General features: G+C 65.1%; 56 protein-coding genes (2 of these 56 running past the window's edge). 31 read left to right on the plus strand and 25 right to left on the minus strand.

Annotated features, from left to right (window positions below):
* Positions 1-219, plus strand: partial view of a response regulator FixJ gene (gene fixJ, locus AC1DYL_RS05105; protein WP_056002081.1) — the 3' portion only. The gene continues 399 nt to the left of window position 1, outside the view; only the last 219 of its 618 coding nucleotides appear in the window; its start codon lies off the left edge, out of view; the stop codon is at positions 217-219.
* Positions 220-325: 106 nt separating this feature from the next.
* The gene (locus AC1DYL_RS05110) at positions 326-670 is read left to right on the plus strand and encodes a hypothetical protein (RefSeq protein WP_477151030.1); all 345 of its coding nucleotides are present in this window, start codon (positions 326-328) and stop codon (positions 668-670) included.
* A gap of 37 nt (positions 671-707) precedes the next feature.
* Here the strand turns inward: AC1DYL_RS05110 and AC1DYL_RS05115 are convergent, their stop codons facing one another.
* Positions 708-1,148, minus strand: a complete 441-nt coding sequence (locus AC1DYL_RS05115; RefSeq protein WP_477172281.1) for a hemerythrin domain-containing protein — start codon at positions 1,146-1,148, stop codon at positions 708-710.
* Between the two features lie 137 nt (positions 1,149-1,285).
* Here AC1DYL_RS05115 and ccoN point away from each other — a divergent pair, with 137 nt between their 5' ends.
* The 8 genes from ccoN to ccoS all read left to right on the plus strand — a co-directional run bounded on the left by ccoN (position 1,286) and on the right by ccoS (position 9,311).
* Positions 1,286-2,899, plus strand: coding sequence for a cytochrome-c oxidase, cbb3-type subunit I (gene ccoN, locus AC1DYL_RS05120; RefSeq protein ID WP_477172282.1), 1,614 nt, complete (start codon positions 1,286-1,288; stop codon positions 2,897-2,899).
* A 12-nt stretch (positions 2,900-2,911) separates the two neighbouring features.
* Positions 2,912-3,643, plus strand: a complete 732-nt coding sequence (ccoO, locus tag AC1DYL_RS05125) for a cytochrome-c oxidase, cbb3-type subunit II (protein WP_477172283.1) — start codon at positions 2,912-2,914, stop codon at positions 3,641-3,643.
* A gap of 12 nt (positions 3,644-3,655) precedes the next feature.
* Positions 3,656-3,841: a cbb3-type cytochrome c oxidase subunit 3 gene (locus AC1DYL_RS05130; protein WP_477172284.1), complete on the plus strand. Its 186-nt coding sequence runs from the start codon at positions 3,656-3,658 to the stop codon at positions 3,839-3,841.
* Positions 3,838-4,704 carry a cytochrome-c oxidase, cbb3-type subunit III gene (gene ccoP / locus AC1DYL_RS05135; protein ID WP_477172285.1) on the plus strand — a complete coding sequence of 289 codons (867 nt, stop codon included), beginning with the start codon at positions 3,838-3,840 and terminating at the stop codon, positions 4,702-4,704. Before AC1DYL_RS05130 ends, ccoP begins: the two co-directional genes overlap by 4 nt.
* Positions 4,705-4,836: 132 nt before the next feature.
* The gene (gene ccoG, locus AC1DYL_RS05140) at positions 4,837-6,396 is read left to right on the plus strand and encodes a cytochrome c oxidase accessory protein CcoG (RefSeq protein WP_477172286.1); all 1,560 of its coding nucleotides are present in this window, start codon (positions 4,837-4,839) and stop codon (positions 6,394-6,396) included.
* Entirely contained in the window at positions 6,393-6,875 is a 483-nt protein-coding gene (locus AC1DYL_RS05145; protein ID WP_477172287.1) for a FixH family protein, read from the plus strand. The genes ccoG and AC1DYL_RS05145 overlap by 4 nt, the downstream gene beginning before the upstream one ends.
* A 1-nt stretch (position 6,876) precedes the next feature.
* The gene (locus AC1DYL_RS05150) at positions 6,877-9,138 is read left to right on the plus strand and encodes a heavy metal translocating P-type ATPase (RefSeq protein ID WP_477172288.1); all 2,262 of its coding nucleotides are present in this window, start codon (positions 6,877-6,879) and stop codon (positions 9,136-9,138) included.
* A complete protein-coding gene (gene ccoS / locus AC1DYL_RS05155; RefSeq protein WP_477151039.1) occupies positions 9,135-9,311 on the plus strand; it encodes a cbb3-type cytochrome oxidase assembly protein CcoS in 177 nt (58 codons plus the stop codon). The genes AC1DYL_RS05150 and ccoS overlap by 4 nt, the downstream gene beginning before the upstream one ends.
* On the opposite strand, the gene AC1DYL_RS05160 is transcribed toward ccoS, so the two are convergent.
* Positions 9,277-10,008 carry a Crp/Fnr family transcriptional regulator gene (locus AC1DYL_RS05160; protein WP_477172289.1) on the minus strand — a complete coding sequence of 244 codons (732 nt, stop codon included), beginning with the start codon at positions 10,006-10,008 and terminating at the stop codon, positions 9,277-9,279. The genes ccoS and AC1DYL_RS05160 overlap by 35 nt on opposite strands.
* Before the next feature lie 91 nt (positions 10,009-10,099).
* Between AC1DYL_RS05160 and hemN the strand changes: the two genes are divergently transcribed.
* The 6 genes from hemN to AC1DYL_RS05190 all read left to right on the plus strand — a co-directional run bounded on the left by hemN (position 10,100) and on the right by AC1DYL_RS05190 (position 16,781).
* Complete coding sequence (gene hemN, locus AC1DYL_RS05165) at positions 10,100-11,449, plus strand: oxygen-independent coproporphyrinogen III oxidase (RefSeq protein ID WP_477172290.1); 1,350 nt, start codon at positions 10,100-10,102, stop codon at positions 11,447-11,449.
* Positions 11,450-11,554: 105 nt separating this feature from the next.
* Positions 11,555-12,202 (plus strand): helix-turn-helix domain-containing protein, encoded by a 648-nt coding sequence (locus tag AC1DYL_RS05170; RefSeq protein WP_477172291.1) that lies wholly within the window; start codon positions 11,555-11,557, stop codon positions 12,200-12,202.
* A gap of 43 nt (positions 12,203-12,245) precedes the next feature.
* The gene (locus AC1DYL_RS05175; protein ID WP_477172292.1) at positions 12,246-13,439 is read left to right on the plus strand and encodes a hypothetical protein; all 1,194 of its coding nucleotides are present in this window, start codon (positions 12,246-12,248) and stop codon (positions 13,437-13,439) included.
* Positions 13,440-13,525: 86 nt separating this feature from the next.
* The gene (locus AC1DYL_RS05180) at positions 13,526-14,140 is read left to right on the plus strand and encodes a LysE family translocator (RefSeq protein ID WP_477172293.1); all 615 of its coding nucleotides are present in this window, start codon (positions 13,526-13,528) and stop codon (positions 14,138-14,140) included.
* A 98-nt stretch (positions 14,141-14,238) separates the two neighbouring features.
* Positions 14,239-15,054 (plus strand): DUF6544 family protein, encoded by an 816-nt coding sequence (locus tag AC1DYL_RS05185; protein WP_477172294.1) that lies wholly within the window; start codon positions 14,239-14,241, stop codon positions 15,052-15,054.
* Positions 15,055-15,125: 71 nt separating this feature from the next.
* Entirely contained in the window at positions 15,126-16,781 is a 1,656-nt protein-coding gene (locus tag AC1DYL_RS05190; protein WP_477172295.1) for a carboxylesterase/lipase family protein, read from the plus strand.
* Positions 16,782-16,828: 47 nt separating this feature from the next.
* Here the strand turns inward: AC1DYL_RS05190 and AC1DYL_RS05195 are convergent, their stop codons facing one another.
* The 3 genes from AC1DYL_RS05195 to AC1DYL_RS05205 all read right to left on the minus strand — a co-directional run bounded on the left by AC1DYL_RS05195 (position 16,829) and on the right by AC1DYL_RS05205 (position 19,115).
* Positions 16,829-17,269, minus strand: coding sequence for an Rrf2 family transcriptional regulator (locus AC1DYL_RS05195; protein WP_477172296.1), 441 nt, complete (start codon positions 17,267-17,269; stop codon positions 16,829-16,831).
* A gap of 77 nt (positions 17,270-17,346) precedes the next feature.
* Positions 17,347-17,793, minus strand: a complete 447-nt coding sequence (locus AC1DYL_RS05200; RefSeq protein ID WP_477172297.1) for a pseudoazurin — start codon at positions 17,791-17,793, stop codon at positions 17,347-17,349.
* 101 nt (positions 17,794-17,894) lie between these two features.
* A complete protein-coding gene (locus tag AC1DYL_RS05205; protein ID WP_477172298.1) occupies positions 17,895-19,115 on the minus strand; it encodes an NnrS family protein in 1,221 nt (406 codons plus the stop codon).
* A gap of 128 nt (positions 19,116-19,243) precedes the next feature.
* Here AC1DYL_RS05205 and AC1DYL_RS05210 point away from each other — a divergent pair, with 128 nt between their 5' ends.
* Positions 19,244-19,474, plus strand: coding sequence for a DUF1858 domain-containing protein (locus tag AC1DYL_RS05210; protein WP_477172299.1), 231 nt, complete (start codon positions 19,244-19,246; stop codon positions 19,472-19,474).
* On the opposite strand, the gene AC1DYL_RS05215 is transcribed toward AC1DYL_RS05210, so the two are convergent.
* From AC1DYL_RS05215 to ubiT, 6 genes are all read right to left on the minus strand, one after another.
* Positions 19,440-20,156 carry a Crp/Fnr family transcriptional regulator gene (locus tag AC1DYL_RS05215; RefSeq protein ID WP_477172300.1) on the minus strand — a complete coding sequence of 239 codons (717 nt, stop codon included), beginning with the start codon at positions 20,154-20,156 and terminating at the stop codon, positions 19,440-19,442. The genes AC1DYL_RS05210 and AC1DYL_RS05215 overlap by 35 nt on opposite strands.
* A 24-nt stretch (positions 20,157-20,180) precedes the next feature.
* Positions 20,181-21,713, minus strand: coding sequence for a copper resistance CopC/CopD family protein (locus tag AC1DYL_RS05220; protein ID WP_477172301.1), 1,533 nt, complete (start codon positions 21,711-21,713; stop codon positions 20,181-20,183).
* Positions 21,714-21,753: 40 nt separating this feature from the next.
* Entirely contained in the window at positions 21,754-22,275 is a 522-nt protein-coding gene (locus AC1DYL_RS05225; protein ID WP_477172302.1) for a YcnI family copper-binding membrane protein, read from the minus strand.
* 65 nt (positions 22,276-22,340) lie between these two features.
* Positions 22,341-23,270: a ubiquinone anaerobic biosynthesis protein UbiV gene (ubiV, locus tag AC1DYL_RS05230; protein WP_477172424.1), complete on the minus strand. Its 930-nt coding sequence runs from the start codon at positions 23,268-23,270 to the stop codon at positions 22,341-22,343.
* Positions 23,267-24,247: a ubiquinone anaerobic biosynthesis protein UbiU gene (ubiU, locus tag AC1DYL_RS05235; protein WP_477172303.1), complete on the minus strand. Its 981-nt coding sequence runs from the start codon at positions 24,245-24,247 to the stop codon at positions 23,267-23,269. Before ubiU ends, ubiV begins: the two co-directional genes overlap by 4 nt.
* A complete protein-coding gene (gene ubiT, locus AC1DYL_RS05240) occupies positions 24,238-24,744 on the minus strand; it encodes a ubiquinone anaerobic biosynthesis accessory factor UbiT (RefSeq protein WP_477172304.1) in 507 nt (168 codons plus the stop codon). Before ubiT ends, ubiU begins: the two co-directional genes overlap by 10 nt.
* A gap of 520 nt (positions 24,745-25,264) precedes the next feature.
* Between ubiT and AC1DYL_RS05245 the strand changes: the two genes are divergently transcribed.
* Both AC1DYL_RS05245 and AC1DYL_RS05250 read left to right on the plus strand, forming a co-directional pair.
* Positions 25,265-26,761, plus strand: coding sequence for a UbiD family decarboxylase (locus AC1DYL_RS05245; RefSeq protein ID WP_477172425.1), 1,497 nt, complete (start codon positions 25,265-25,267; stop codon positions 26,759-26,761).
* Positions 26,758-27,375 (plus strand): UbiX family flavin prenyltransferase, encoded by a 618-nt coding sequence (locus tag AC1DYL_RS05250; protein WP_477172305.1) that lies wholly within the window; start codon positions 26,758-26,760, stop codon positions 27,373-27,375. Before AC1DYL_RS05245 ends, AC1DYL_RS05250 begins: the two co-directional genes overlap by 4 nt.
* Here AC1DYL_RS05250 and AC1DYL_RS05255 read toward each other — a convergent pair.
* Complete coding sequence (locus AC1DYL_RS05255; RefSeq protein WP_477172306.1) at positions 27,367-28,707, minus strand: sensor histidine kinase; 1,341 nt, start codon at positions 28,705-28,707, stop codon at positions 27,367-27,369. The genes AC1DYL_RS05250 and AC1DYL_RS05255 overlap by 9 nt on opposite strands.
* Positions 28,708-28,757: 50 nt before the next feature.
* Positions 28,758-29,414 (minus strand): response regulator transcription factor, encoded by a 657-nt coding sequence (locus AC1DYL_RS05260; protein WP_477172307.1) that lies wholly within the window; start codon positions 29,412-29,414, stop codon positions 28,758-28,760.
* Between the two features lie 135 nt (positions 29,415-29,549).
* On the opposite strand from AC1DYL_RS05260, the gene AC1DYL_RS05265 reads away from it, so the two are divergent.
* Genes AC1DYL_RS05265 through AC1DYL_RS05275 form a run of 3 tightly spaced genes read left to right on the plus strand, consistent with a single transcriptional unit; the run spans position 29,550 to position 33,165 of the window.
* Positions 29,550-30,017 (plus strand): DUF2271 domain-containing protein, encoded by a 468-nt coding sequence (locus AC1DYL_RS05265; RefSeq protein ID WP_477151053.1) that lies wholly within the window; start codon positions 29,550-29,552, stop codon positions 30,015-30,017.
* Between the two features lie 9 nt (positions 30,018-30,026).
* A complete protein-coding gene (locus tag AC1DYL_RS05270; protein ID WP_477172308.1) occupies positions 30,027-32,225 on the plus strand; it encodes a PepSY domain-containing protein in 2,199 nt (732 codons plus the stop codon).
* On the plus strand, positions 32,215-33,165 hold the full coding sequence (locus tag AC1DYL_RS05275; protein ID WP_477172309.1) for an FAD:protein FMN transferase: 951 nt from the start codon (positions 32,215-32,217) through the stop codon (positions 33,163-33,165). Before AC1DYL_RS05270 ends, AC1DYL_RS05275 begins: the two co-directional genes overlap by 11 nt.
* Before the next feature lie 14 nt (positions 33,166-33,179).
* On the opposite strand, the gene AC1DYL_RS05280 is transcribed toward AC1DYL_RS05275, so the two are convergent.
* The 6 genes from AC1DYL_RS05280 to AC1DYL_RS05305 all read right to left on the minus strand — a co-directional run bounded on the left by AC1DYL_RS05280 (position 33,180) and on the right by AC1DYL_RS05305 (position 36,916).
* Positions 33,180-33,881, minus strand: a complete 702-nt coding sequence (locus AC1DYL_RS05280; protein ID WP_477172310.1) for a VIT1/CCC1 transporter family protein — start codon at positions 33,879-33,881, stop codon at positions 33,180-33,182.
* Positions 33,882-33,963: 82 nt separating this feature from the next.
* On the minus strand, positions 33,964-34,983 hold the full coding sequence (locus AC1DYL_RS05285) for a hypothetical protein (RefSeq protein ID WP_477172311.1): 1,020 nt from the start codon (positions 34,981-34,983) through the stop codon (positions 33,964-33,966).
* Between the two features lie 76 nt (positions 34,984-35,059).
* On the minus strand, positions 35,060-35,311 hold the full coding sequence (locus AC1DYL_RS05290) for a DUF2249 domain-containing protein (RefSeq protein WP_056002175.1): 252 nt from the start codon (positions 35,309-35,311) through the stop codon (positions 35,060-35,062).
* The gene (locus AC1DYL_RS05295) at positions 35,311-35,646 is read right to left on the minus strand and encodes a metal-sulfur cluster assembly factor (protein ID WP_477172312.1); all 336 of its coding nucleotides are present in this window, start codon (positions 35,644-35,646) and stop codon (positions 35,311-35,313) included. Before AC1DYL_RS05295 ends, AC1DYL_RS05290 begins: the two co-directional genes overlap by 1 nt.
* Positions 35,647-35,723: 77 nt before the next feature.
* Positions 35,724-36,416: an NnrU family protein gene (locus AC1DYL_RS05300; protein ID WP_477172313.1), complete on the minus strand. Its 693-nt coding sequence runs from the start codon at positions 36,414-36,416 to the stop codon at positions 35,724-35,726.
* 59 nt (positions 36,417-36,475) lie between these two features.
* Positions 36,476-36,916: a pseudoazurin gene (locus AC1DYL_RS05305; protein WP_477172314.1), complete on the minus strand. Its 441-nt coding sequence runs from the start codon at positions 36,914-36,916 to the stop codon at positions 36,476-36,478.
* A gap of 221 nt (positions 36,917-37,137) precedes the next feature.
* Between AC1DYL_RS05305 and nirK the strand changes: the two genes are divergently transcribed.
* The 3 genes from nirK to AC1DYL_RS05320 are packed head-to-tail and all read left to right on the plus strand — an operon-like array spanning position 37,138 to position 39,518.
* A complete protein-coding gene (gene nirK, locus AC1DYL_RS05310; protein WP_477151061.1) occupies positions 37,138-38,286 on the plus strand; it encodes a copper-containing nitrite reductase in 1,149 nt (382 codons plus the stop codon).
* A gap of 60 nt (positions 38,287-38,346) precedes the next feature.
* On the plus strand, positions 38,347-39,261 hold the full coding sequence (locus tag AC1DYL_RS05315; protein ID WP_477172315.1) for an SUMF1/EgtB/PvdO family nonheme iron enzyme: 915 nt from the start codon (positions 38,347-38,349) through the stop codon (positions 39,259-39,261).
* An 11-nt stretch (positions 39,262-39,272) separates the two neighbouring features.
* Entirely contained in the window at positions 39,273-39,518 is a 246-nt protein-coding gene (locus tag AC1DYL_RS05320; RefSeq protein ID WP_477172316.1) for a BON domain-containing protein, read from the plus strand.
* Between the two features lie 17 nt (positions 39,519-39,535).
* Here the strand turns inward: AC1DYL_RS05320 and AC1DYL_RS05325 are convergent, their stop codons facing one another.
* The 3 genes from AC1DYL_RS05325 to AC1DYL_RS05335 are packed head-to-tail and all read right to left on the minus strand — an operon-like array spanning position 39,536 to position 44,169.
* Complete coding sequence (locus tag AC1DYL_RS05325; protein ID WP_477151064.1) at positions 39,536-40,384, minus strand: FkbM family methyltransferase; 849 nt, start codon at positions 40,382-40,384, stop codon at positions 39,536-39,538.
* Between the two features lie 11 nt (positions 40,385-40,395).
* Entirely contained in the window at positions 40,396-43,719 is a 3,324-nt protein-coding gene (locus AC1DYL_RS05330; protein WP_477172317.1) for a glycosyltransferase family 9 protein, read from the minus strand.
* A 21-nt stretch (positions 43,720-43,740) separates the two neighbouring features.
* Positions 43,741-44,169: a hypothetical protein gene (locus AC1DYL_RS05335; protein ID WP_477172318.1), complete on the minus strand. Its 429-nt coding sequence runs from the start codon at positions 44,167-44,169 to the stop codon at positions 43,741-43,743.
* A gap of 216 nt (positions 44,170-44,385) precedes the next feature.
* On the opposite strand from AC1DYL_RS05335, the gene AC1DYL_RS05340 reads away from it, so the two are divergent.
* Complete coding sequence (locus AC1DYL_RS05340; RefSeq protein WP_477157559.1) at positions 44,386-44,790, plus strand: DUF6165 family protein; 405 nt, start codon at positions 44,386-44,388, stop codon at positions 44,788-44,790.
* A 21-nt stretch (positions 44,791-44,811) separates the two neighbouring features.
* Here AC1DYL_RS05340 and AC1DYL_RS05345 read toward each other — a convergent pair whose 3' ends face one another.
* The 3 genes from AC1DYL_RS05345 to AC1DYL_RS05355 all read right to left on the minus strand — a co-directional run bounded on the left by AC1DYL_RS05345 (position 44,812) and on the right by AC1DYL_RS05355 (position 47,952).
* Positions 44,812-46,458 (minus strand): L,D-transpeptidase family protein, encoded by a 1,647-nt coding sequence (locus AC1DYL_RS05345; protein WP_477172319.1) that lies wholly within the window; start codon positions 46,456-46,458, stop codon positions 44,812-44,814.
* Positions 46,439-47,434: an amino acid ABC transporter substrate-binding protein gene (locus tag AC1DYL_RS05350; protein WP_477172320.1), complete on the minus strand. Its 996-nt coding sequence runs from the start codon at positions 47,432-47,434 to the stop codon at positions 46,439-46,441. The genes AC1DYL_RS05345 and AC1DYL_RS05350 overlap by 20 nt, the downstream gene beginning before the upstream one ends.
* A gap of 98 nt (positions 47,435-47,532) precedes the next feature.
* Complete coding sequence (locus tag AC1DYL_RS05355) at positions 47,533-47,952, minus strand: response regulator (protein ID WP_477151070.1); 420 nt, start codon at positions 47,950-47,952, stop codon at positions 47,533-47,535.
* An 801-nt stretch (positions 47,953-48,753) separates the two neighbouring features.
* Between AC1DYL_RS05355 and AC1DYL_RS05360 the strand changes: the two genes are divergently transcribed.
* The 5 genes from AC1DYL_RS05360 to AC1DYL_RS05380 form a co-directional block, all read left to right on the plus strand.
* Positions 48,754-50,073, plus strand: coding sequence for a nucleotide sugar dehydrogenase (locus AC1DYL_RS05360; protein WP_477172321.1), 1,320 nt, complete (start codon positions 48,754-48,756; stop codon positions 50,071-50,073).
* 3 nt (positions 50,074-50,076) lie between these two features.
* Positions 50,077-51,564 carry a glycosyltransferase gene (locus AC1DYL_RS05365; RefSeq protein WP_477172322.1) on the plus strand — a complete coding sequence of 496 codons (1,488 nt, stop codon included), beginning with the start codon at positions 50,077-50,079 and terminating at the stop codon, positions 51,562-51,564.
* 114 nt (positions 51,565-51,678) lie between these two features.
* Complete coding sequence (locus AC1DYL_RS05370; protein ID WP_477151073.1) at positions 51,679-52,695, plus strand: hypothetical protein; 1,017 nt, start codon at positions 51,679-51,681, stop codon at positions 52,693-52,695.
* 2 nt (positions 52,696-52,697) lie between these two features.
* A complete protein-coding gene (locus AC1DYL_RS05375; protein WP_477151074.1) occupies positions 52,698-54,134 on the plus strand; it encodes a mannose-1-phosphate guanylyltransferase/mannose-6-phosphate isomerase in 1,437 nt (478 codons plus the stop codon).
* Positions 54,127-55,112: the 5' portion of a right-handed parallel beta-helix repeat-containing protein gene (locus AC1DYL_RS05380; protein ID WP_477172323.1), read on the plus strand. 535 nt of this gene lie beyond the right edge of the window; the window shows 986 of its 1,521 coding nt (coding positions 1-986); the start codon lies at positions 54,127-54,129; its stop codon lies off the right edge, out of view. The genes AC1DYL_RS05375 and AC1DYL_RS05380 overlap by 8 nt, the downstream gene beginning before the upstream one ends.

Genomic DNA, 55,112 nt, shown 5'->3' on the forward strand with positions numbered 1-55,112 from the left:
CTCGAGATCGTCAAGCAACGAGTTGCGTCATTGAGCGACCGCGAACGGCAGGTGCTGAAGGGCGTGGTTGCGGGGCAAGCCAACAAGACCATTGCCTTCGAGCTGGGTATCAGCCCGCGGACCGTAGAGGTCTACCGCGCAGGACTGATGGGCAAGATGCAGGCAAAGAGCCTTCCCGAGCTCGTCCGGATGATCATGGACGTAGAGATCGAGGCCTGAGGCTGCCGGCGCCGGCTATTTGATTTACCTCAAGGCGGCAGTTGGGGCGGCGGCATAGTGAGAGGTGTCTCTCCATTGAGGCGCATTCACAAGGACCTGCCGCGCCATGGCCTCCGGCCGCATTCTCGTCATTGCACCAAACAGCGATCTTCGGGCATCGCTGGTCTTTGCGCTCGAGGCGGAGGGATACCAGGTCACGGCGAAAGAGGCGCTCCCTGACTTTTCATGGGTGGCCTCCCAAGGCTTCGACTGCACGGTCCTCGACCAGAAGGCCCTCACCGGCCCGGACTACGAGAGCATCGCCTTCTGCGTTAAGGCCTATCCGGTGGTCTTGCTGGCGGCTCGCCCGTTCCCCTGGCTGGTCGAGTGGGTTTCCCAGATCGTCGAGATGCCGGCGATCGGCAACTCGATGTCGGCCGCCGTCCGCGAAGCTATTCGTGTTCATGTTTAGAAACTGGCGGACGTCCCTATCGCGCTGAACGGGCTGACTAGTTGAGCGTGTTCCCGGCACGCAGGTTCGCCACTAGTTCCAGTTCGTGCCGCACATGGCGGCGCAGGCCTTCGAAGAAGCCGCGCAGCATGTATCCAGTCGCCTCCGGCGCCAGAACCGGTTGACCGGTCGCGATCTGCTGCAGTTCGAACTGCACCTCCTCGGCAAAACATTCGTCCTCGATGTGCTCAAGCCGCAACCGCTCAACGACCTGGCCGCCTTCGCGATGCAACGCGGCGAGCTGGGGAAATATCAGCGCTTCTTCCGAGGCGTGCACTTGCTTGATCAGAGGGCAAATCAGATCGGCGATTTGCTGGCAGTGCGGCTGGTCGAGCCGATGCGGCAGCGAGTCCGCGATCCGCTCAAGCGAGTCGCAGAGGCTCAGCTGCTGGTCGAACAGCGTCCGGAGATCTGCCGAAAGCCGATCGCGGGCTGTCATCCCAAACGCTCCAACCCAAGAACACTCTGGTGAGATGGTGGGGTGAGCTGGGATCAAAAGTCTTGATCTGAATCAAAGTTGCCGGCCACGGCGCCCACTAGGTTGCGACGTCAAAGTGAGAGCGCACGGGGGCGACGTTGCAAAATCTGCCATGGATCATCACGCTGGTAGGCGGGGCGTTCTTCACGCTCGTACTGTCCGGCTTGGGACAGGATGCCGCCTTCAGCGCGCATATGGGCATCATCGCCGCCGTCCTCGGGCTGGGCGCCGTGATCCTGCTCCGGCAGCGTGAGCCAAAGCCGGCGGTCTCGCCGGACGGTGCGGAATCGAACGGGTATTTCGATGCGCCCATCCGGATCGGATCCATCCTGACTGTCTTCTGGGGGTGCGTGGGCTTCCTCGTCGGCGTGGTGATCGCCTTGCAGCTCGCCTGGCCTGACCTCAATTTCGGTCCCTGGTTCAACTTTGGCCGGATGCGGCCGCTGCACACGTCGGCCGTGGTCTTCGCATTTGGCGGCACTGCGCTGATGACAACGAGCTTCTACGTGGTCCAGCGCACCTCGAGAGCCCGACTGATCAGCGACAACCTCGCCTGGTTCGTGTTCTGGGGCTACCAGCTGTTCATCGTGATGGCGGCGACGGGATACCTGCTCGGGATCACCGAGAGCCGAGAGTATGCCGAGCCCGAATGGTACACGGACATCTGGCTGACCATCGTCTGGGTCGCCTACCTGGTCCTGTTCCTCGGCACGATTATCAAGCGCAAGGAGCCGCATATCTATGTGGCGAACTGGTTCTACCTTGCCTTCATCGTCACGATCGCGCTGCTGCACGTCGTCAACAATCTGAGCGTTCCGGTGAGCCTCCTCGGCTCGAAGAGCTACTCGCTGTTCTCGGGCGTGCAGGATGCGCTGACCCAGTGGTGGTACGGCCACAACGCGGTGGGCTTCTTCCTCACCGCCGGGTTCCTGGGCATGATGTACTACTTCATGCCCAAGCAGGCCGAGCGGCCGGTTTACAGCTACCGGCTGTCGATCATCCACTTCTGGGCCCTGATCTTCCTCTACATCTGGGCCGGCCCACATCACCTCCACTACACCGCCCTGCCCGACTGGGCGCAGACGCTGGGCATGGTGTTCTCGGTGATGCTGTGGATGCCCAGCTGGGGCGGCATGATCAACGGCCTCATGACGCTACGCGGCGCCTGGGACAAGATGCGCACCGACCCGATCATGCGCATGATGGTGATCGCGGTCGCCTTTTACGGCATGTCGACCTTCGAGGGTCCGGTCATGTCGATCAAGTCGGTCAACGCCCTCAGCCACTATACCGACTGGACCATCGGCCACGTGCACTCGGGTGCACTGGGCTGGGTCGGCATGATCTCGTTCGCCGCGGTCTACTTCATGGTGCCGCGCCTGTGGGGGCGGAAGCAGCTCTACTCGCCGCGCATGGTCAACTGGCACTTCTGGCTCGCGACCACCGGCATCGTTGTCTACGCCGCCGTCATGTGGGTGTCGGGCATCATGCAGGGCCTGATGTGGCGCGAGTACGATGCGGAGGGCTTCCTCGTCTACTCGTTCGCCGAGACCGTGGCCGCGCTCCACCCCTACTACGTCGCCCGCGCCTTCGGGGGCCTCCTCTACCTCGCCGGCGGCCTGGTGATGGCCTTCAACATCTGGATGACCATCCGCGGCCGGGTCCGCGACGAGCGTCCGATCGCAACCGCCGCCCTGCAGCCGGCTGAATAGGAGCCACGCCAAATGGATATTCTGGGCAAGCACGGCGTCATCGAACGCAACGCCTCCCTGCTGCTGACCCTCTCGCTGGTCGTCGTCTGCATCGGCGGCATCGTCGAGGTCGCCCCGCTGTTCTACTTCCAGAACACGATCGAGAAGGTGGAGGGGATGCGTCCCTACACCCCGCTTGAGCTCGCCGGGCGCGACATCTATGTCCGCGAGGGTTGCTATGTCTGCCACAGCCAGATGATCCGTCCGTTCAGGGATGAGGTCGAGCGCTATGGCCAGTACTCGCTGGCGGCGGAGTCGATGTACGACCACCCGTTCCAATGGGGCTCAAAGCGCACCGGGCCCGACCTCGCCCGCGTCGGAGGCCGCTACTCGGACGAATGGCATGTCGAGCACCTGAGCGACCCGCGCTCGCTGGTGCCGGAATCGATCATGCCGAAATACGGGTTCCTCGCCGAAACCACCCTCGACACCAACAATATCGCGGGCAGCCTCAAGGCGAACGCCATGGTCGGTGTGCCGTACACCGAGGAGGCCATTCAAAGTGCCCGGGCGGACCTGATCGCGCAGGCGACGCCGGATGCGGATACCTCGGGACTCCTTGCCCGCTACACCAACGTGCGGGCCGAGGACTTCGACGGCGACCCCAAGCGGATCACCGAGATGGATGCGCTCGTCGCCTATCTCCAGATGCTCGGCACGCTGGTCGACTTCACCACCTACGACGCCAAAGCCAACTATCGTTAAGCGAGCCAGCTCATGCCAACCGCACACTACGACATGCTCCGGCACTTCGCCGACAGCTGGGGCCTCCTCTACATGATGGCGATCTTCCTCGTGGTCGTGTTCTTCCTCGTGCGTCCGGGCGCCAAGGCAAACGCCATGGCGGCCGCCCGCATCCCACTCGACGATGTGCAGCCAAAGGCGCGGGAGGAACGGAAATGACCAACAGGGAGATCGACCAGGTCACCGGCGTCGAGACCACCGGTCACGAGTGGGACGGCATCAAGGAGCTGAACAACCCACTACCGCGCTGGTGGCTGTGGACCTTCTACGGCTGCATCATCTTTGCGATCGGATACACCGTCGCCTATCCGGCCTGGCCGCTGATTTCGTCCGCGACAACGGGCGTTCTGGGCTACTCCAGCCGCGCCAACCTCGATGCCGAACTGGCCGCTGCAAAGGCGGCGCAGGGGGATCTGATCACGAAGATCACCGAGACCCCGGTGGCGGATATCCTCGCCAACGAGGACCTGGCTCGGTTCGCCCGCGCCGGCGGGAAGTCGCTGTTCAAGGTCTACTGCTCGCAGTGCCACGGCACCGGTGCGACGGGCAGCGTCGGCTACCCGAACCTCAATGACGACGAATGGGTCTGGGGCGGCAGCATCGAGCAGATCTACGCGACGATCTCGCATGGTGCACGTTCGCCGACCGATCCGGAGACGCACTACAACGTCATGCCGAACTTCGGCACGGACGACATGCTCACCGCTGAGGAGATCGACCTTCTCGCAAAGCAGGTCGCTTCGCTATCCGGGATCGATGGAGGGGTCGCCAGTGACGAGGGCGCCCGGCTCTTCGCCGATAACTGCGCGGCTTGCCACAGCGGTGGCGGCGAGGGGATGCCCGATGCCGGGGGTCCGTCACTCAACGATCAGATCTGGCTCTATGAGGGCACGCTTGCGGCGATCAAGGCCCAGATCGAGCGGCCCCGCCACGGCGTCATGCCCGCCTGGCAACCAAGGCTGGGGGATACTGCAGTCAAGCAGCTGGCTGTCTACGTCCACGGACTCGGCGGTGGCCAATAGGTAGTGCCATCGCCGCGGGCAGGAGGGGGGCGACCGCAAGCGCTCTCCTTCTCGTCCGCGGAAATTGACCCAGATCAAGCCGCTCGCCGGGCGTTCGTGTGAGAAACGGCTACGACCACTTGGAATATCGGAATGCTTGCGGACCCGCCCGACCCCCAATCCTATGACGTCGACGCGGTGAACTCCGCCCAGCGGCGCCAGCCACTCTATGCTCCGCGCAAGAAGATCTTCCCCAAGCGGGCGACGGGGCACTTCCGGAAGTTCAAGTGGCTGGTGATGCTGGTGACCCTCACCATCTACTACGTCACGCCGTGGCTGCGCTGGGACCGCGGACCGTTCGCGCCCGATCAGGCGGTCCTCGTCGACCTCGCCAACAAGCGCTTCTACTTCTTCTTCATCGAGATCTGGCCGCAAGAGTTCTACTACGTCGCCGGCATGCTGGTGATGGCCGGGATCGGGCTGTTGCTCATCACCTCAACGGTCGGTCGCGCCTGGTGCGGCTATGCCTGCCCACAGACCGTCTGGGTCGACTTGTTCCTCGCGGTCGAGCGCTACGTCGAGGGTGATCGCAACGCCCGGATCAAGCTTGATGCAGCGCCGTGGACCGCTTCCAAGCTGCTCAAGCGAACGACCAAGCACGCCACCTGGCTCGCCATCGGGGTTGTGACGGGCGGCGCCTGGGTCTTCTACTTCGCTGACGCCCCTACCCTGCTGGCCGAAATCGCCACGCTTCAGGCGCCGTTCGTCGCTTACGCCACCATCGCGCTGCTTACCGCCACGACCTACACGTTCGGCGGTTTGATGCGGGAGCAGGTCTGCACGTACATGTGCCCCTGGCCGCGCATCCAGGGCGCGATGCTGGACGAGAACTCGCTCACCGTCACCTACAACGATTGGCGCGGAGAGCCGCGGAGCCGTCACGCCAAGAGGGCGATAGCCGAGGGCAAGCCGGTAGGTGACTGCGTGGACTGCAATGCCTGCGTGGTGGTCTGCCCCATGGGCATCGACATCCGGGACGGGCAGCAGCTCGAGTGCATCACGTGCGCGCTCTGCATTGACGCGTGTGATGACGTGATGACCAGGTTGGGCAAGGAGACGGGCCTGATCTCCTACGCAACGCTGAGCGACTACAACCAGAACATGGCGCTCGCGACCGGCAGCGGCAAGGTTGTCCAGCCGAACCGTGTGCGGGATCAGCCCACCGGCAAGCTGGTCGACGCCATCAAGCACACCGATTGGCGGTCGGTCATCCGGCCAAGGACCATCGTCTACCTCGTCGGCTGGCTGGCGATCGGCCTTGCGATGCTAACCGCCTTGACGCTGCGCACGCCGCTGTCCGTCAGCGTGCTGCACGATCGCAACCCGTTATATGTCGAGCTCAGGGATGGCTCGATCCGCAACGGCTACGACGTCAAGGTCCTGAACATGACGCCGGCCCCGCGCAGCGTCGAACTGCACCTCGAGGGCCTGCCGGGAGCGGCGCTGTCGCTGGTCGATGGCGGCGAGGCCAGCCAGGTTCTCGACCTCGAGCTGGAGCCCGACCGCGTGCTGCCGCTTCGGCTCTATGTTCGCACCTCCCCCACGGCGCGGCCGGATGCGCAGGCGAAATTCCGCATCGTCGTCGAGACGGCTGACGGCCACATCCGGTCGAGCACCGAGACCACGTTTGAAGTTCCGGAGAGCAGCAAATGACCCCCACCCGACCGCAGGAGTTTACCGGGCGCCACATGTGGCTTCTCGTCATCGGCTTTTTCGGTGTGATCATCGCCGTCAACATCGGCATGGCCATCGTCGCGTCGACCAGTTGGACGGGCCTCGTGGTGTCTAACTCCTACGTCGCCAGCCAGGAGTTCGAGGAGAAACGCATCGCTCATGAAGCGCAGAAGGCAGCGGGGTGGCAGGCGACGTTCACCTACTCGCCGGGGATCGCCAAGGTCGTGATCGTCGACGGTGCCGGCCGACCCATCGACCTCGGTCCGGTGGAGCTGCAGGTCAATCGTCCGGTGGGCGGACATGACGACCAGGCCGTGCTGCTCGAGCGGGCGCCGGATGGGGGATACACGGCGACGCTGACACTCGCCGCCGGCGTTTGGGACGCCCTGGTGCAGGCGACCGAGACCTCGAAGGGGCCGTTCGAACTGCGCGATCGCTTCACCGTGGGAGCCGAGTGAGATGACCTGCTGCGTTCCCGGCGAGCACGCCATCGTCGACGTGAAGGCCAGCGGCATCGAGGCCGACAGTCAAGCGCTTCTCGCGCTCAGCCGCCGCCTCGGAGACGGCACCCATCAGCTCGAGTTCGCCGTGCCGGACGCGCATTGCGCCGCCTGCATCCGCTCGATCGAGACGGGCCTTGCGGCGCTTCCCATGGTGCGCGCGGCGCGGGTGAACCTCACCCGCCGTCGTGTCCGTGTCGTCTTCGATCCCGCGCGAGGCCAGCCGTCCGAGCTGGCGCCGGCCATCCGTGAAAGCGGCTACCACACCTATGTCCTCGACCCGACCCAGGACGACGAAGGCGATCCCGCTCTGCGCGAACTGGTGAAGGCTCTTGGCGTCGCCGGCTTCGCGGCCGGCAACATCATGCTGTTCTCGGTTTCGGTCTGGTCGGGTGCCAATGACGCGACCCGCGACCTGTTTCATTGGATCTCAGCGATCATCGCACTGCCGGCGATTCTCTATTCGGGGCGCATCTTCTTTCGCTCGGCCTGGCGGGCGCTGCGTGTCGGCAAGACCAACATGGACGTGCCGATCTCGATCGGCGTCATCCTCGCCACGGCGCTGAGCCTCTTCGAAACACTGAACTCGGGCGAGCATGCCTATTTCGATGCGTCGGCGACGCTGCTCTTCTTCCTCCTCGTCGGCCGCACGCTTGACCATCTGATGCGCGAGCGGGCCCGCAGCGCCATAACCAACCTCGCCCGGCTGCAGCCGCGTGGAGCGACGAGGGTGCACGACGACGGCCGGCGGGAGTATCTGCGGCTCGATGAGATCGCCCCTGGCATGCTGCTGGAAATCCGGGCTGGGGAGCGGGTACCGCTGGACAGCGTCGTCACCACCGACGGCGCTGCGTTCGACTACTCGATCATCACGGGTGAGACCGTGCCGCATGTCGTACCGATCGGAGGCGAGGTGGTCGCTGGGGCGAGCAATCTAGGCGGCCCCGTCCGGTTGCGAGCTGCGAGAGCTTCCACCGACTCCTTCCTTGCCCGTATGGCGGCGATGATGGAGGCCGCCGAAAGTGCCAAGACCAAGCCGCGGCGGCTCGCCGATCGCGCGGCGGCCATATACGCCCCGGTTGTCCACACCATCGCCATCTCCACTTTCCTCGGCTGGGGCCTGATGTCAGGCGATTGGCATGCCGCCCTGCTCAACGCCGTGGCAGTGCTGATCATCACTTGCCCATGCGCGCTCGCGCTGGCCGTGCCGATCGTCCACGTCGTCGCGGCCGGAAGGTTGTTCGAACGCGGTATCCTCATGAAGGACGGTGCCGCGCTCGAGCGGGTAGCCGAAGCGGACTCCGTCGCCTTCGACAAGACCGGGACGCTGACTGCCGGACAGCCACAAGTCGTCGAAAGCCACTCCGAAAGCGACCAAGCCCGCGACGTCGCTGCGGCCCTGGCGGCAGCAAGTACCCATCCCTTGTCGAAGGCCCTCGCCGCCCATCTTGGCAGTGCGCACGACGTGCCCGGCCACATCAGGGAGGAAGCCGGGCGAGGGGTGGAAGGCATCGTTGCCGGCGTGACCTGGCGGCTGGGAAGCCGGGAGTGGTGCGGCGTGCCGGCCGATGACACGCGCTCGACGCTGTCTGAGGTCTGGCTCAGCGCGAACGGCAAAAGCCAGGGTCACTATTGCTTCAGCGACCTGCCCCGCCCGGAGGCCCGGAGCAGCATCGCGGCGCTGGGCGGATTGGGACTGCCGGTGCGGCTACTATCTGGCGACCAGCTTGAAGCCGTGAACGCCGTCGCTGCGGTCGTCGGCATCGCTGAGGCGAAGAGTTCCCTGAGGCCGGAGCAGAAGGTCGCCGCCGTGTCGGACGGGCGGACTCTGATGGTCGGCGACGGCATCAATGATGCCCCTGCCCTTCGCGCGGCCTACGTCTCGATGGCACCCAGCTCCGCTGCCGACATCGGCCGCAGCGCCGCTGACTTCGTCTTCACCGGCAACGATCTCGGCGCCGTGCCGTTCGTGATCAGCACGGCACGGCGCGCAGCACGCCTCGTGTCGCAGAATCTCGCGCTGGCGATCGGATACAACGCAATTGCCGTACCACTTGCGATCGCCGGCCAGGTGACGCCACTGGTGGCCGCAATTGCGATGTCCTCGTCGTCCCTGATCGTGGTGGCGAATGCCCTCCGCCTGCGGTTCGGCGCCGTGACGGCACCCGTCCGGAGCGCCACCCGGCCGAACTTCATCGCACACGAGGAGACCGCCACGTGAGCGGTCTCGCCCTCCTCATTCCCATCGCCATCGCGCTGGGCCTGATCGCGCTTGCCGGATTTTTCTGGGCTTTGCGGTCGGGTCAGTACGAAGACCTGGAGGGGGCGAGCGAGCGGATCTTCGATGAGGACGAACGCGCTATCCGGCACGGTCCTTCAAAGCGCGAAGGCTGAGCACCTTGATGTGGCGGTGGCCCGAGACCGAGATTACGCCACTGTGCCGTAGCCTGCTGACCTGACGCGATACCGTCTCGATCGTCAGGCCCAGGAAGTCTGCCATATCGGCTCGCCCGATGGGCAGGTCGAAAGCAACCCTGTCGCCGACATCCGCACTGCTGCTTCGGCAGGCGATCCGTAGCAGCAGGCTGGCGACCTTTTCGGCGGCACTTTTCCGCCCCAGGGTCACCATCCACTCCCGGGCCTCGTCCAGTTCGTCGAGGGATTGGTCGAGCAGACGCTGCGTCAGGTTTGCGCTGGACGCGACCAGCGCCTCGAGCACGCGTTTGGGAAAGCGACAGAGTTCCACATCTGAGGCCGCCTCCGCGGTAAGGGGGCTTTCGGTCCGGAACAGCCGGCCCATCAGGTCCGGAGCAAACTGCAGCCCAACCAGCTGTTGCCGGCCATCCCTCAAAACGCGGGACAATTTGACCGCGCCGGCGGTGACGTTGGCGTACCCGCTGATCTCGTCGCTTTCGAGGGCAAGGCCCTCGCCGGCCTGATGTCGCGTGTGCCTTGCGTGGCGCGCAAGGTGCTGAAGTTCAGCAGGGCTCAGGACCGCGCAGATGCCCTCATGCCGGACCCGGCACTCCAGGCAGGCGCGCGGCACCGGCTCCGAACTCGATCTTGCAGAAACTGGCTTTGACCGTGGCATGCCCCGTCATCGCACGATGCGACGCGGAGCATTTGATCAGGATCAAGGACGAGCCAGCACGGTTCTGCGACCTAGGAAGCGAGAGGTGCCAATGTCCGACGCAATGCTCCACCGGTTCGCCAAGCCGGTTCCCCGCTATACCAGCTACCCCACGGCGCCGCATTTCCATGAAGGGATCGACGACGCTGCCTACGCGGGCTGGCTTGCCTCCCTGCCGGCCTCGACGGCACTTTCCCTCTACGTGCACATCCCTTTCTGCGACCGGCTTTGCTGGTTTTGCGGTTGCCATACCAAGCAGGTGCTCCGCTACGATCCGATCGCTGCCTACCTGCCGTCCGTCTTTGCCGAGATGGAAACCATCGCCGGGTTGCTTGATGGACGTGGGCAGGCCGTCGCCCTGCACCTCGGCGGCGGTTCGCCCTCCATGCTCAGGCCCGAGGATCTGATCAGTCTCGCGTCCCGCGTGCGGCAGCGTTTCGACACAAGTCGCGGACTTGAGTTCAGCATCGAAATCGATCCGAACGACATGACCGAGGATCGGTACGACGCGTTCGCGGCCGCCGGGGTGACACGCATCAGCGTCGGGGTACAGGACTTCAACCCGAAGGTGCAAAACGCAATCAACCGCATCCAGACCTTCGAGCAGACCAAGGCCGTCGTCGATGGGATGCGGCAGCGGGGCGTAACATCGGTCAACCTCGACGTTCTCTACGGACTGCCGCACCAGACCGTCGCCAGCGTCGTGGCGACGGTTGACCAGGCCCTGGCGATGAACCCAGATCGCCTGGCGCTCTTTGGCTATGCGCATGTCCCGTGGATGAAGACTCACCAGCGCATGATCGACGAGGCGGCCCTGCCGGATATGGCCGAGCGGTTGCGCCAGTCGACGGCGGCGGCCGAGCGCATCTGCGCGGCCGGCTACGTGGCCATTGGGATCGATCATTTTGCAAAGCCCGCCGATAGTCTCGCTGTGGCTGCCGGATCAGGCAGGCTGCATCGCAACTTCCAGGGCTATACGACGGACGAAGCCCCTGCCCTCATCGGCCTCGGCGCCTCCTCAATCGGCTGCCTGCCGCAAGGCTATGTGCAGAATATCACTGCAACCGGCGAGTACATCCGGGCTATCCGCGAACGTGGGCTCGCCATCGCAAAGGGTTTGCGCCTGAGCGAGGAGGACCGGATGCGGAGCTGGATCATCGAGCGTCTGATGTGCGATTTTTCCGTCTCGGTGGATGAACTGCGGGATCGCTTCAGGCACATCGCTGCGCCGGTGGTGATGGAGATGACCTATGCGGCGCAGGGCGACGAAGAAGGTGTCGTCTGGTTTGACGGACACACGTTCACGGTCACCGAGCTCGGGAGGCCTTTCGTCCGCTCGATCGCGTCCACCTTCGATACGTATCTGGCCAGCGGCGTCGGCCGCCACTCCGTCGCCGTCTAGCTCCGGGGGGCGGGCCCTAAGTAAACCCCCTAAGACTCGAGCCGGAATTTCTCGGATCCGGCGGAGCGGCTACCTACTGATCATCGCAATCAGGGGTAGCAAGAGATGTACATCCAGCCGACTTTCCGGGTCAACCAGCCGAGCAAAACTGCAGGCGTGGGTGTCTCCGAGTTGTTGACCGCGATGCAGCCGGCCGCTGTCACCTTCTACCCGACCGATGCAGTGATATATGCTCAGGGCGAGGCCGCCGGCCCGCTCTATGTGGTTGAGTTCGGCACGGTCCGGATCTGCCGGCTGACGGCCGATGGCCGGCGGCTGATCAGCGCCTTCCACACCGCTGGTGAGGTTTTCGGCTTCGAGGCCGACCCCGAGCACGAATCCTTTGCCGAAAGCGTCGATGGCGCCGGCGTCCGAGTGCTCCGGGCGAGCCGCGGCGAACAGCCCACCGGCAGCATGCTGATGCTGGCGCTCAAGAGCCTTGCTCGCACGCAGAACCACCTGATGGTGCTCGGGCGCCGGACTGCGAACGAGCGCATGGCCGCCCTCATCCTCGATCTCGCCGAGCGTCAAGGCGACGACAAGCTCGTGTTCCTGCCGATGCAGCGGTACGACATCGCCGACTATCTCGGCATCACCTTCGAGACGGTGTCCCGCATCCTCCGAGTCCTGAAGGACCAGGGCGTGATCCGGCTCCGCTCCATCAGCGAAATCGAAATCCTCGATCTCGCTGCCCTGCAGGACATGTGCGACTGACAAGTCGCAGCGTTCAAACGACCTCCAACCATTCGAGAGACAAATGAGTATCTTGCTTGCGGCAAAGTACCAGCTGGCTCGCTTTCGGCCGCTGCTCACTGCGGCCGGAACGGCCGCCCTAATCCTGCCCCTGGCGGCTACGCCCGCCGAGGCTCACGTCAAGTGGTTCGCGCCCTACATCGTCGGCGCAGCGCCACAGCCGATCATGGCGACACTGACCAACACCTGGTTCTGGCTCGCCATCGGGCTGGTGCTGGTATTCTTCATCGGAACGCGCATCGTCGAGCGCACCCGGCTCGGCGAAGCGACGCTCGCCGGCATGGACAAGGTCTCGGGACCGCTCTGGAACCGGTCGGACGATTTCGTCCGCGTGGTGATCGGCGCCTTCTTCGTCGCGATCTTCGCAGTCGGCGGGGTCTATCTCACTCCTGACCTCAAGACGCCGGCCGAGTGGGTGTCGTGGCTGCAACTGCTGATTGCGTTTGGCATCTTCTCGCGGAAGACCCAGCCCTTCTCAGCCGCAGGCATCATCCTCCTGTGGGTCCTGGCGCTACGCGACTACGACATCTTCCACCTTCTCGACTATCTGGCGCTGGGCGTTGCCATTGCGGGCTACCTCGTTCTCGAAAGCTCTGATAATCCCGAGTGGCGGAAGCACAGGTTTGAGCTGCTGCGTTGGGGTGTAGCGATCGCGTTGATGTGGTCGAGCCTCGAGAAGTTCGCCTATCCCGAGTGGTTCTATCCGCTCGTCGACGAGAAGCCCTTCCTGACGTTCGGGATGTCGCGCGACGTGTTCATTCCGATGGCTGGCGTCGCAGAGTTCACCATGGGCTTTGGTCTGCTCTGGACCCCACTGGTTCGTCGGCTGTCGGCGATCAGCCTGTTCGTGATCTTCAATGCTGCGGTCTATCCGTTCGGTAGGATGGACCTCGTCGGCCACGCCCTGATCATGGCGATCATCGTCATCATCGCCATCGATCCGACGCGTGAGATGCACTTCCTGCCGGCCCTCAAGAAGAGCCTAAGGAGCGTGCCGGTCGGACTGGCGGCTGCCCTGGTGGTCATCGCTGGCAGCTACTGGGGTCTGCACACGGCGATCTATGGGCCTGAAGGCCGTGCGCCGATCGAAATGACGACGCATAGTCCCGATCCGGACCACCCTCACGGCGACGAGGCGGCACACGACGACGGCGCGCCACATGATCATGCCGAGCTCGTATCGGCGAGCACTCGCTAGCAAGGCCATCGCGTGCCTCTACCAACGAACGACGGCGGCGACCAATAGTGGTCGCCGCTTCGTTCCCACCACTGGGCGATTTCGCAATGCTGACGTTCGAGACACTCGCTGCGTTTGTCCTCGCAAGTCTGGTCATCGAGCTCACGCCCGGGCCGAACATGACATATCTCGCCCTGCTGGCAGCACGACATGGGAGGCGGCCGGGATACGCCGCAGTCGTTGGGGTCGCCGCGGGCCTTGGCGTCCTCGGGTTGCTTGCATCCCTCGGGCTGGCGACGCTCCTGCAGTCGTCGCCTCCGCTCTACGGTGTCCTCCGCTGGGGTGGGGTCGCCTATCTCCTCTATCTGGCCTGGGAGGCCTGGAATGAAGACCTCTCCGGGGACACCACCGCGGATGACGGACGCTATTTCACCCGTGGCCTGATTACGAACCTGCTGAATCCCAAGGCCGCCCTGTTCTATGTGGCGGTCATGCCGGGGTTTTTGCCCGCGGGGGATACCGACTGGCGCTCGACCGCCGTACTAGCGGCGCTGTACGTCGCCGTGGCAACGGTGGTCCACGGCGGCATCGTGAGCCTCGCCGGCGCCCTCCGTCCGTTGTTTGCGAACCGAGGCCTGATTGCCGCCGTAGGCAAGCTGTTCGCGCTTGCACTGGTGGCCGTCGCCGCATGGGTTGCCTACGCGACCCGCGCCCCATTCTGAGCCGCCGAGCAGTTCTTGACCTAGATCAATGTGGCTGCAGATCCGGTGGCATCGATAGATACGTGACTGGAGGCCCAAAAATGAAATGGGGTCACGCGATGCTGCTTTTGGCGATTGTTGGCCTGGCCGGCGTGGCAGCCTATGTCTGGTTCGAGAGCAGGAACTTCGAGACCCTGATTGCCGGCGTGCGCGAGCGGGTTATCGCGGGCGGCGAGCCGGCCACGGCTGCGATAGAACTTCCCGACATCGTGCGCGCCTATGCGATGCGGGCGGGAGGCAGCGTTGGCGGGCCTACATCTGTCCACCTCCGCCACCGCGCCATGCTGGTGACGGATCAGCGGCGACCGCCCATCGATATCGAGGCAGACCAATGGTTGGCCACACGTCGAGCGGATCTCGTCTGGGTCGGTCGCGGCAGCATGTTTGGGTTACCCGTCTCGGTCATCGACAGCGTCGTCGGCGGCTCAGGGCTGCTGCAGGCCCGCCTGGTCGGCGTCCTGTCTGTAGCGAAGGGCCTTGGCGCCGATTTCGACAAGGGTGAGATGCAGCGCTACTTGTCCGAGCTGCCGGTTCATCCGGATGCAATCCTCAACAACGCGCAATTGAGGTGGCGGCAGATCGAGGGTGGCGTGGTCGAGGTGAGCGGCACGTCCCGAACGGGGCCGGCAAGCGTTCGGCTGTTCTTCGATGCCTCAGGCGACATAGTCGGTCTGGAAGCAGCGGACCGCCCGATGACCGTGGGCAGCACCACCGTGCCCACGTTGTGGAGAGGCCAGTTCAGCAAATACAAGCAGTTCGGACGCTATCGCATCCCGAGCTACGGCGAGGTCAGCTGGGTGCTGTCTGAGGGACCTTTCACCTACTGGAAAGGCGAGATCGTTGCGTACGAGCCGAGCAGCGACGTCAACTTCTGAAGTCCAGGGAACGTCCCAGGATCTAGGAATGAGCCTCTGCAGACCACCTTCGCACAAGAAGACTCCAGATTTTGATCCCGATCAATCTGCCAGGGGAGCCGGCCGGCTACGATCCCAACCATCTTGTGGGGCGCCAGATGGAGGCCGCTATGAGGCGACGTCGTTTTCTGATTGGTTCTGCCGGTTCGGGACTGGCAGCGGGACTGTGGCCGGCTCGAGCGATTTCGGACGATGCCCTCCCCACCGTCGCAACTTCGAGCGGGCAGCTCCGCGGCGCAACTGTGGACGGCATCCATAGCTTCAAGGGTATCCCCTTTGCGGCGCCCCCGATCGGGCAAAACCGCCTGCGACCTCCCCGCCCTCCCGAAACTTGGGACGGTACGCGAGACGCCACCGCGTTCGGCCCAAAGCCACCGCAACCGCCCTACCCGCCCATGGTCGCGGCCTTGTTGCCGCCAGAGGTGCCGGGTCCGGGCGACAACTGCCTGACGCTGAACATCTGGTCGCCGGCGCTAGGCGAGGCAGGCCTGCCTGTCATGCTCTGGATACCCGGCGGCATGTACGAGTACCACGCCACAGGAGCTTCTCCCTGGTATGACGGAACCAGCTTCGCCCGCGATGGCGTTGTCCTCGTTTCCATCAACTACCGCGTCGGAGCGGAGGGCTTTCTCTTCCTGAACGATGGGATCTCCAACGTGGGTCTGCTCGACCAGATTGCGGCCCTCGAATGGGTACAGCAGAACATCGCCGCGTTCGGCGGCGATCCCTGCAACGTCACGATATTCGGCGAGTCCGCCGGCGGGCTGAGCGTTGGCACTCTCCTTTCGATGGCGCGTGCCAGGGGGCTTTTCCGGCGGGCGATCATCGAAAGCGGAGGCGGTCATCATGCCAGCACGCCGAGGACGGCCGAACGCATCGGTCGACGGCTGGCCGAGTTACTCGGGACCGACGCGAGCCGCGAGGCCATTGCCGCCGCTCCAATCGAGCAGATGCTGAAGGCGCAGGAAGCGCTGCGCGGCGAGCTTCTCTCAAATCCAGACCCGGCGTTCTGGGGGGAGATCATGCTCGATGGGCTGCCGTGGGAGCCAGTCATCGATGGTGACCTGATCCCGGTCCGGCCGATCGACGCGATCTCGGCCGGCATCGGTGCGGATGTCGACATCCTGTCAGGATCGAACACCGAGGAGTGGCGGCTGTTTCTGGTACCCGGCGGCGTAATCGACGCGATCGGTGAAGAGGCCCTTGCGGGGACAATCATGGCAACGGGGTTGCCGGTGGCGGCCACTCTCGCCGCCTACCGGGAACGGTATCCAGGCGCGAGTACGGGCGACCTGTTCGCGGCTGTCATGACCGATTGGTATTGGCGGGTTCCCGCGCTGAGACTTGCCGAGGCGCATTCAGCTCATGGCAAGGCAAGAACCTTCATGTACGAGTTTGCATGGCGCTCGCCTCAGTTCGACGGGCGCCTGGGTGCCGGTCATGCCGTCGAAATCCCATTCGTGTTCGATACGCTCGGGGCCCAAACCGAGCAGCTTCTCGGTGCCGGGCCGCCGCAACAGCTTGCGGGTGAGATGCATAAGGCATGGACGCGTTTTGCCACCACCGGGGATGCGGGCTGGCCTGAATTCGACACGGCGCGACGGGCGACAATGCACTTCGATGTGCCGTCTACTGTCGTCGAGGATCCGATGGCCGCGGAGCGCCGCCTCTGGGAGGGTGTGCGCTAGAATCGCACAACCTCCAGGGTCGTTGATGTCCTCAAAGAGAGCGCGAACTAGGCCGGGGCCAGGCCGAGGAGCGAGCGTAGCGGTCCTGGCACGGCAACCAGATCGCCGATGGAATACTCGTCGAGCACCGCCAGGAAGGCCTGTTGCGCACGCTGCAGCGCGATCTTGAGGGAACAGGCGCGACGAAGGGGGCAATCCTCATTGTCCGGCTGAAAGCACGGAACGATGTCCATGTCCGGTTCGGTATGTCGCAGCACGGCGCCAATGACGATCTCGGCGGCCGGCCTTCCCAGCCGCATGCCGCCGCCACGGCCGCGCACGGTTTCGACGTAGCCAGCTTGGCCCAGTTGGTGGGCGACCTTCATCAGGTGATTGACGGACATGCCGTAGGCTTGGGCTACTTCCGTGATGGTCGAAAGCCGTTCGGGCCGAACGGCGAGAAACATCAGCAGTCGGAGAGAATAATCGCTGTAGACCGTCAGGCGCATTGGCACCGTCCTTTTCCGCGGGCCACAGGTCGGTTGGAGGCGAGGCGCCGCAAGATCGCCTCGAGTCCAGGATCAGGCTATTGGCGCGGCGAAGTCTTGGCAAACAGCTCCATCATCCGCGCCTGTGCCTTGGCCGGCAGGCGGACGTCCATCAACCCGGTCAGGTTGGATTTGTCGCCGCCCACCTCGATCAGGCCAACCATTCCCATGCCGAAATGCGGCTGGCATTTGAACCCGTAAAGGCCGGGAACCGTGAACGTCACGGTGAACTCCTCGTTGAGGTTGCCCTTCCAGGTTTCGGCGTCGGTTGGGATCATGCCGAGGATGGTCTCTGCATTGTGACCCTTGTCCGCGGGAATGAACGTCACCGTGTCACCCGGCTCGATCTGCAGGAACGAGGGAGAAAAGCCCATCGTCTTGCCGTCGGTACCCTTGTTGAGCATCAGAACGTCGAAATTCGCCGCTTGAGCCGACCCGCCGATCGCCAACAGGGCCGCCGCGACTAAGAGTAAACGTGACTTCATGGAATCCTCCTAAAGATGTATTCACAATACATCTTTATGGCGATCCGTCGGGCCTGGCAATGCGTCGCAAGGCAGTGAGGCCCGGCCTGCGGCCTACTGCCTCATCCGGCTTTGAGCCTTGGTGAAACGAGCATCGGCCCGAATTCGAGGACGAACAACCCGAATGCAATGAGCCAGCACGCGCCGCTCAGGGAGAGCAGGAGGTGGTATTGCGATGGAATCAGCTCGGCAAACGGCCGCAGCACTGCTGAAAGTGTCAGCGCCAGGTAGGCAACCGAAGTGCACGGGGACGCGGTGAGCGCTCGCCCCGTATGCCCGAGGCTCGCGCGGGTCATCACCGCGAATGTCATCCCTGCGATGGCCCCCACGGTCAGGACGTGAAGCGCCGAGGCATTGGCGATCCAGCCGAGGGAGGCGAGGGCAACCGACAGCATCCCGAGGGGGATGAATGCGTAGCCGACGTGAAGTGCGAGCAATAGAGGCTCATCGACCGTGCGTTGGCCGTGCCAGCGGGCGAGCCGGACAGCGTGGAGAATGGCCGCGACCACCGCCGAACAGGCGGTGACGATGGTCTCGGGAAAGACGACCCACAGCGCCAGGGCCACCAGCAGCCATGCCGTCGCAACGATATCGAAGCGGCCAAACGGGGCCGGCAGCCGGGGTGAGCCTGCCTTTGCCAGCCAGTTCCTGGTGAAGCTGGGAACGATGCGACCGCCGACGACGGCAATCAGCATCACGTAGATCGCAACACCAGCCCGGGACGCCTCGAGGGCCACGCCGTTGAACGCCACCGAAACATGGAATGCGATGTTGACCAGCGAAAGGGCGCTCAGGCCGGCGAGGATCTTGAGGTTCTTCCAGTTCTTTCCCGCGATGATCTCTGTTGCAGCTATCGCGGCCATCAGCGGCAGGAAGCAGGCCTCGGCCAGCATCGACAGCGGCAGGCCAATGACACCCGGAACGGCCATGACGAGCCGACCCACTAGCCACACAGCAACCAACCCGAGCAGGGGCAAGCCTGACACCGGCAGGCGGCCGGTCCAATTGGGAATGGCTGTCAGCATGTAGCCCGCCAGCGCGGCGCTGGTGTAGCCGAACAGCATCTCGTGAGCGTGCCAGTTGAGCATGCCGTAGTCGCCGCCGATCTCCCAGCCGGCAATCAATGCCCCAATCCAGCCAACCATCGCGGCAATGGCAAAGATCCCTGCCAGCAGGAAAAACGGGCGGAACCCGTAGGACAGCACCGGCGGCCCGCTTCTGGCGATGCCACGGGGGACTGGTTTGCGAGCCTTGCTGACTGCATTGCCCAAGCCGAAGTTCATGGTCCTGCCGCTCCTTGGTGGCGCAGCGATGAATGCCAGTCCAAACCTCCCCGGTCTTTGCTGTCGCGCAAGGAAGTCGCTCGGCGCCTGCGTAACGTTTGGTGTCAGGAGAAGCCGGAGACGCCGTGATGCCTGGAACCGACATTGACGACCTGAGTCTCGCGGAGATCATGTCAAAGTGGCCGTCGACCATCAGGGTGTTCCTGGACCGCCGCATGCACTGCGTCGGATGTCCGATAGCGCCGTTCCACACCTTGATCGACGCGGCGGAGGAACACACGCTGCTGCTGGGTGGGTTGGCGGCCGACATCGAACTGGCCAGGCTCAGAGATAGCCAGGTTTCAGCCCGTCACCGATGAGGACGAGCTGGTGCGGGTCCCGTACCAGCAGCTTCTGACGACCGCCTACCACCAGTCCGGCCGCCTCCCAGGCGGTGAGGATGCGGGAGACCGTGTGCAGCGTGGTACCGGTCATCTCGGCGATGTCCTGCTTGGAAATGGGAAAGTCGATGCGGACCCCCTCCTCTTCTTTCCTGCCCGACTGGTTCACGAGGCGGAGAACCGCATGGGCGACGCGACGCTCGACCTCCTCGGTCGACAGTTCCCGCAGCCGCTGCTGGGCTTCGAGCAGCCGGCTGCCCATCGTCTGCATCGCATTGACGGCCAGCGATGGGTATTGCTCCAGGAAGTCGTTCCAGAGGCTCATCGGCCAGGAGAGCACGACGCTCTCCGAAACGGCGGTCGCTGTCCCGGGATAGTCCAACCGGCGCAGCGCCTTGGCGATGCCAAACAGGTCGCCGGGGTTGACCATTCGGACCACCACCTGCTGGCCCTCGCTGGTGACCTGCGTCACCCGCAGGCGACCGTGCAGCAGCACGAAGAACTGGGTTGCGGTCTGGCCCTGCTCGAACACCACGCCCCCGGGGGCATAGCGACGGCTGCCCGCCGATCTTAGCACGTCGTCGACTTGGCCGGGCGCCAGTTGTTCGAACAGCGCGAGGCCCTGGACCGCGGCGCGGTTGATCTGCGTTTGCGTTTGCATGTCAGCTTTCCTCGAATCGGGCGGTCATTTCACGACAATCGTTCCGGGCAGGCTCACGAGATCGAAGTCGCTCACCCTGACTTCCACCTTCACCTTCCACTTGCCCGTGATGGGTAGCGGCGGCACCTCTGTGGTCCACATGCCGTCGCCCTGCTCGACCGCTTCGAGCTTGATGGGGGCGAGGTCGGGCACCGCAAGCGATAGGGTCACTGACCGCGGCTCCTCGATCTGCGCCTTCATCGGGGTGAGCTGGACACTGGCCAGGCCGCCATTCCGCGGGTCGCTTATCGAAAGTTCTGCCATCATGCTGCTCCCGTGCAGATGCGTGGTCAGCTCGATCGCTTGCGCGATCAGCACCGCTCTCGGCGGCGGCGTGAAGCGCCAGCCGGCGGCGAGACCGAGTACTGTAAGGACGATGACCACTTCCGCGAGTACGAGCCGCCGCAAGGCGATCTGGGCCTCTATTTCACCGGCGAGAGCCGGCGACGTCAGCTTCCAGCGGTTCCACGCTGCTATTGCGAACAGGACCGCAACAAGGACCAGCTTCGCCGCAAGGATGGCCCCGTAGGGCCCGATCCACGCCATGCCCGGCCATCCCAGCTGGATAACTGCAAGCACAGCCCCGGAGACAAGTAGGGCGCCGGCGGGCACCGGGATCATCCGGGAAAACACCGCCAGACCGCGGGATGCACTTGCGGGGTGAACGACCAGTTCGAAAGCCAGCCACGGAAGTGCGCCGATCCACACGGCGAAACTCACGATATGAACAGCCAGGGCCCCTCGGGCGACGGCGGAGGGACCGGCGGTGGCGACGTGCCCCGACGCGGTCATCGCCGCGGCCATGACCACAAAGGAGATGAGCGCGACCACGAGGCGCCACTTTTCCCGCAGCGCCGCGGCGAGACCGGCAAGGCAAACCGCCAGAAGCGCCAGGCCAGCCAGGGCGCCGTAGGACGTCTGGATTACCGCCGCCAACACTGCTGGATCGAGCACAGCCTCCAAGGTCCGCCCCGTCAGATCCAGGCCATGCAGAGGCACCGAGATAGCGATCATCACCGCGCCGAGCCCAAGGAGGCTCCAGGCCACGCGGCCGATCGGCCGGTTTCGCGCTACCAGCCCAATGAACAGTGTTCCGCCAACGCCAAAGAACAGCCCCGCGTACATCAACGTCGTGACGATCCAGATCGCCGGCCAAACTCCATCGCTCGGTTCGGCGGCAGCCGCTCGCAGCCCACCGGAAACTCCAATGGTGAGAGGCATGGTGCCAGCGACCGGGTGGCCGTCCGCCGATACAACACGCCAGCAAAGCAAGTAGCTCCCCTGCCCCGCGGCGGCCGGCATGCGAACAAGGAGGCGCCCGCCGTTGGCTGTCCCCTCGAGATTTTCCACGGCGCCGTCGGGGCTTACCAGCGACAAGGCCACCGGCGAAATCGGCTCGTTGAAGGTGAGGCTGACGCTCGTGGGGATCGTGGAAAGCCGAGCGTCCGCCGGTGGGACGCTGGAAAGCAGCGACGCGTGGGCGAATGCCGGCGACACCGCAAGCATTAGCCAGAACAACAGGATGGCGCGAAAGCACCCACGCATTGGTCGCCAGCTTTCAGTGTGTGGCCTCGGCCGGGCCAAGCTCAAGGCTAGGCGCTGGCATCTCGGCATCCTCGGCCCCCGTCACGTCGATCCATGCTTCTTCGGCGCCATCGCAAAGCTGCACCGTCGGGAAGTAGAACGTCGTACCTTCCGGCACCGTCGCTGCCACCGTGCCCCGGAACACGAACTCATCGTAGTAGGCATCGGGCAATTCGCCGCCGGACCAGACCACTTCGATGACGCCTCCGGTCAGCGTGTTGCCGTGGAGCTCGTAACTTCCCTGGTAGGGCGACACCACGGTCTGCAGCTCCCAGCCGGCCTTTGGCATCGGCTTCACATTGATGAAGCCCTCGGGGATGCTAACCTTGATGGCCGTGGTCGCTTTGCCCTCGCAGCCGTGAGGGATGCGAAGCACTGCCTTGTAGATCGATCCCACGGCGGCACTAGGCACTTCCAGCGAGACATGCGCAGCGGCCGGGCCAATGCTGGCCAGACTGAGGAAGGCCAAGGCAATGGTGATCGGGGTGCGCTTCATCGACAGCTCCTGTTTGATCGGCAGCTGCAGATTGCACATCACGCGCAGAGGCGATTTGACGAGGATCAAGCGCCGAGCGGAAGCCCGGGCAGCGTCAGCAGATGCCCGGGCAAGCCGTGAAGGAATCCGTTTGAAAACTCGGCGCCGGAGTGAATGTCGCGCAGCCGCAAAAGGCCGTCGTTGGGGTCCATCCGACCCCCGACGACCTGGCGGAACGTCGCGGCGACCCCGGCCATGTCGCAGACTTGCGGGGAGAGACGCAGGCTTGAAACGCCAGCGGCCATTAGCTCGGGCATATCGGTGATGAGGCACTGGACGGTACTGGACATAGTTTGCACGCCGTTTAGCGCCAAGAAGTGCTGGCCATCGAGGGTATCGACGGCGAGGCCATCGGGCTCTTCACCGCAGACGAACTTGCAGTTGTCCTTGGTGTTGCCTTTGACCCGGGCATGGGCACATCGCGCCGAGATCGCCAGCGGCACCCGGCCGAACGCGAAGACCTCGAAGCGGGTGTCGGGTGCCCCCGCGACGATGGCCCCGATCGAGCTGGCCGGCAGTTCCGGAGGCAGGCAAATCGAGGTCGCCCCCCTTGCAGCCAGCACCTTCGCCGTTGCGGCGTTATACACGTTGACCAGCGGACTTACGGCGTGTGGTTTGCCAGCCATTGCGGCGTGAGCACTGAGTTCCGATACCTCCACTTCGAGGCTCTGCCGGGCAAGGCGGCGTGACGCCTGGAGTTCACGTTCGAGCGTCACCAGAGCCAGAGAGGCCAACCTGACCTGCTTCCCGCCTGCCTCGAGGCGATCCACGACCTGGCCGATGAGCGCATCGTGGAAGTGGGAGCGCTTGGAGCAGACGACCTCGCCGACGACCACCGTATCCACGTCGGCCTCATCGGCGATGCGGAAGTAGAAGTCCCGCCACGTTGCCGGCTCCCACAGGAACAGCACGGGTCCGAGCGTGAGAGTGGGCGCGGCCCGCCTCAAAGTCGTCATCTCCATCGCTTGTCGTATGACCCCGTGGTGGTGCGCTGACCCTCGCTCAATCGGCGCAGACGCTGGCTGCTGGCTTCGGGTTCAACCGAACCCGTTTGCGCCATCGCCTTTCGGATTTCCGAAACGACCTGGGAGACATAGGCGCGGCCGCGTTGTCGGCCCTCGATCTTCAGCGCTGCGACGCCCGCGTCTCGCAACTCATCGAGGTGGGACAAGATGTCGAGGCTCACAGGATCCTCGAAGATGTAGCCGTCCGCCCCGTCGACGACGAACCGACCTTTGCACAGGGTCGGATAGCCGGCCGGTTCGCCCTGCCGGAACAGATTGATGGTGAAGGCGCCAAGCTCCGACACCATGTCGCCGCCGGCCTCGCGATATCGCACGTGGCTGGCAGGGGAACACACGCCATGCATGTTCGGCGACTTGCTGGTCGCGTACGACGAGAGCGAGCAACGCCCCTCCTCCATCACGCACAGCCCACCAAAGACGAACACCTCGGTTTCGCACCGGACCTTGCGTGTTATGGCTGCCACCTCGGCAATTGTCAGCACCCGCGGAAGTACCGCCCGCTTGATGCGGAACGCTGCGACCAGGAAGTCGATATACTCCGCGTTGCAGGCGGCGGCCTGAACCGAAAGGTGCAGTCGCTGCTCCGGGTATTTCTCCGCGGCGTAGGCCAACAGGCCGAGGTCGGCCAGGATGATGGCATGCGCTCCGGCCCGCACCGCGCCATCGACCGCCTTGGTCCAGATCTCCTCGGCGCCGGCCCGCATGAAGGTGTTGATCGCCACGAGGGTCTTTACCCCTCGGATGTCGGCAAGCTCGATTGCCTCGGCGAGTTCGTTTGGCGAGAAGTTGAGCCCCGGGAAGTTCCTCGCATTGGTTTCGTTGCGAAAGCCGCAATAGATCGCGTCGGCACCGGCCTCGATCGCGTCGCGAAAAGCGGCGGGTGTTCCTGCCGGACAGATCAGTTCCACCGCCGCTCCTCCCGAGCAAGCAGGTGCGTCCGCAGGCGATCCAGCACCCTGTGCACCGGCACCTGCAGGGGACCGCGTGCGGGCGCGAAGTCGCGGACGAAGTCCACGGCGTCGTTCTCGACGGCGTTGCGCAGCGCCAGCACCGCTTCCATGTCCCCGTCGATCGAGATCTGCCGGCCAAAGAACTCAGCGTCTCCGTCGAGACGGCCCTCGGCCAGGGCGAGCAGGAGCGCCACCGGACCGGAGATCTTCGCGTCGTACCGCAGGATGCGGCCCCGATGCGCCGCCCGGACCCTCGCCAAGCGGGGCGTGACGGCGAACTCGAAGGGGACATCGGTGGGCGCGAAACAATAGGTCTTGGCGCTGAACTCTCCCAGACGATCCAATAGCCCTGGATGGCGATCGATGACGCGAGCAAAGGCCAGTTGGCCCGCCTGCTCCACTACTGGAACAGGTATCGGCTTGAGCATGTTGGGAATGACGGGCGGCAAGGTCATCTGAGCACTCGAATTGGTGCTGCAGGCTACTCGCAAGCGCGGAAGAGGATTTTGCGCTAGCGCAAAGACGCACCGCTTCAGTTCGCCAAAGCCTCGAGTTCACGCCGTCGCGCCGGGGACAGGTCGAGCCGCAGGACAGCTGCGAGCAGGAGTTGCCTCGTATTTCCCTGCGCGAGGCGAGCCACGCAGGCCAAGGTAGCCTGATAGGCATCGAGCCATGTCGGGTGCCGGCGGGAGATAGCCTCGAGGCGCATCGCGCTGGCAAGGACTTGCTCTGGCTCCGGCGACGCAACATCGTCCACCAGCCCGGGAAGGCTGACCCAATCCTGTAGCTCAGATGCCGTTGGGCAACGGGGGCGTCTGGTTTCGATCACCTTGGTCGTACGCATGGAAGTGACGCTCATAGGAAGACTGCTCATCTCGACTCCTGCTCTCGTTCTTCCGGCGTATCGCAACTTGCGCCAGGAATTTTGAGGTAGCGCAAAGACGAGTGGATGATGTCGCGCTAGCTCGCAGCTCCATGAAAACCGACCGAGATTTGGCCAGCTTCGTTTCGAGTCTCGAGTCGCTCGGTCTGCTGAAACGTATCGGTCACCCCACTTCAGTGGTCCACGAGATCACCGAGATCCATCGCCGTGTCCTTGCCGCAGGTGGACCGGCACTCCTCTTCGAGCGGCCCGTTTCCGCGGCCGGGACCATCGGCAGCATTCCTGTCCTGGTCAATCTGTTTGGGACGCGGGAGCGCATAGCCCTTGGACTCGGCGTCGGCACCGAAGGGATAGGTGAGCTGGCGCAGACGCTGGCTTTCCTGCGCAATCCAGAGCCGCCGCGCGGCTTGAGTTCCGCATTGGAGAAGCTGTCGGCGCTGAAGGCCGGCCTCGCGATGGGAACGAAGAAGGTCGTCCGCCTCCGCTGTCACGAACAGCGGCAGCTCGGCGACGAGGTAGATCTGTCGAGCCTGCCGATCCAGTGGTGCTGGCCCGGGGAGCCCGCACCACTAGTCACCTGGCCGCTCGTGATCACCCGTTCCCCCGACGACCCTGCTGACATCAACGTCGGCATCTACCGCATGCAGGTTCTGGATCGGGACCGATCGATCGTCCGATGGCTCGCGCATCGCGGCGGCGCCCGCCACCACACCCTGTGGAAGAGGAAGGGGCTCGACATGCCGATCGCGGTCGTCATCGGCGCGGATCCGGCAACCATACTCTCCGCCGTGATGCCCCTTCCCGACGGCATGAGCGAACTCTCGTTCTCAGGCGTCTTGCGGGGAGAACGGCTGAAGGTTGGCACCGGACTGACGGTGGACCTTCCCATCCCCGCGAGCGCTGAGATCGTCATCGAGGGACATATCTCGCCCGATGACGTCGCCGAGGAGGGGCCCTACGGGGACCACACCGGCTACTACAACTCGGTCGAGCGCTTCCCGGTGATGCGGGTCTCGGCGATCACGAGCCGCACCTCCCCCATCTATCTTTCGACCTTTACGGGACGCCCGCCGGACGAACCGTCAGTGCTCGGCGAAGCCATGACAGAGCTCTTCCTCCCGATCGTCCGACGGCAGTTCCCCGAAATCCGGGACCTGCATCTGCCGCCGGAGGCCTGTTCCTACCGGGCGATGGTCGTGTCCATCGACAAACGTTACCCCGGCCAGGCGAGACGCGTGATGATGGGCCTGTGGTCGGCCCTGCCCCAGTTCACCTACACAAAGCTGATCATCGTTGTAGATCCCGACATCGACGTTCGGAATTGGCACGATGTCATCTGGGCCCTGTCGACCCGGTTCGATGCATCGCGCGACACCGTGGTGGTCGACAACACTCCCATCGACTACCTGGACTTTGCCTCGCCCCAACCGGGGCTGGGAGGCAAGCTGGGCCTCGACGCAACCAACAAACTGGGCCCAGAAACCAGCCGCGAATGGGGAAAGCCGCTCGCCATGAGCGAAGATGTCATTCGGCGGGTCGATGGCTTCTGGAGCGAACTCGGCCTCGGGCCTCAGAAGGAATCCAGATGACACACCGCATCGTAGTCGCCATTTCCGGGGCCTCGGGTGCAGTCCTTGGCGTTCGCGTTCTGCAGCTGCTTGCCGCGGCCGAGGGCGTGGAAACGCACCTAGTCGTATCCAGGTCGGCCGAGGTGACCCTCGAGCACGAGGTCGGCCCCGGAGTGATCCACGCGCTCCGCGAAGTCGCGGACGTGGTTCACCCTATCGACGCCATCGGAGCGACAATTGCGAGCGGATCATTTCGCACCAGCGGAATGATCGTCGCTCCGTGCTCGATGCGCACGCTGGGCGCCATCGTGTCGAGCCTCTCGGACAATCTGCTGGTGCGGGCGGCCGATGTGCACCTCAAGGAGAGGCGCCGGCTTGTCCTCCTGACGCGCGAGACCCCTTTGCATCTGGGGCACCTTCGCGCGATGCTCGCGGCGACAGAAATGGGCGCCATCATTGCGCCGCCGGTTCCGGCATTCTACCGCCGTCCCAAGTCGGTGGATGATATCGTAGAGGCAACGGCGGCCCGCGCGATCGATCTCCTGGGCATTGGCCTGGAGGTTGATTCCGGTCGCTGGTCAGGTCTGGACACAGAACGAAGCGGACTGGGACCAGCAACCTCATCCTCAGCGTAGGGACTTCCCCCGCCGCGGCAGGTCCACCAGGGCCTCGAAACCGCTGTCTCGTCCGGCGATCGGCGAGATGAGGGTCAGCCGCCCGCCCGCCTGTTCGAGTATGCCGCGTGCGATCGACAGGCCGAGGCCGCTGCCCTCAGCAAGCGTGTCACCGCGAACGAACGGCTGGCCCAGCCGCTTGAGGTCGTCAGGCGCCAGCGCAGAGGCCTCGTTCTGGATGCGCAGGATGCCGTCGGCGGTGATCACGACGCGGACCGGCGTTGTTGCATCACCGTGCTTCAAGCCATTCTCAATGAGGTTCCGGACAACGATTGCGAGGGCGTCGGCATCAATAGCTGCGGGCAGGCTTGGGGCTTCGTCCGCCTCAAGCTCCACTCGGTCGCGCCAGGCAGTGCTGGCGTTGATATCCCGGACGAGCATCCTCAGCACCGGCAGTTGGTCGGTTTCGTCGCTGGTTCTGGCAAAACCCGCTTCGATGCGGGCGAGCTGGAGCAGCTTCTCCGAAAGCTGAGACAGGCGCTTCAGGGCACTCTCGATCTTCTGGACACGCTCGGCGCCAGGTCGGCCGGCGAGCTCGTCGGCGAGCTGCTGGGTCTGGGCCAGCGCACCGGCGATGGGGGTCCGCAGCTCGTGGGCGCTACGGGCTGCGAAGGCGCGTTCGGAATCCAGCGCGGATTTCAGCCTCTCCAGCAAAGCGGCCACGGCATCAGCAATGGGGGCTAGCTCTGCCGGGTGGCCGTCCGAGTGCAGTGGCGCGAGATTGCGGCTGTCGCGTTGCGCGATGTCGCGGCGCAGTGCTTCCAGCGGTCGAAGCGCAAGCCGCATGGAGAACCACACACCGCCAGCGATCAGCGGGATCAGAGCGAGGAGAGGAAGGCCGAGTGCCACCACGCTGTCTCTGAGGGCCGTAAGACGGCGATCGCTCAGCTCGATGATTACGATTGAATAGCCGGAGCGAGGATCATCAAGCGCGAAAGTCCGCTGCCCATTGAGCGCTCCAAAGCCCTCCTGCGATGCATCGACGTCGATAGTCTCGGGCGCGTGTTCATCACGCAGGACAAGTTGGCCGGCCTCGTCACGGATGTAGTAGGTGAAGCTTGCGTCATGAGGAACGCCATTGCGGGCGTAATCGTCCTCGTCCCCATCGCCGTCCTCTCCATCAGCGCCAACGACCAGACGCTTTTGCCCGTGGTCGCGCTCCTTCAGATCATGCACGGCGAGCGGCAGCAGGCGCAGCGCACTCTGTCGCAGGCTGTCGTCGTAGGCCTCGTTCAGCTCGTGCTGCATCACCGCGACGGAGATAGCAGCGGCCCCGACCCACAGCAGGGCCATGCCGGCGCTTAGCCCAAGTGCGAGTCGCACGGCTATCGAAGGGCGACGCTTCATTTGAGGACCTGGTAGCCGAGGCCGCGGACGGTCTGGACGAACTCACGCCCCAGCTTCTTTCGCAGCCGGCTGACATAGACCTCCACGGCGTTGCTTTCGATCTCTGCGCCGAACGCGTAGAGCGAATTCTCGATCTCCGCCTTTGTCACGATTGCACCCTGCCGCGACAGCAGCCGCTCGACCACTGCCCACTCGCGGGCCGTGAGGCTTATGGCCCGCCCATTGGTGCTGGCGGTGCGATGAGCAAGGTCGACGGTGACGCCGGCTGAGGTGACCTTCGGGCTCGGATTGCCCCCATAGCGGCGGGCCACCGCGGCGATCCGGGCGCTCATCTCCGCAAGGTCGAAGGGCTTCACCAGGTAGTCGTCGGCACCCGCATTAAGCCCCTCCACACGCACTGCCACCTGGTCCTGGGCTGTTGTGATGATCACCGGCACCGCATTTCCGGCTGCCCTGAGCTCACGCAACAGGTCGAGCCCGCGGCCATCGGGCAGGCCGAGATCGAGCAGCACCAGTTCGTATGAGACGCCGGCCAGCGCCAACCGCGAGTCATCGATCCGCTGAACCCAGTCGACGGCATGGCCGGCCGACAGCACATGGTCGCGGATCGCCGCACCCAGCACGTGGTCGTCCTCCACCAACAGCACTCTCACTTCGCTCCGAGCTCCTTTGACTCGCCCATGGGCCCTGAACCTTACGCCAGCCTGACGAAGAATCCGGCCTCGCTTCAGGCTGACGTCAGCTTGGTGTGGTGGAACCGCTGACATCGACCGAATGGAGATTGGCAGATGAAGAAGCTTGCTGCGATGCTGATGTTGGCCACGGCCCTGGTGGCGCCCGGGTGGGCACTCGCCAAGGACGTGACGATCGAGGCCCAGATGGTCCGCTATTCGGGCCACGCTGCCTATGTCGCCGTCTACCTCACCGATCCGGCAGGCGCCTATCATTCGACGCTCTGGGTTTCCGGCCACAAGACCAAGTACTACGGCACCTTGCGCGGCTGGGTCCAAGGTGTGTCCCAAGCTGGCTCGATCAACCTCGACGGCATCACCGGCGCCAGCGTCGGCGGTGGCGAGACCCTGACGGTCCATGCCGATCTCGCCGACGCGCTCATCGATGCCGGCTATCAGATCCACGTCGATACGGCGGTCGAAAACGGCGGCGAATACGCCGATGATGCCATGATCCAGGTGACATCGACACCGGCGACGATCGACGGCAGCGGCTATGTCAGCAAGCTCTCCGTCAGCATGTAGTTCAGTCCCATGCGCCGCTTCCACGCCTGGGCCGGCCTGGCCGGTGTCGCTCTCGTCATCTTCATGGCCGTTACCGGCTTTGCGCTGTCAATCCAGCCGCTGCTCGATGCGGCAACGACTGCTCCTGCGGGTGGGACGCTGAGCGTTGCCGATGTGGCGGGGCGCGTTGCCGAACAGGTTCCCGGTGTGGAGCGCCTCGTGCGTTCGGCTTCCGGTCAGCTCGTCGCCTACGCGCTCGATGGTGCGGCCCACAAAGCTGAAATCGTCGATCCGAATAGCGGCGAAGTCATCGGCGCCTTTGCCCCTTCCGCATTCTTCACCTTCATCACCGAGCTCCATCGCTCGCTGTTCCTCGATTGGGCTGGGCACGGTGCGGCGGGCGTGGCCTCGCTTGCCATTCTCATCCTTTCGGTGAGCGGCATCGGATTGCTGCTGCGCAAAATGGGGGGCTGGCGCCAGCTCTTTGGGTCAGCGCGCGGCACTGGCTCGCAACGGTTGCATACGAACCTTGCCCGCGCCGCTGTCACGGCATTGATCCTCACTGCGACGACCGGCATCTACATGTCGGCGGTCTATTTCGAACTCGTGCCAAGCTCGGACTCGGCGTTCTCCTTCGCGCCCACCGGTGACGGCACGACGCCAGCCCCAATTGCCTCGCTTCCGGGGCTGGCGAGCGTTCGCTTGAGCGACCTGCGCGAACTGGTCTTCCCCGCCGCGGACGATCCGAGCGACGTCTTTACGGTCACCACCGGCGCGGGACAGGGCTACGTCGATCAGGCAACGGGCGCGATGCTGTCGTTCACGCCCAACAGCGTCTGGCAGCAAGTCTACGAACTCGTCTACACGCTTCACACCGGTCAAGGTGCCTGGGTGCTGGCCATACTCCTTGGTGTGGGCGCTCTCGCGGCCCCCGCCCTGGCGATCACCGGTTCGACCATCTGGTGGCTGCGTCACCGAACCACCCCTCGCCTTACGGGCAACACACCTGCGCGCGAAGCCGACACCGTCATCCTCGTCGGCAGCGAATCGGGCAGCACGTGGGGGTTTGCGGCGAACCTGCACGAAGCGCTGAGCGTCTCTGGCCACCGCGTGCACCTCGCCGCGATGAGCGACCTCCGCCGCAGCTATCCCAAGGCGAGCCACCTGCTCGTCCTTACCGCCACCTATGGCGATGGTGCGGCGCCAGCCTCGGCACGCCAGTTCCTTGGCCGGGTCAAGGCGCTGGCCTCGCGGCCTGCCTTCGCCGTACTCGGCTTCGGCGACCAGAGCTTCCCTCAGTTCTGTGCCTTTGCATCCGAGGTTGAAGCCGTGCTCACCGCTCGGGGGCTCGAGCCCCTCCTTCCGGTCTATGGCATAGACCGCCAATCGCCTGCTGATTTCGCCGCCTGGGGTCACATCCTGGGTGAGCGCCTCGGTGTCGAGCTTTCCCTCTCCCATGTGCCGTCACGGCCGCAGACCAGGAGCTTCATCCTCGAGGAGCGCTCGCTCTATGGTGTCGAAGTCCAGGCTCCCGTGGCGCTCCTGCGCTTCACGATGCCCGACCTTCGTCCCGGCCTTCCGAACTGGCTCGGCGGGCTGACAAAGCCGCATTTCGAGGCCGGAGACCTTGTCGGCATCCTGGCGCCGGGTAGCGACGTGCCACGCTACTACTCTCTCGCCAGTTCCTCGCAGGATGGGGTGCTCGAGATCTGCGTGCGCAAGCAGGCGGGCGGTTTGTGCTCGGAATACCTGCACGCCATTGCCCCCGGTGACGCCGTCGAGGCCTTCATCCGCCCCAATCCGGATTTTCGTCCCGACCGGACGCGGCGGCCGCTGATCCTCATCGGTGCCGGCGCCGGCGTTGCGCCGCTCGCCGGCTTTGTTCGCGGCGGGAGGCGCCGCCCCGTGCACTTGTTCTATGGCGCTCGCCATCCAGCCTCCGATTTCCTCTACCACCACGAGTTCCAGGAGGCCTTGGCGGACGGTCGCCTCGCCTCCCTCACCACCGCGTTCTCGCGTGTGCTTGGCGGCGGCTATGTGCAGGACCGGCTGCTCAGCGAAGCCGCCGCCATTCAGGAGCTGGTGAGGCGTGGGGCGCAGATCATGGTTTGCGGCGGCCGCGAGATGGCGACTGGGGTACGCGACACGATCGATACCTGCCTCGAACCCCTCGGGCTCTCCGTCGACGCCCTCAAGCGCAAGGGACGCTACCTCGAAGATGCGTACTGATCTCGTTCGCCGCGTCATCAGCGGGCCGACCATGGGCACCCGCTACTCGGCCGTATTCTTCGCCCCCATGACGCTCGACCTTTCCGGGGTGCACGCCGCCCTTCAAAAGGCCGTGGACACGGTCGACGGCCAGATGTCCACCTGGAAGCCGCAATCGGACCTGATGCGGCTCAACCGTGCAGCGGTCGGCACATGGATGGACCTGCCGAAGGAGCTTGCCACCGTTCTGGCCGCAGCGCTGGAGGTAGGCCGATTGTCCGACGGTGCCTTCGACATTGGCGTGGGTGACCTGGTCACTGCCTGGGGCTTTGGCGCCGCCGCGGGCACGACCGATCGCCGCGCCATTGCCGCGGCAGGCGCTGCCCAGCATGTGCCTGCCCACCTCGCCCTGGAGCTCGATGAAGGGGGCGAGCGGGTGCGCAAGCACGCACAAGTCACCTTGGACCTCTCCGCCATCGCAAAGGGCTACGGGGTCGACGAAATGACTCGCGTGCTCGAGCGGCTCGACATCGCGAGCTACCTTGTCTCGATCGACGGCGAACTCCGCGCTGGGCAAGTGAAACCCGACGGATCGGCGTGGCGGGTAGTGGTCGAAAGCCCGGAATTCGGGCACCGCAGAGGCGCCGGCGTGATCGAAATCGCGGATGCGGCACTCGCCACATCCGGCGATTACCGCCACTTCGTCGAGCGCGATGGTGTTTGCTTCGGTCACACCATGGCCCCGCGTCAGCGCGTCCCCGTCAGCCATGGCCCCGCTTCGGTAACGGTGCGGGCCGCAACCGCGATGCATGCCGACGCCTGGGCAACTGCCCTGATGGTGCTGGGCCGCGAGCGTGGCAGCGAAGTCGCCGCAACTCAGGGTCTCGAGGCGCTGTTCGCAGAGCGCGAGGCCGATGCGCGCTCCCCTGACATCGACCGTTGGACACCCGCCCCGCGCTGATGGCGGACCACCGGCTAGGCGACCGTGCCGAACAATGCGCCTATGGCGGCGGTGATCAGCATCGCCAGCGCGCCCCAGAACACTACGCGGACGGTCGGCTTCCGGGGCGAAGCCCCGCCCGCGCTGGCCCCCACCGCGCCAAGGGCGCCCAGGAACACCAGAGACGCGAGCGCAACGATCCAGATCATCCAGTTGCTCGGCGACACCAGGACCGCCAGCAACGGGAGCGCCGCGCCGACCGCGAAGGTGACCGCTGAGGTAAGCGCGGCTTGCACCGGGCGAGCGGTGGAGACCTCCGACAGGCCCAGTTCGTCACGCGCGTGGGCACCCAGGGCATCCTTGGCCATGAGCTGCGTGGCAACCTGACCGGCGAGCGCTCCGTCGAGCCCTCGCGCGACGTAGATGGCGGTCAGTTCGGCATGCTCGGACTCGGGCTCGTTGGCGAGCTCCGATTTCTCCTTGGCAAGGCTGGCTGCCTCCGTATCCGACTGCGAGCTGACCGACACGTACTCACCCGCCGCCATCGACATGGCGCCGGCGACGAGCCCGGCAACACCCGCCACCAGGATCGCCCCCCGGTCCGCCGACGCCGCGGCCACCCCAATCACGAGACTTGCTGTCGACACGATACCGTCGTTCGCGCCCAGCACGGCGGCACGCAGCCATCCGACCCGGCCGACGTAGTGTTCCTCTGCATGCGTCTTGAGTCTGGTCACCGGCGTCGGCTCCTGTGGGGCAACCTGCCTCTCCTGCGATGGTAGTCGAGCCCTGTTGCTGCCGCCATCCTCGCGGGTGTGGTCACCGGGAGGCGGTCCGCTGGGCAGGAGCCTTACGTCCGGTCGCCGTGGTCGCTGCGAAGAGGACCAGCGCAACAGCGGTGACGGGGCCGCTCGCCAGCCTGACATCCCATAGTTCAAGGAGATCGCCGAGGACCCGAACGAGCACCGAAAGGTGCAACAACGCCAGAGGCACATAGAGAGCCCGGCTATACTTCAGCACCACGCCGGTAACCGCCGGGAAGATGATCAGTGCGTGCCCGAAGACCATCGACAACACGAAGCCGATCAAGAGGGCATGAAGTGTGAGATCGTAGGCGAAGGCGGCCCCCGGCGTTAGGAGAAGCACGAGGCCCGACACGGCAACCCAGAGGTAGCCGGCCAGCATGGCGGCGGCCATGAAGCGAGATTGGCCGCTCATCCGGATGGTCCTCGTCGCTACGTCATAGCGAGCGAGCCAGAGCGCTGTGCCCAGCAAGCCGGCTCCCAGAACGCCAGCGCCGTATTCACTGTCCAATCCCAGAGCGGCACCGATTACAATGAGTGCAACGATCCCGCCGAACAGGCACTTGGAAGCCGTTCCGGGCCGCATGATGCGGCTGAGTTCCAGACGTTCGGCTCCAATGGTGCAGACCAGGAACCCTAGCCACCATCCGACGAGAGCCCTCACCTCCATCCCCGACAGCCACAACGTGCAGCCAATGAACAGCATTGCGGCTCCAACTAGCAGCACCGCTGTGAAGAGCGCCGGCTGGCGGAAGACGATCCAGTTCGATGCCGCCAGGAAGGCCGCCGCGGCAACGACCGTCAGCACGGCCGCCGCCTCCAGCGACCAACCCGAAATCATCAGCAGTGCAGCGAGGCCGAAGCATGCCGGCGCCGTGTAGGGCCACGTAAGGCCGATAGCCACGGCGCGTTCCAGCGAAATGAGCGTCCCGAACACGCCGCAGATCATGAGCGGTCCGTGCAAGCTCTCGAGGCGGGCGAGCTGCGGCAACGGCACGCCCAGCCGAGCCAGGCCACCGTATAGTGCAAGCACCATCGACGCCGCGGCCAGGCCAAGCAGGGCCGCGCGGAAGCCACCCCTCCGCGCGACCCTGAACCAGCTCGTGAGCCCCCTAGGCAACGAGCCGATCGATGCGGACCTGCCAGACGTCGGGGCCGTTTTGCTCATAGGTCCATTCGAAGATGCCGGGGTATTCCGCGCTGAACTGGTAGAAGAGCGGCTTCGGGTCGTGGTCGTTGACGATGCGGAAGCACTCACCGCCGCCCAGGTTCTCGAAGGTCGAGAAGATGAGCGGGTGGCGCATGCGGGGCGCTATCTGGCGAACATCGATGACGGTATCGGTCGTTTGGCAGTCTGAGCACATCAGATCAGGGTCCTTGTTCGGGTGCGGCCCAGTAGCTCGAAGCCGCGGTCGGTGATGAGGTCGGGAGTCCAGATCGGGTCCCAGACGAGGTCGATGTCCACCTGGGCAACTGTGGGATAGGTTGAGGCTATCCGCTCGCGCACTTCTGTGATGACCAGCTCCCCGAGGGGGCATGCCCGGCTGGTCAGAGTGAGCTTCACACCGATAGCGTCAGAAGACCGGTGGGCCTCGATGACCAAGCCGAGATCGACGATGTTAAGGCCGATCTCAGGATCCAGGACGTCGCGCAAGGTATCGCAAAGGCCAGGATCCAAGCCGGTTTCGCTGGTGCTCATTTGCGGTCACCCAGATGGACCTGAGTTCCATAGCCAGCCGTCGGGCCGCGCTCTTTGCGCAGCATCAAACTGGTCGGCTATAGCAGCGGCAGGCCGGCAATCACTCCATGGCAGACGACCAGTATGCCATAGAGGACCAATCCTGCGCCGAACCGCAGCCCAGTGGTCGGTGACAGTCTCGGGCGCCACCCCTTCGCAAGGCTCGCTAGCGGGATGTTGGAGGTTTTCTTGGCAAGCTGCCGCCAAGCGGCATCGCCAAGCGTCCTACGCGACCGCCGATCGAACATCATCATCCCGGCCGCCGACAGCAGCGCAAACAGCCCGAACATCATGACGTGTGAGAGATCGCCATTCGGGAACATGTGCGAAATCGACCAGATCAGCATGGCCCAGAGGAGCGGATGGCGGACGAAGCCGGCCACTCCGGGATGGTCCGGATCAAAGCCCCTTCTCGCTCCCAGCGAGAGCGGATTGGGCATGGTGAGCGCAAAGACCGCCAGGACTGACGCGAGCAACATCCCGATCGCCGGCACCAAGCTCTGCCAGTCCGCCCGCGGCCACAACTCGAGGTAGGGCGCATTGGCAGCGGCGCCGATGACCCATGCGAGGGCCAGGAGCGAAACGGTGCTGTACGCGATCAGGTAGGCTCGACGCCCCAGAAGAGTGACGAGGCGGCCACGTAGCGCCGGACGCGCTGGGATCGCGTGCGTCAGAAGAAAGACCGTCATCGCTGTGGCGAGCTCGCCCCAGCCAGCCGCATCACTCAGCATTGCGGGATCTCGCCGGAAAATTGGAGGCGGACCACGTGGGTCCGCCTCTTAAGCGCGTCCTAAAGGGCGAGCTGATCGGTGATGGCCGTCATGCGCTCCTGCGCCTTCTTGGGCAGCTTCGCCGCCTTGATGGCCTCTACATCGACGGGAGCATCGCCGACGACAACCAGGGCCACCATGCCCATGCCGACATGCGGTGCGCATTTGACGCCATACGCCCCGGGCGCGGTGAAGGTGACGACGAGCTCCTTGCCCATCGCGCCCTTGAAGGGCTCTGCGCCGGCGGGCAGCAGGTCCTTGATCGCTTCGGCGTTGTGTCCCTTGTCGGTGGGGATGAAGGTAACGGTGTCACCCACTGCAACCTTGGTCAGGGCCGGCTCGAAGACCATCGCCCCGGTCTCGCCCTTGTTCAGCATGTGGACTTCGAAGTTAGCGGCCATCGCCGGAGCGGCAGCGAGGACCAGCAGCGCGGCGGCGGCCAGGGTCTTGAGGGTACGCATAGTGGTTCTCCGTAAAACGAGGACACGGTCTTCATGTCCTTTCGCGGCCATTTCCTCCGTTGCCGACAAGTTCTCTTTGACGAAGATCAAACAGACGACTTCTGCCGCTGTACAAAAGGTCGCAGCAGCAATTTGAGGCGGATCAAAGAAGAGGGTCTGCGGCGGGCCTAATCCACGGTCGAACCGGGCGCACTGGTGCGCGTCAACCGTGGAGACTTAAGATGGACGGCCAGGACAAAGTAGAAGTATCGCGCCGCACGCTGCTCGGCGCCGCCGCGTTTGCCGGCGTATTCGGTGCAGTGCTTGCTTCGGTGCCGGCCCAGGCTGAGGAAGCCGGAGTGACGACCGGCCCTGCCCCTGACCTGGCGGCCCTGCCGCGCAAGCGGGTGGAGCTGCTGAAGCCACCGTTCGTCCACGCTCACGACCAGATCGCGGTCGGCGGACCCCAGGTCGTGGAGTTCCAGTTGGTCATCGAGGAAAAGCAGCTCGTCATCGACGAGTATGGCACGACCGTCCCGGCCATGACCTTCAACGGCTCGGTCCCCGGTCCGCTGATGGTGGTGCACCAAGACGACTACGTCGAGCTGACACTGGTCAACCCCGACACCAACACGATGCAGCACAACATCGACTTCCACGCGGCGACGGGCGCGCTCGGCGGTGGCGGGCTCACGCTCATCAACCCCGGCGAACAGGTGAAGCTGCGCTTCAAGGCCACGCGCCCCGGCGTCTTTGTCTACCACTGCGCACCGGGCGGCCCGATGATCCCGTGGCACGTCGTGTCGGGCATGAACGGCGCCATCATGGTGCTGCCGCGTGACGGACTGAAGGACGGCGCCGGCAAGCCGCTCAAGTACGACTACGTGTACTATGTCGGCGAGCAGGACTTCTACGTTCCGAAGGACGCGGACGGCAACTTCAAGACCTACGAGTCGGCCGGCGACGGATACGCCGACATGCTCGAGGTCATGAAGACCCTGACGCCGACGCACGAAGTGTTCAACGGCGCCGTGGGTGCGCTGACTGGCGAGAATGCCATGACCGCCAATGTCGGCGAGACGGTGCTCATCATCCATTCGCAGGCAAACCGGGACACTCGCCCGCACCTGATCGGCGGACACGGCGACCATGTCTGGGCTACCGGCAAGTTCAACAACGCGCCCCAGGTCGACCTCGAGACCTGGCACATCCCCGGGGGCTGTGCTGGCGCAGCGCTCTACACGTTCCTACAGCCGGGGGTCTACGCCTACGTCAACCACAACCTCATCGAGGCCGTCGAACTCGGCGCCACCGCCCACTTCAAGGTTGGTGGCGAGTGGAACGACGACCTGATGACCCAGGTTCAGGCGCCGACGCCGATCGACGGCTAAGCGTCCGAAACGGCGGTGGCCCGACATGCACGGGCCACCGCATTCTCAGAAGGTGCAATCATGACGCACACAGTCGCGCACCAAGACAAGACGGCACTGCTGGTGCCCATCGTCCTGCTTGCTGGACTTCTGGCGACGATCGCTATGCAGACTGGCGCTATTCAGCTTCCGGTCGTGACGACCCCGAGCCTAGCTCCAGTTACAGTGACAATTGCCCCCCGGCCCTACACCTACCGGGCGCCCGGGGAGTTCGTGCGCGGCACGGCCACGGTCGACGGCCCCCTCGTCAGCGTTGGCGCCCCGGCACCAATGGAGATCATGAAATACCAAGTCAGCGCGTCGGACTATGACCGGTGCGTTGCCGACGGGGCTTGCCAGAAGGCGGAGCCGCGCCGGCGGGGTCTGGTCGACGTTCCGGTCACAGGTGTCAGCTTCAACGACGCCAATGAGTATGCCAAGTGGCTCAGCGAAAAGACCGGCCAGACCTGGCGCCTGCCCACGATCGGAGAATGGGCGTTCGCCGCGGGCAGCAAGGCGCGAGACCATGCGCTCGATGTCGAAACCGATGCCAAGGACCCTGCCGAACGCTGGCTCGCCTTCTACGAGCGCGAAGCCAAGCTCGGCGCGAATGCCCTCGCCACCCCCAGCCCCATCGGAGCGTTCGGCGAGAATGAGTATGGCGTCGCCGACCTGGCGAAAACCGTGTGGGAATGGACGGCGACGTGCGGCAGCCGCACGACATTGGGTCCGGCCGACGAAACGCTCACATATCTCGACTCGTGCGGCGTCCGCCTCCTCGAAGGCAGGCACCGCACCCCCATGAACGTCTTCGTCCGCGACGCGCAGGGCGGCGGCTGCACCATCGGCGCTCCTCCGGACAACCTTGGTTTCCGCCTGGTGCGGGAGCGCGAGTGGTGGCGTGCTCCAGTCGACTACGCACTGGGGCTGCCGAACAAGAACGCAACGACCAACTGAAAGAGCGACCCATGCGTAACCTTCGCATCGACGACAACATTGCCTGCCGGGTGACCGAAGCCCTCTGGAGCGATCCGTTCGTGCCGGCCGGGGACATCCGCGTGCACGTCTTCGATGGGACGGTCATGCTGACCGGAGAGGTTGGCTCGGAGACGCAGCGGATCGCGATCGGGAGGCTCGTCGCAGACCTCATCTGTGTCGAGGGGCTGGCCAACGCCATCACAGTCACCGACGTCGTGAGCCGTTTCGCAGCCTAGTCGTGCGGTGCCGCGCGTCAGGCCGGCGTCTCGATGATGCGGCCGGCGACGCTGGCGAAGAACTCGCGGTAGCGGGCGGCCGGCATGGCCAGCAGGTTGAAGTGGAACCGCTCCTCCTCGAGGTCTGATCGGGCGAGGATCCGGAAGTGCGGGAACGGCCGCTTGACGATGCGGCAGCAGACGTAACCGTCGTGCTCGAGGTGCTCCACCATCTGCTCGCACCGCAGGCGGTCGGCCGTGACGGGCGCGCGCATCTCGAACATGATGTAGGGCCTGAGCTTGCGGACGACGGTCTTGGCGCCCTGCAGTACCTTCAGCTCGAAGCCCTCGACATCGGCCTTGAGGAAATGCACCTTCTCGATGTGGTGGTCGCGGACGTACTGATCCAGCGGCAGTACGGGGATCTCCCACGCGCCGGACGTGGCCTCGTGCAGCGACCAGCCACCGAGATTGAGGGCGTCATCGGTCAGGGCCAGGTCGAGGTCCATCTGCCGCACTTGCAGGGTGCCCGCGGCATCTCCCAGCGCCTTGGCGTTGATGACGATATCGTGCCAGCCATTGCGGGCCATGCCGAGCTTCAGGAGAGCGGCCGTGAAGGGGTTGGCCTCGAAGGCATGGACTGCGCCGCGCGGGCCGACCAGGCAGCGGAACAGTGCGGTGTAGTAGCCGATATTGGCGCCGACATCGATGGCGGTCGCCCCGGCGCGCAGCAGTTGCGCGACGATGGCCGTCTCGGCCCACTCGTACTGGCCGTCGGCGAGGATGGTGCGGGTGATGCGATCGGCCTTGACGCCGATCAGCGTGCCCCAGGGCGTAGGGATGTCCTGGAGGCGCGCCTTCTGCCTGCGGGTAATGGCGAAATCCACCGCGCGCTCCGTCAGGCCGCTCGGCGGGTGCTGTGCCGGCGGGTTCGGCGCAACACGTTGAGTTCGCGCAGGGCCGAGATGACCTGGGGCGTGCCAATGAGCGAGATGCAGCGGCAGGCGCCTTCGTCGAAGCGGGACTTGTAGCGCGGATCGGCTTCGCAGGGAGCGCACTCGGTCGGTGGCGCGAGGATGCGGACCGCCGATTTCAGCGGTCCGCGCGTTACCGGGTTGGTGGGGCCGAAGATCGCGACGATGGGCAGGCCAAGGGCATTGGCGACGTTCATGACGCCGCTGTCATTGGTGACGAGCGCGTCGCAGGCGCTGAGTTCCTCGGCCATGCGGGCGATGCTGAGGTCAGTCTTGTCGAGGGTGCCCTCGACATACTCGCTGGCGACACCGACGCTGATGACATCGGCGCCGGCGCGCGTGAGCTCACCAGCCAACTGGGCGAAGCCGGGCCAGCGCTTGGCGGCCCAGATGCCGCCTTTCGAGCCGGCATGCAGCGCGATGCGCGGCTTGCGGCGGGTGGCCGCTCGGACGACGACGTCATCGAGCCCGCCGAAGAAGTAGTTCAGCCGATCCTCGGGGGCGTAGCCGAGGCCGATTGCCGCCTCGAGGAAGGCGAGATTGAACTCGGCCTCGTGCAATGAGCCGGCCGGGTCGAACTGCATGAAATCGCGGCTCGACAGCACGCGCGGCGCGTTGAAGGCGGGGATCAGTGTGCCGAAACAGTGGGTAACGAGGACGACGTCGTAGGGGCGCTGCTCGACATGGGCGAAGCGTTCGAACACCTGCCCGACGTAGCGTGATCCGGCCATCGCCGCGGCGCTGCCTGGAAAATCGCCGGCTACCAGCACATCGACCGGCGCACCGAGATAGCCCGAGAGGTGGCGGATCATCGGGCTGGTGTGGCAGATGTTGCCGATGCCGGAGCCGACGCAGACGAGCGCCCGTGGGCGGTCGGCGCGGAGCGGCATGGTGCGGAGCTTGTCGATGAGGGCATCGGCGGAGTGCCGCTCGGCGATGCCGACGACTTCGGCGACCGCCTGATCGTAAGCCGCGGCGTCGGAGGCGAGTTGCGCGATGCGTGCTGCCCAGACCTTAGGATCGTTGGGTAGCACCAGGCTGGTGCCCGCGCCGAGATAGGCGAGGTTGCCGCTATCGGCCATCAGCACCGGGCGCGCGAGCCGGCCCGCCTCGATAACAACGCGGGAGAAGGTCTCGACGAAGGTGAAGCTGGGGACGGCGACGACGCGGGCGGCGCGATAGAATTCGTCCATGCGGTCGGTGCGATCGATGACGCGCACATTGTGCAGGCCGCGGCGCTGCACCTCGGCGAGGGCCGCCTGGCGGTCGGACTGGCTGGCGATGGCGACGAAGCCCTGCTCCGGCAGGCGTTCGGCGATATCGAGGAAGAGATGCCAGCCCTTGTCTGCGCGAGCGTTCACCAGCAGCACGAAGTCGCGCGGCCAAACGGCCGGCTGCGAGAGGTCGGACAGCTCGGCGCCGGTTTCGTCGACGGGAACTGAGTAGATCACCGGCGGCGACCAGGCGTAGGCCTTGCGGGCGATATCGGCGCAGAAGTCGGAATTGACGTAGAGATAATCGCCGCGGGCCAGCAGATCCTCCATCGCTGGCAAGGGCTTGGCGTCATCGAGGCTGACATTGGGATAATACGGGCGACTGAGAACCCGGGCGGGGATGAACTCGCGCCAGAAATGGACACCATAGATCAGGCGGATATCGAGCCCGGCGGTGGCGTCGAGCACGAACTCACCGAGGCCCGAGATGACGTGGACCGCGGTGACGCCGTTGGCGAGGCAGAAGGCACGGAAGGCGTCGGCGTCGTCATAGACGAAGCCTTCGGTGAAGCCGGTTCCGGCGCCCGGCCACTGCGTGACGGCTTCGCTCCAATCGGTCGTCAGGCCGGCGAAGAACACGTCGGCGCCCTGCTCGGCGGCGTATGTCAGGCCGGCGATGCGGAGGAACTGCTCGCCTCCACCAACGAGGCGCGGCCCGTGGCGCGACAGCACGACGACGCGCGGCGCGGCAGCAGAAGCCGCAGCCTGGGGCCAGTCGAGGGCGGCAATGCTCGTCGTACTGGGCACCGCGTAGAGCCGCAGGCGTTGGAGGGCGGCGGCCACCAGCGCCTGCCGGTCGGCATGCGGGTGCAGCGTCACCAACTCATCCCAGGCCGCCTTGCGGAGAAGGATGCTCGACACCGCCTGCGGATCGCGATTGCCGGGGATCGCAGATGCCGCGAAGACAACGAGGCCGGCAAAGTGCGAGGGCAGCCGATGGAGGCGCATGGCCAAGCCAGCCAGTTCACCGCGGCTTTGGTAATGGACTGGGACAGCCAGATCGCAATCGATGGAGATCGTCTCGGCCGCCCGGCCGACTGTATGGCGGGCGCGGGGCCAGGGCAGTTTCGGGGCGCCAAGGGCTTCGAGGGTCCAGCGATCGGCCCTGGGGTCGTGGACGACGGCGCGGAGGGATGCAGGGGACGGATGTGGTTGGCTCGCCGCGTGCAATCCGCGCGCCCGCCCGAGCAGGCGACGGCCGGCGGGATAGGTCTTGAGGTACGGAAGCTCTTCGAGCCGGGCGAGATCGCCGCCGCGCGTGAGGGCGAGGGCCAGACTGGTGGTGGCGGCCCCTACCCGCTCGGCGCCATGCTTGCTCTCGTTCTCGACGATGCTGCGGGCTGTCGCGAGCGCCTTGTCGATGTCGCCGGTATCGAGCGACAGCAGCATCGATGTCGTCTGCGTCTCGAGATGGTTCGGGTCCTTGGCGAGAGCGGCGTCGAGGGCCGCGTGTGCCACTGCGAGATAGGTGGCCGGCATGGTGTCGGACGCGTAGCCGAAGCCCTGGAAGGCGAGGCTGTGCGCCGCCTGCGCAACCGCGGCCAGGTATTTGGGCTTGCCGGCGCCGACCAGCGCGGCGGCGTTGAAGGACGCCAGCGCCTCGAAATCGCGATGCGCACCCTGATAGGCTTTGCCCAGATAGAACAACGCCTCGGGATCGGTGGGGAAGCGGTCCACGTAGTCGGAGAGCAGCACTTGCGCGGTGTTGTAGTCGCCGAGGTAGAGGGCGCAGCGGCCGCCGAACAGCAGGCAGTGGGCGATGTCGACCACCGCCTCGCCAGACTGCAGCGCGGAGAAGAAGTATCCCCACGCCTGCTGCCACTGGCCCTGAGCGAAAGCCGCGTCAGCCAGCTGCTGCGATATGCCCGCCGGCAGGTCCGCCGACAGGGGAGGTGTGGGCGCCGGCGCCTTGGGCGACGCCAGCGTCTGGGTCGTAAAACTGGCGACCAGCGCCTGAAGTCTGCGTGAACTCATCGTCGTGGTCGCCAGTGCTGATCAGTAGACGGAAGCGACGGTAGAGACACCCGGCCCCTGTAGGATCGGTGGTGCTGGCGTGACCATCGCGACCAGGAGCAGCTGAGCCATGTTGCCGTTGACAGTGATGCCCAGTTCTTCCAGCACGGCTGCGACGTTCTGGGCGACGGCGGCGAGCTGTTCCGGGCTGCAGCCGGCAGCGTTCGCCCCGATCTGAGAGCCGATAGCCGCAACGATATCGGCGTCTGACGTGCCGGGCGGCATGCCCTGCACCGCCTCAGTCACTACCGCCGCCAGTTGATCGTGCGACATGGCGGCAAAGTCGACACCGACAAAGCAGCTCGCTTCCTGGGCGACCGTCGCGGGACTGACGATCGGCGCCGGCAGAACCACCGAGGCGGTCGAGGTTATCAATATGGAGAGCAGTCGGGCCAAGCGAGTGGCAAACATCTTGGGCTCCTATGGTCTAGCTACAGACACGCCCTTGAACGTGGGGGCACCACTATCTGTTCCACGTAAATTGGGGTTATTTCGTGTAACCATTCCAACATTTCGACGTTAGTTGCCAAATGATGGCTATCGTTGCTTCCTATCTAGTCGGCTTTTTACGCAACTATAGCTCCATTTGCTACGCTACATGTGCGCTTTCGTACAGGAGACTTTTGAATGTTGAATGGACAGCAGGTTCGACACGCGATCCTCGCGCCGGTATCGATGGGTGAATTGCTCGACAAGATCTCGATCCTCAAGATCAAGACCGAGCGGATCAGCAATCCGGACAAGCGTGCCCTGGCCGCGCACGAGCTGGCTTTGCTGAGCGCCTTGCTCGCTAATCAGGGGGTGGACACGCCGGCGCTCGCAAACCTCTGCGATGAGTTGCGACAGGTGAACGAGGCGCTGTGGGACATCGAGGATGCCATCCGCATCAAGGAGCAGCACGCTGCGTTCGACGAGGAGTTCATCGCGCTGGCCCGCTCGGTCTACCGGACCAACGATCGCCGCGCGGCGATCAAGCGGCAGCTGAACGAGGCGCTGGGATCCGAGATCGTGGAAGTGAAGGACTACGCTTGAGGGACCCCGCCCGAGCGTGCCTCACCAGGCCAGCGACTTGCCGTCCAGCGCCGCCAGCAGCTTTTCGTCGTGGCCGTAGATGTCGGAGCTGAAGTGGACGCCGTCGGCCTCGACCCAGGCAGTGAGGTAGGTGATGTGGACCGGGAGCGGCGTCTTCAGGTTCACCACGGTATTCTTCAGCGAGGCGACGACCGAGTCGATCCGGTCGTTGGACCAGCCGTCGACACCACCAGCGGCGAGGACCTGATCGGCCAATTCCAGCGGACGGGACAGGCGGATGCAGCCGTGGCTGAAGGCGCGCTCGGCGCGGCCGAAGAGGCTGCGTGACGGCGTGTCGTGCAGGTAGACATCGTGGGCGTTGGGGAACATGAACTTGACGCGGCCCAGCGCATTGTTGGTGCCCGGCTTCTGGCGCAGCTGGAACGGGAAGCGGCTGGGTGTGACCTGGGCCCAATCGACCTGGCGGACATCGTAGACATCCTTGCCGCGCACCGCCTCAAAGCCGGCAGCGGCAACGGCGGCGGGGTTGCTCTGCAACTTGGGCAGCTCTTCCTTGGCAGCGAGCCCGGCCGGAACGTTCCAGTACGGGTTGAACTCCAGGTAGCGGATGGCGTCACTGAACACGGGGGTGCGGCTGTAGGGCTTGCCGACCACCACGGCCATCTTCTCCTTGATCTCGCCGTCGCGGATGCGGCGGAGTTCGAAGCCGGCGATGTTGACGATGATGTACTGGCTGCCGAGATCGTCCGGCATCCAGCGCCAGCGCTCCATGGCGAAATCGATCGACTCGATGCGGTCCTCGATCGGCACGTTCATGGCGACGAGGGAGGCAGGGCCGACGACGCCATCGACATCGAGGCCGTGGCGCGCCTGGAAATGCTTCACCGCCTCGACCAGCGTGTCGTCGTAGAACTCCGGCTCGCCGGGCGCCGTCACGCCGGCGCCGTCGGTGACGGCGAGGCGGGCGCGGAGCGCCGGGATGCGCGGATCGGTCATCCCCGGCTTCAACGTGTCGCCGAGCGGCACGGTGCCCCAGCCGCCGAGCACGGCGAGCGCGTGGTAGTCATCGAGTGCCTTGCGGAGCGCCTGATACTCGGCGTTCTGCGGCTCCCAGGCGTGGAGCACGGTCTCGACGTCGGCGACCTTGGCGACGCCGGCGAGCGCCGCGGCTTCGTCGATGGTGCGCGGGGTGAGGAAGAAGTTGGGGTCGATCTTGTTGGGGAGGAACCGGCCGACCTTCAGGTCGGAGGCATACTCGAGGAAGGCGGCGGAAAAGTAGAGCTCGATGATGGCGAGGCTGCGCTTGTCGGTCTCGCCTGCGGCGGTCATCAGGCTGGCGAGTTGCTGGCCGGGATAGTCGTCGGGGTTGAGGCCGTCGTCGGTGGCGTTGACGAGGCGCGAGACCATTGCGCCGGCGCGCGCGCTGTTGAGCCACAGCAGATCGCCGCTCTGCTCTTCATAGTAGGTGCGGAGCACATCGCGGCGCTGCTTGATGGGGAGCGGCAGGCGCGGCTCATTGGCGAGCAGGTCGATGATGTTGATGCGGACCACCGCGAGGTCGCGGGGCGAGAGGTCGACGCGATCCTGCGCGATGGCCGGGGCGGCGAAGAACAGCGCCAGAAGCGCAACAAGCAAGTTGCGGAACAGGTCACGGCATGGGCGGTGCATAGAGGATCCCGCCTTGGGTCCAGAGGGCGTTGACGCCGCGGCTCAGTTGCATGGGCGTGTCTTCGCCGAGGTTGCGATCGAATATCTCGGCGTAGTTGCCAACGCCGGCCAGCACCCTGACCAGCCAGTCGTCGGAGAGGCCGAGTGCCTTCACCGCCGGGGCACCCATCAGTTTGGCCTCGTCCGCGCCGGCGGCGGCCATTGCAGCAGCGCCAAGGCCCTGCTCCTCAGCGTCGATCAGCGCGAACAGGGTCCAGCGGATCAGGCTGGTCCATTGCGGATCACTGTCGCGGACGACAGGGCCGAGCGGCTCCTTGGAAATGACGTCCTTGAGGATGACGTGGTCCTCGGGCACCGGCAGCTCGGCGCGCTCGGCTGCGAGGGCGGAGCGGTCGGCGGTGTAGGCGTCGCACTTGGCGGTGGCGTAGGCGGCGCGGGCTTGGGGGCGTTCAGCAAAGCTCAGGAAGGAGACGGTGAGGCCGGCCTTCTCGAAATAGGCGGCGGCGTTGGCCTCGGTGGTGGTGCCGCTGACGACACAGATGGTCGCGCCGTCGAGTTCGAGCGGGCTGATGGCGCCGAAGAGAGCGGGGATCAGGAAGCCCTGGCCGTCGAAATAGCTGGTGCCGGGGAAATCGAGGCCGAGATCGAGGTCGCGCGACATGGTCCAGGTGCTGTTGCGTGACAGCAGGTCGATCTTGCCGTCGGTGAGAGCGGCAAAACGCGCTTCTGCCGAGAGCGGCACGTAGTCGACCTTCTCGGTATCTCCCAGCACCGCAGCGGCGACGGCGCGGCAGAAGTCGACGTCAAAACCCTGCCAGACCCCTGCCCCATCCTGTTCGGAGAACCCGCCAAGGCCTTCGCTGACGCCGCAGACCAGCTTGTCGCGGGCGCGGACGTCGTCGAGCGTGCCGGCGTGGCCGACCGAGGTTGAAGCGAGAAGAGCGAGCGTCGCTGCCGCTAGATGCGCTCGGTGCATTAGCCACCCCTCATGGCGAGATGCTGGTTGGCAAGTGTTGTCCGTAACGGCGGCGCGGCACAAGTCCTGTGCGGGATGCCGCCGTTACGGGATCGTTGTCAGCCGCGCGGCGGCAGATTGGTCCTCGCCCGGGGTACAGTGCCGGTGAGGCCCAACTGATCGAGCGCGCGTTCTATCTCGGCGTGCGTGTAAGGCTTTTCGAAGTAGCGCGCGCCGAGGGGCAGATCAGGGGTCTCGCCGGGCCGCGGCCGCGACACGACGATGATCTCCAGCGTCGGCCAGCGGTTGCGAATGGTCTCGGCGAGCCCTGCCCCGTCGAGCGTCCCCGGCACGTCATACTCTATGAATGCCACGACGATCCCCGAGCGCCCCTCGAGGTGCGCTACTGCTTCGTCGGAGCTGAAGGCGACGAGGGCTTCGAACCCCGCCGCCTCGAACAATTGCACTGCCCCCAGCATGATCATGGGTTCGTCCTCGACGACGAGGACCAGTGGCCGGCTGCTTCCGGTTGATGTCAATTATTACGACCCGCATTTAACACCCTATCGCACGGCGTTCTCACGGCCGTGCATTCGAGGCGAAGAGTTGGCACCTTCGACTCGGCCCATGCGAATCCTTTCGCTCAACGACGGCAAAAGCGCGGCCAGTGGCGCGGCTCCCGTACAGGGGTGCGAGGTGCGCACAAACACCTAACGAATCCTCGCGGAAATCAGACGACGATTAGATAAAGCCTCGAACAAATTCGCTACGACCCTTGTTTTGCTTGGGTTTCGGCGGGCTGCAGCGACAAGGTCGTTCGGTTCCGAGGGCGATTTGGCAGCGTTGTCACCTGGTCGTCATCCGCCGCCGCGTGGGCAAAAACTGCCCAAAAAAGCATCACGCGACCGTGAGCCCGAGAGGGAGGCACGGTTTTGCCGTAATCCGAACATGCTTCGGGCACGGATCGGATCGGCAGCCATAAGGCGGGATGCCGCAGGCTGCGTACGGTTTTGCGCAGTCCTAGGCCAAAAGTTGCAATCCCATGACGACCGTACGTCATGCGCCAATCGCATGGCTCGTATGAGTCCCCATTGCTTCTCAGATTCCGGACCAGCGAACAGGCTTTCACACATCGGATGGCGAACAACGGCCAACCACCGGCAAGAATGCCAATACTAAGCGTCAGAAGCGATCACTCCAGCGGTGGAGAGTACGTGTGATGTCACTTAGCGTAACGGGGCCAACGAGCACATAGCTCGGCGTTCTGTACTCGGTAGCTACACAACAACTCGCCCGTTGGGCGAGAACAATATTGCTCACACTTCTGAAAGAGGACTGTCGTGGCCAGAATTAGCGTCTTTGGAATCGGATATGTTGGAGTCGTTTCCGCAGCGTGCCTCGCGGACGATGGTCATGAGGTCATCGCGGTCGACCTCGACCCAGCAAAGGTAAGCGCCGTTAACTCGGGGCTGTCGCCGATCGTCGAGAACGGGCTCGATGAAATCATCGCCCGCGCTGTTGCCTCGGGGCGGCTGCGCGCCACCACCGACGGCCAGCAGGCGGTGCTCGATACCGATGCGAGCTTCGTCTGCGTCGGCACGCCGAGCGACGACACCGGTGCTGTCGGGCTCAAATACGTGAAGGGCGTCTGCGCCGACATCGGCCAGGCGATCAAGCACAAGCAGAGCTTCCACTCGGTGATCATCCGCTCGACGATCGTGCCGGGCACGATGGACGAGACCTGCATCCCGGTGCTCGAAGAAGCCTCCAACATGATCGCCGGCCAGGATTTCGGCGTCGGCTACTACCCGGAATTCCTACGCGAGAGCACTGCGATCGCCGACTACTACGATCCGGGTCTGATCGTGTTCGGCGCGCTTGAGCCGCGCACCGAGGCGATCCTCAAGGACATCAACGCCCAGATGCCGGTGCCGTCGCACGTGGTGACGCTGAAGACGGCCGAAGCGGTGAAGTACGCTTCGAACTCCTGGCGCGCCGTGAAGGTGACCTTCGCCAACGAGATCGGCAACATCGCCAAGGCCTCGGGTGTCGACGGCCAGCAGGTGATGAAGCTCATCTGTGCCGACACCAAGGTGAACATCTCGCCCTACTTCATGAAGCCGGGCTTCGCCTTCGGCGGCTCGTGCCTGCCCAAGGACGTGCGCGCCCTGCAGCATCTCGCGGCCAAGAAGGGCGTCCCCTCCCCGCTCCTCGACTCGGTGCTGCTGGCCAATGCCGCACAGATCGATCGGGCGGAGAAGATGGTCCACAATTCCGGCGCCAAGTCGGTCGGGCTGGTCGGTATCGCGTTCAAGCCGGGCACTGACGACCTGCGTGAGAGCCCGCTGGCGGAGCTCGCGAGCCGGCTGATCTCGAAGGGCATGGAGCTCAAGGTCTACGACCCGTACGTGTCGCAAGCGGTTGCCGGCGGCGTCAGCGCCATGGGCCGCGGCAACGATGTGGTGCCGGACCTGCCGTCCCGCCTCGTCGGCAAGATCGAAGACCTGATCGCCGGCGCCGACGTGATCCTCGTGGGCAATCGCTACGAGGAGGCGATCGCGCCGCTCAACGCCGTCTCCGAGTATCGCTCGCTGGTGGACCTGACGCGCATCAACGCCTCGCTCCGCTCCAACGGCACGTACGAAGGCATCTGCTGGTAAGCCATGAACTTCATCGCGCACGGTCTCTACATTCTCTTGGCTGCGGCAATCGCCAGCACCGTACCGGCGTCCGCCTTTTCGGGCGGCGCCGGGGTGTTCCTCACCCTCGGGGTGATCGGGCTCTGGCGTTACAGCTGGGCGTTCGTGAACTTCGCCCGCGCGCATCTCTATATCCGCATCTTCTATCCTCGGCGGCGCGCCGCCGCCGAGGCCCTCTATGCCACCAAGCGCCCCGCACACGCGTTCTTCCTCGCCACCAGCTACAAGATCGACTCCGCGATCACCGCGCGGGTCTATCGATCGATCTTCCAGGCGGCTCGCCGCTCGCCGGGCGGCTCGACAGTGGTGGCCTCGGTGGTGGACGTGGCCGATGAGCGGCTGATCCGGGCCGTCGCAGCACAGGTGCTGCAAGGCATCGACACCGTCGAAGTGGTGATCGATCGCATCGATGGCACCGGCAAACGCGACGCGCTCGCCACCTCGCTCCGCTCCATCGCCCGCCGTTACCCCAGCGCCGACGACGTCGTGCTGCTGATCGACGGCGACACGCAAATTCCGTCCGACATCGTTGAACGCTCGGCGCCGTTTTTCGCCAACGGCAAGGTCGGCGCGCTGACCACACATGAACGCGCCGAGATCGACGACGCTCCCCTCTTCCGCGACTGGTTCAAGCTGCGCTTCACCCAGCGCCAGATGATGATGTCGGCAGTGGCCCTGGGCGGCCGCGTCCTCACCCTCACCGGCCGCATGTCGGTGTTCCGCGCCGACCTCGCGACCAACCCTGAATTCATCGCCTCGGTCGAGCAGGACTATATCGACCACTGGCGCCTGGGCCGGGTGAAGTTCCTTACCGGGGACGACAAGTCGACCTGGTTCTGGCTACTGAAGAGCGGCTACGAGATGGCCTATCTGCCGGACGTCTCCTGCGTCTCGATGGAGACCCAGCCCAAGCCCGGCTTCGTCGAGAGCGCCGTCACCCTGATGCGCCGCTGGTTCGGCAACATGCTGCGCACCAACGGCCGCGCCCTGGCGCTGTCGCCCGCCAAGATTGGGCCGTTCGCCTGGTGGTCGATCCTCGACCAGCGCGTCTCGATGTGGACGACGCTGACGGCACCGGTCGGCATCATCCTGTTCTCGATCTTCGTCGATCCGCTGATCGCGGTGGCCTACATCGCCTGGGTGATGGCGACCCGCTACGCCTACTGCTGGCTGCTTGCCAGCTTCGGCGGGCCGTTCCCGATCACCTACCCGTTCCTGCTCTACTTCGGCCAGCTGTTCGGCGCGGCGATCAAGACCTCGGTCATGTTCCGCCTCGATCGCCAGCGCTGGACCCGCCAGTCGGCCACGGGCACCGGCGGGCTTGGCGGCGGCGCCGGCCGGGTTCGCTCCATTACCTCCAGCTACATGCACGTGCTCGCCCTGGGCCTGCTCGTGGCCGGGGTGATCTTCGTCACGGGGCTCCTCAGCCCCTTCCCTATCCATGCCAACTGAGGGCTCAAACCAATGACCGAAGCGCATGCAGAAATCGACAAACCAACAGTCGCGGCAAGCAGAAGCGCGCCCTCACCGGATTTCGCCGGCCATAGCGAACACCCGGTTATCCGGATGCCATTCAACGTGGTCATCAATGGTCGCTCGTTCGCAGGCCAGGGCCTGTCGATCGTCGGGGCGGAAGCCACCGGGTTGATCGACCCGCAGCTCCACGGCCGCGTGCAGCTGGTGACGCTGGTCTTCAACTTCCCCGGCTACGCGATCAGCCTGCCGGTCGACGCCGCCATCGGCGCCGGTTCTCCGGAGGCTGGCACGGTGACGCTGCGGTTCCTCGAGCCGACTGGCCCGCATCTGCCGCAGCTCCGCTACATCCTCAACTCGTTCGTCGGCGGAGATCTGGTCGGCGTCGACGGGATGATCCGGACCGGCGAAAAGGTCGAGACCATTCGCACCGAGGCGCCAAGGCTCAAGCCATCGGCGGCCCAGGGCGTGATGACCGGGCTGCGCTGGGGCGCCTTCGTCGGCCTCGGCCTGCTGCTGGTCGGGTTCGTCGGCGTGAAGCTCTACGAGCGGCTGTTCGTGCTGCCGGTGACCGGGCTTTCGACCATCACGCTCGATGGCATGGACCTCCGCGCCATCAGCCCGGGCCAGCTCGATTTCGTCAATCCGGCGGCGGTGAAGGGCGATATCGCTTTCGCCATCCGCACCACGTCGGGTGAAGTGCTCGCGGTGTCGATGCCGTGCGACTGCGTGGTCGCGCCGGGCTCGGCCCAGGGCGGCGCCACGGTGCTGGCTGGCGACACGGTGATGACCGTCGCTCCCAAGGACGCGCCGGTGGTGATCTCGTCGAAGGTCGACGGCAACGGCCTCAGGGCCCTCGCCTCCGGCGCGCATGCCGAAGTGCACATGCCGAACGGTGTCGTCACCACCGCGACGCTCGACGCCAAGGAACTGCCGGGACTGCTGAGGAGTGCCACTGACGGCACGGCCATCCCGGTCACGCTCGTGCCGGCCACTGCGCTCGACCAGAGCACCGTGGGGTCGCCGGTCGACGTGCTGATCAAATCCGACCCGCTGGCGGCGGTGGGGCGGTTCTTCTCCTTCAACGGACCGGCGAACGAGGGCCACTAAAAATGAACGCCATCCATCCAGTCATTCTTTGCGGGGGCGTGGGCACGCGGCTTTGGCCGTTGTCCCGCAGCCAGCAGCCGAAGCAGTTCCAGCCGATCGACCATGAGGGCTCGATCACCTTCTTCCAGACCACCGTGCAGCGGCACCGGGGCGAACTGTTCCACGATCCCGTGGTGTCGGTCGCCGTCGGGCACCTGGGCACTGTCCGTCGCCAGCTTCGCGATGTGCAGCGCAATGCGCGGATCATCGCCGAGCCGGTGGCGCGCAATACCGGGCCGGCAGTGCTCTCAGCGGCGCTGCTGATCGCCCGCACCGATCCCGACGCGGTGATGCTGATCTGCCCGTCGGACCACGTGATCGACGGCGACCTCAACTCCCGCATCCGGGAGTCGCATAAGGCCGCCTCGGACGGACTGATCGTCACCTTCGGCATCAAGCCGCGCTACAACGAAACAGGCTACGGCTACATCATCGATGGCGGCGAGTTCTCCAACTACCGCGGCGTGCATCGGGCCGAGAAGTTTATCGAGAAGCCGAATGCGCAGACGGCGCAGTCGCTGATCGAGACCGGGCTCGCCTACTGGGCCTCGGGCATCTCGCTGATGCGGGCCGACACGGTGATCGAAGAGTATCGCCGGTTCGATCCGGTGACCTTCGGTGCGGTCAGCGCTTCGCTCGCCAATGCGGTGAACGAAGACGGCGCCCTGGTGCTCGAGGAAGCGAGCTTCGGCTCGGCCGAGAGCCTTCCCACCGAACGCGCGGTATTCGAGAAATCGAAGACCGTGGCCTTGGCTCCGGCCGATGTCGAATGGGACGACGTGGGCGCCTGGGCTGCGTTCCACACCATCGGCAAGAAGTCGGACGACAACAATGTCGTCAGCGGCGACGTGATGATGGTCAACTCCCGCGACAGCTATGTGCGTGGGTCGGATCGCCTGGTCGCGGTGGTCGGCGTCGACAATCTCGTCGTCGTCGATACGCACGATGCGCTGCTGGTGACGACCCGCGATCAGTCGCAGGACGTCAAGAAGATCGTCGAGCAGCTCAAGGCGCAGAACCGCCGCGAAGCCGAGGATCACTCATTCGGCGCCACCGACTGGGGCAAGCAGGGCAAGCTCGCTTCCGGTGCCGGCTACATGCTCCGGCACCTCACCGTGAACCCCGGCTCGACGCTACCGGTGGAGAGCGGCTCGGAGTTCCGGCGGCTGATGGTCGTCGCCTCGGGTGGCGGGATGCTGCACATGGGCAGCCGCCGCCGCGAGATCCGCGCTGGCGCGACCTTCGAGATCGGCCCTGAGCAGACCGCCGAAGTGATCAATGACGGCACAGGCCCGATGCAGGTCATCGAGGTCGCCTGCCATGTGGACGGTCCCCTGACGCACCTTACCCCGCTGCTCGAACTTGCAGCGGTGGCCGATGGGAGCCGCGAACATGCGTAAGGCGTGGGTCTGCGCAGGTCTTGCCGCCGCGGCATGCTCGCTCCCTTGGGCCGCCTCGGGGGCTGACTACGCGCGGACCCTCGCCTATGAAAAGACCGTCGCCGCACTTGCGGCGATGGTCGAGGCCGGCCGTCCGGCCTCCGACCTCCAGTCGGCGGCCGCGCCTCTCGGTTTCAGCTACACGGCTGCCGAGACGAAGCCGGCCGAGGAGCTGGCGCTCGGCGGGGTGAAGGTCAGCGTCGTATCGATCGACCTGGTGCTGAGCCAGCTGGCCCTGCAGGCCGGTGCCAACTACCACGTGGCGCTGCGCCAGGCGCAGGCGAAGCCTGAAGTGCTGCTGGTCGAGGCTGGCGTCACCAGCCTTGCACAGCTCTATGAGGCGGTTACCGCGGCCAAGCTCACTGGGCTCATCGACAAGACCGATGCCGGTTATGTCGCGCATCTGCCGATCGCGGTGTGGAACGGCGCAACGCTGTCGCTGCAGCCAGGCGAGACGCTGCTGCTCGACCGCTCCACCGGCGCTTTCCTCCTTGCCTCAGGCAACTTGATCGGTGATGCCGCGGGGATCGCCAGCACTGGCGAGCCCAACCCGCGCCTCAAGGATTTCAACCCGTTCGTCGTGGTTGCCCTCTCGGGCAGCGCACGGCTGGAGCGGATGACGTTTGCCGATCTCGGCTACGGGCTGTTCCCACCGCTGACCGGGGTGACCATTCTCGAGGGTGGGTTCTACGCCAAGCCGTCGCCGTCCATCGTACGCGACAGCCGGTTCGACGGTGTCGGCTCGCTGGCGCTGGTCGATGCGGACGAAGCGATCGTCGACGGCAACGTCTTCGGCGCTTCGAGCGGCCCGGCGCTGCTGCTGAGCGGCGGCAAGGATATCGCGGCGCGCGGCAACGTGGTGCTCGCCGGATCGGCAGCGCACGGGATCAAGGTCACCGGCGGGGCGAACACGGTTGAGCTCTCGGGCAACATCGTCAT

This window comes from Devosia sp. P1_H9, from assembly GCF_056405135.1.

What these genes read in the sequence shown, in the direction of transcription:
- AC1DYL_RS05170 (WP_477172291.1), top strand. Translation starts at nt 11,555, where the DNA reads ATGTACATCCAGCCGACTTTCCGGGTCAACCAGCCGAGCAAAACTGCA.
- AC1DYL_RS05300 (WP_477172313.1), bottom strand. Translation starts at nt 36,416, where the DNA reads ATGCTGAGTGATGCGGCTGGCTGGGGCGAGCTCGCCACAGCGATGACG.
- AC1DYL_RS05205 (WP_477172298.1), bottom strand. Translation starts at nt 19,115, where the DNA reads ATGAACTTCGGCTTGGGCAATGCAGTCAGCAAGGCTCGCAAACCAGTC.
- AC1DYL_RS05345 (WP_477172319.1), bottom strand. Translation starts at nt 46,458, where the DNA reads ATGCACCGCCCATGCCGTGACCTGTTCCGCAACTTGCTTGTTGCGCTT.
- AC1DYL_RS05245 (WP_477172425.1), top strand. Translation starts at nt 25,265, where the DNA reads ATGAAAACCGACCGAGATTTGGCCAGCTTCGTTTCGAGTCTCGAGTCG.
- AC1DYL_RS05335 (WP_477172318.1), bottom strand. Translation starts at nt 44,169, where the DNA reads ATGTTTGCCACTCGCTTGGCCCGACTGCTCTCCATATTGATAACCTCG.
- AC1DYL_RS05365 (WP_477172322.1), top strand. Translation starts at nt 50,077, where the DNA reads ATGAACTTCATCGCGCACGGTCTCTACATTCTCTTGGCTGCGGCAATC.
- AC1DYL_RS05255 (WP_477172306.1), bottom strand. Translation starts at nt 28,707, where the DNA reads ATGGCCCTGCTGTGGGTCGGGGCCGCTGCTATCTCCGTCGCGGTGATG.
- AC1DYL_RS05115 (WP_477172281.1), bottom strand. Translation starts at nt 1,148, where the DNA reads ATGACAGCCCGCGATCGGCTTTCGGCAGATCTCCGGACGCTGTTCGAC.
- AC1DYL_RS05350 (WP_477172320.1), bottom strand. Translation starts at nt 47,434, where the DNA reads ATGCACCGAGCGCATCTAGCGGCAGCGACGCTCGCTCTTCTCGCTTCA.
- AC1DYL_RS05200 (WP_477172297.1), bottom strand. Translation starts at nt 17,793, where the DNA reads ATGAAGTCACGTTTACTCTTAGTCGCGGCGGCCCTGTTGGCGATCGGC.
- ubiV (WP_477172424.1), bottom strand. Translation starts at nt 23,270, where the DNA reads ATGACGACTTTGAGGCGGGCCGCGCCCACTCTCACGCTCGGACCCGTG.
- nirK (WP_477151061.1), top strand. Translation starts at nt 37,138, where the DNA reads ATGGACGGCCAGGACAAAGTAGAAGTATCGCGCCGCACGCTGCTCGGC.
- ubiT (WP_477172304.1), bottom strand. Translation starts at nt 24,744, where the DNA reads ATGACCTTGCCGCCCGTCATTCCCAACATGCTCAAGCCGATACCTGTT.
- AC1DYL_RS05320 (WP_477172316.1), top strand. Translation starts at nt 39,273, where the DNA reads ATGCGTAACCTTCGCATCGACGACAACATTGCCTGCCGGGTGACCGAA.
- AC1DYL_RS05150 (WP_477172288.1), top strand. Translation starts at nt 6,877, where the DNA reads ATGACCTGCTGCGTTCCCGGCGAGCACGCCATCGTCGACGTGAAGGCC.
- AC1DYL_RS05215 (WP_477172300.1), bottom strand. Translation starts at nt 20,156, where the DNA reads ATGCAAACGCAAACGCAGATCAACCGCGCCGCGGTCCAGGGCCTCGCG.
- AC1DYL_RS05185 (WP_477172294.1), top strand. Translation starts at nt 14,239, where the DNA reads ATGCTGCTTTTGGCGATTGTTGGCCTGGCCGGCGTGGCAGCCTATGTC.
- AC1DYL_RS05315 (WP_477172315.1), top strand. Translation starts at nt 38,347, where the DNA reads ATGACGCACACAGTCGCGCACCAAGACAAGACGGCACTGCTGGTGCCC.
- AC1DYL_RS05285 (WP_477172311.1), bottom strand. Translation starts at nt 34,983, where the DNA reads ATGGTGCTTGCACTATACGGTGGCCTGGCTCGGCTGGGCGTGCCGTTG.
- AC1DYL_RS05180 (WP_477172293.1), top strand. Translation starts at nt 13,526, where the DNA reads ATGCTGACGTTCGAGACACTCGCTGCGTTTGTCCTCGCAAGTCTGGTC.
- AC1DYL_RS05330 (WP_477172317.1), bottom strand. Translation starts at nt 43,719, where the DNA reads ATGAGTTCACGCAGACTTCAGGCGCTGGTCGCCAGTTTTACGACCCAG.
- AC1DYL_RS05250 (WP_477172305.1), top strand. Translation starts at nt 26,758, where the DNA reads ATGACACACCGCATCGTAGTCGCCATTTCCGGGGCCTCGGGTGCAGTC.
- AC1DYL_RS05160 (WP_477172289.1), bottom strand. Translation starts at nt 10,008, where the DNA reads ATGCCACGGTCAAAGCCAGTTTCTGCAAGATCGAGTTCGGAGCCGGTG.
- AC1DYL_RS05225 (WP_477172302.1), bottom strand. Translation starts at nt 22,275, where the DNA reads ATGAAGCGCACCCCGATCACCATTGCCTTGGCCTTCCTCAGTCTGGCC.
- AC1DYL_RS05265 (WP_477151053.1), top strand. Translation starts at nt 29,550, where the DNA reads ATGAAGAAGCTTGCTGCGATGCTGATGTTGGCCACGGCCCTGGTGGCG.
- AC1DYL_RS05370 (WP_477151073.1), top strand. Translation starts at nt 51,679, where the DNA reads ATGCCATTCAACGTGGTCATCAATGGTCGCTCGTTCGCAGGCCAGGGC.
- AC1DYL_RS05210 (WP_477172299.1), top strand. Translation starts at nt 19,244, where the DNA reads ATGCCTGGAACCGACATTGACGACCTGAGTCTCGCGGAGATCATGTCA.
- AC1DYL_RS05295 (WP_477172312.1), bottom strand. Translation starts at nt 35,646, where the DNA reads ATGAGCACCAGCGAAACCGGCTTGGATCCTGGCCTTTGCGATACCTTG.
- AC1DYL_RS05130 (WP_477172284.1), top strand. Translation starts at nt 3,656, where the DNA reads ATGCCAACCGCACACTACGACATGCTCCGGCACTTCGCCGACAGCTGG.
- ccoG (WP_477172286.1), top strand. Translation starts at nt 4,837, where the DNA reads ATGCTTGCGGACCCGCCCGACCCCCAATCCTATGACGTCGACGCGGTG.
- AC1DYL_RS05195 (WP_477172296.1), bottom strand. Translation starts at nt 17,269, where the DNA reads ATGCGCCTGACGGTCTACAGCGATTATTCTCTCCGACTGCTGATGTTT.
- hemN (WP_477172290.1), top strand. Translation starts at nt 10,100, where the DNA reads ATGTCCGACGCAATGCTCCACCGGTTCGCCAAGCCGGTTCCCCGCTAT.
- AC1DYL_RS05290 (WP_056002175.1), bottom strand. Translation starts at nt 35,311, where the DNA reads ATGTGCTCAGACTGCCAAACGACCGATACCGTCATCGATGTTCGCCAG.
- AC1DYL_RS05305 (WP_477172314.1), bottom strand. Translation starts at nt 36,916, where the DNA reads ATGCGTACCCTCAAGACCCTGGCCGCCGCCGCGCTGCTGGTCCTCGCT.
- AC1DYL_RS05175 (WP_477172292.1), top strand. Translation starts at nt 12,246, where the DNA reads ATGAGTATCTTGCTTGCGGCAAAGTACCAGCTGGCTCGCTTTCGGCCG.
- AC1DYL_RS05375 (WP_477151074.1), top strand. Translation starts at nt 52,698, where the DNA reads ATGAACGCCATCCATCCAGTCATTCTTTGCGGGGGCGTGGGCACGCGG.
- AC1DYL_RS05275 (WP_477172309.1), top strand. Translation starts at nt 32,215, where the DNA reads ATGCGTACTGATCTCGTTCGCCGCGTCATCAGCGGGCCGACCATGGGC.
- ccoP (WP_477172285.1), top strand. Translation starts at nt 3,838, where the DNA reads ATGACCAACAGGGAGATCGACCAGGTCACCGGCGTCGAGACCACCGGT.
- AC1DYL_RS05110 (WP_477151030.1), top strand. Translation starts at nt 326, where the DNA reads ATGGCCTCCGGCCGCATTCTCGTCATTGCACCAAACAGCGATCTTCGG.
- AC1DYL_RS05145 (WP_477172287.1), top strand. Translation starts at nt 6,393, where the DNA reads ATGACCCCCACCCGACCGCAGGAGTTTACCGGGCGCCACATGTGGCTT.
- ccoO (WP_477172283.1), top strand. Translation starts at nt 2,912, where the DNA reads ATGGATATTCTGGGCAAGCACGGCGTCATCGAACGCAACGCCTCCCTG.
- AC1DYL_RS05270 (WP_477172308.1), top strand. Translation starts at nt 30,027, where the DNA reads ATGCGCCGCTTCCACGCCTGGGCCGGCCTGGCCGGTGTCGCTCTCGTC.
- AC1DYL_RS05340 (WP_477157559.1), top strand. Translation starts at nt 44,386, where the DNA reads ATGTTGAATGGACAGCAGGTTCGACACGCGATCCTCGCGCCGGTATCG.